The sequence below is a fragment of the Pantoea sp. RSPAM1 genome (assembly GCF_038816185.1).
In the GTDB taxonomy this organism is placed as follows: domain Bacteria; phylum Pseudomonadota; class Gammaproteobacteria; order Enterobacterales; family Enterobacteriaceae; genus Pantoea; species Pantoea ananatis.
Genome location: NZ_CP046137.1, coordinates 403,701 through 458,088, shown reverse-complemented (window position 1 = coordinate 458,088; position 54,388 = coordinate 403,701). Strand labels below are relative to the sequence as shown.

Annotated in this window: 65 protein-coding genes (2 of these 65 only partly in view); 14 read left to right on the top strand and 51 right to left on the bottom strand. The window is 53.6% G+C overall.

Annotated features, from left to right (window positions below; translation table 11 throughout):
• The 11 genes in view from rpsQ to rpsJ are tightly spaced (at most 32 nt apart) and all read right to left on the bottom strand, a layout consistent with a single transcriptional unit that may run on beyond the window.
• A protein-coding gene (rpsQ, locus tag GKC68_RS02670) for a 30S ribosomal protein S17 (protein ID WP_006120589.1) crosses the window boundary here: on the bottom strand, positions 1–243 show its 5' portion. The gene continues 12 nt to the left of window position 1, outside the view; 243 of the gene's 255 nt are visible here — the first part of the coding sequence; it begins with the start codon at positions 241–243; its stop codon lies off the left edge, out of view.
• Positions 243–434, bottom strand: a complete 192-nt coding sequence (rpmC, locus tag GKC68_RS02665; RefSeq protein WP_006120588.1) for a 50S ribosomal protein L29 — start codon at positions 432–434, stop codon at positions 243–245. Before rpmC ends, rpsQ begins: the two co-directional genes overlap by 1 nt.
• The gene (gene rplP, locus GKC68_RS02660; RefSeq protein WP_002438716.1) at positions 434–844 is read right to left on the bottom strand and encodes a 50S ribosomal protein L16; all 411 of its coding nucleotides are present in this window, start codon (positions 842–844) and stop codon (positions 434–436) included. Before rplP ends, rpmC begins: the two co-directional genes overlap by 1 nt.
• An 11-nt stretch (positions 845–855) precedes the next feature.
• Positions 856–1,554, bottom strand: a complete 699-nt coding sequence (gene rpsC / locus GKC68_RS02655) for a 30S ribosomal protein S3 (protein ID WP_006120587.1) — start codon at positions 1,552–1,554, stop codon at positions 856–858.
• Between the two features lie 17 nt (positions 1,555–1,571).
• Positions 1,572–1,904, bottom strand: a complete 333-nt coding sequence (gene rplV, locus GKC68_RS02650) for a 50S ribosomal protein L22 (protein WP_002919773.1) — start codon at positions 1,902–1,904, stop codon at positions 1,572–1,574.
• A gap of 13 nt (positions 1,905–1,917) precedes the next feature.
• On the bottom strand, positions 1,918–2,196 hold the full coding sequence (gene rpsS / locus GKC68_RS02645) for a 30S ribosomal protein S19 (RefSeq protein WP_001138115.1): 279 nt from the start codon (positions 2,194–2,196) through the stop codon (positions 1,918–1,920).
• A 16-nt stretch (positions 2,197–2,212) separates the two neighbouring features.
• A complete protein-coding gene (gene rplB / locus GKC68_RS02640) occupies positions 2,213–3,034 on the bottom strand; it encodes a 50S ribosomal protein L2 (RefSeq protein ID WP_006120586.1) in 822 nt (273 codons plus the stop codon).
• Positions 3,035–3,051: 17 nt separating this feature from the next.
• Positions 3,052–3,354, bottom strand: coding sequence for a 50S ribosomal protein L23 (gene rplW / locus GKC68_RS02635; RefSeq protein ID WP_006120585.1), 303 nt, complete (start codon positions 3,352–3,354; stop codon positions 3,052–3,054).
• Positions 3,351–3,956: a 50S ribosomal protein L4 gene (gene rplD, locus GKC68_RS02630; protein ID WP_006120584.1), complete on the bottom strand. Its 606-nt coding sequence runs from the start codon at positions 3,954–3,956 to the stop codon at positions 3,351–3,353. Before rplD ends, rplW begins: the two co-directional genes overlap by 4 nt.
• Positions 3,957–3,966: 10 nt before the next feature.
• Positions 3,967–4,596, bottom strand: a complete 630-nt coding sequence (gene rplC, locus GKC68_RS02625; RefSeq protein WP_006120583.1) for a 50S ribosomal protein L3 — start codon at positions 4,594–4,596, stop codon at positions 3,967–3,969.
• 32 nt (positions 4,597–4,628) lie between these two features.
• A complete protein-coding gene (rpsJ, locus tag GKC68_RS02620; protein ID WP_006120582.1) occupies positions 4,629–4,940 on the bottom strand; it encodes a 30S ribosomal protein S10 in 312 nt (103 codons plus the stop codon).
• Between the two features lie 400 nt (positions 4,941–5,340).
• On the opposite strand from rpsJ, the gene GKC68_RS02615 reads away from it, so the two are divergent.
• The gene (locus GKC68_RS02615; protein WP_342656558.1) at positions 5,341–6,114 is read left to right on the top strand and encodes an A24 family peptidase; all 774 of its coding nucleotides are present in this window, start codon (positions 5,341–5,343) and stop codon (positions 6,112–6,114) included.
• Here the strand turns inward: GKC68_RS02615 and bfr are convergent.
• The 11 genes from bfr to fkpA all read right to left on the bottom strand — a co-directional run bounded on the left by bfr (position 6,101) and on the right by fkpA (position 14,346).
• Positions 6,101–6,574 (bottom strand): bacterioferritin, encoded by a 474-nt coding sequence (gene bfr, locus GKC68_RS02610; RefSeq protein WP_014604871.1) that lies wholly within the window; start codon positions 6,572–6,574, stop codon positions 6,101–6,103. The genes GKC68_RS02615 and bfr overlap by 14 nt on opposite strands.
• A 106-nt stretch (positions 6,575–6,680) precedes the next feature.
• Complete coding sequence (gene bfd, locus GKC68_RS02605; RefSeq protein ID WP_028722843.1) at positions 6,681–6,875, bottom strand: bacterioferritin-associated ferredoxin; 195 nt, start codon at positions 6,873–6,875, stop codon at positions 6,681–6,683.
• 179 nt (positions 6,876–7,054) lie between these two features.
• The gene (gene tuf, locus GKC68_RS02600; RefSeq protein WP_013027471.1) at positions 7,055–8,239 is read right to left on the bottom strand and encodes an elongation factor Tu; all 1,185 of its coding nucleotides are present in this window, start codon (positions 8,237–8,239) and stop codon (positions 7,055–7,057) included.
• 68 nt (positions 8,240–8,307) lie between these two features.
• Complete coding sequence (gene fusA / locus GKC68_RS02595; RefSeq protein WP_028724362.1) at positions 8,308–10,422, bottom strand: elongation factor G; 2,115 nt, start codon at positions 10,420–10,422, stop codon at positions 8,308–8,310.
• Between the two features lie 93 nt (positions 10,423–10,515).
• Positions 10,516–10,986, bottom strand: a complete 471-nt coding sequence (rpsG, locus tag GKC68_RS02590) for a 30S ribosomal protein S7 (RefSeq protein ID WP_006120576.1) — start codon at positions 10,984–10,986, stop codon at positions 10,516–10,518.
• A gap of 96 nt (positions 10,987–11,082) precedes the next feature.
• Positions 11,083–11,457: a 30S ribosomal protein S12 gene (rpsL, locus tag GKC68_RS02585; protein WP_006120575.1), complete on the bottom strand. Its 375-nt coding sequence runs from the start codon at positions 11,455–11,457 to the stop codon at positions 11,083–11,085.
• Positions 11,458–11,585: 128 nt separating this feature from the next.
• Positions 11,586–11,873: a sulfurtransferase complex subunit TusB gene (tusB, locus tag GKC68_RS02580; RefSeq protein WP_064365847.1), complete on the bottom strand. Its 288-nt coding sequence runs from the start codon at positions 11,871–11,873 to the stop codon at positions 11,586–11,588.
• Positions 11,874–11,882: 9 nt separating this feature from the next.
• On the bottom strand, positions 11,883–12,242 hold the full coding sequence (gene tusC, locus GKC68_RS02575; RefSeq protein WP_064365846.1) for a sulfurtransferase complex subunit TusC: 360 nt from the start codon (positions 12,240–12,242) through the stop codon (positions 11,883–11,885).
• Positions 12,242–12,628 (bottom strand): sulfurtransferase complex subunit TusD, encoded by a 387-nt coding sequence (tusD, locus tag GKC68_RS02570; RefSeq protein WP_064365845.1) that lies wholly within the window; start codon positions 12,626–12,628, stop codon positions 12,242–12,244. Before tusD ends, tusC begins: the two co-directional genes overlap by 1 nt.
• Entirely contained in the window at positions 12,628–13,350 is a 723-nt protein-coding gene (locus tag GKC68_RS02565) for a transcriptional regulator (protein ID WP_014604869.1), read from the bottom strand. The genes tusD and GKC68_RS02565 overlap by 1 nt, the downstream gene beginning before the upstream one ends.
• 159 nt (positions 13,351–13,509) lie before the next feature.
• Positions 13,510–14,346 (bottom strand): FKBP-type peptidyl-prolyl cis-trans isomerase, encoded by an 837-nt coding sequence (fkpA, locus tag GKC68_RS02560; protein WP_024471368.1) that lies wholly within the window; start codon positions 14,344–14,346, stop codon positions 13,510–13,512.
• Positions 14,347–14,616: 270 nt separating this feature from the next.
• Between fkpA and GKC68_RS02555 the strand changes: the two genes are divergently transcribed.
• On the top strand, positions 14,617–14,835 hold the full coding sequence (locus GKC68_RS02555) for a SlyX family protein (RefSeq protein WP_028724366.1): 219 nt from the start codon (positions 14,617–14,619) through the stop codon (positions 14,833–14,835).
• Positions 14,836–14,961: 126 nt separating this feature from the next.
• Here GKC68_RS02555 and slyD read toward each other — a convergent pair whose 3' ends face one another.
• The 4 genes from slyD to kefG form a co-directional block, all read right to left on the bottom strand.
• Positions 14,962–15,516: a peptidylprolyl isomerase gene (slyD, locus tag GKC68_RS02550; protein ID WP_028724367.1), complete on the bottom strand. Its 555-nt coding sequence runs from the start codon at positions 15,514–15,516 to the stop codon at positions 14,962–14,964.
• Between the two features lie 196 nt (positions 15,517–15,712).
• The gene (locus tag GKC68_RS02545; protein WP_006120567.1) at positions 15,713–15,907 is read right to left on the bottom strand and encodes a YheV family putative zinc ribbon protein; all 195 of its coding nucleotides are present in this window, start codon (positions 15,905–15,907) and stop codon (positions 15,713–15,715) included.
• 23 nt (positions 15,908–15,930) lie between these two features.
• The gene (gene kefB, locus GKC68_RS02540; protein WP_047714262.1) at positions 15,931–17,736 is read right to left on the bottom strand and encodes a glutathione-regulated potassium-efflux system protein KefB; all 1,806 of its coding nucleotides are present in this window, start codon (positions 17,734–17,736) and stop codon (positions 15,931–15,933) included.
• Entirely contained in the window at positions 17,737–18,288 is a 552-nt protein-coding gene (gene kefG / locus GKC68_RS02535; protein ID WP_047714263.1) for a glutathione-regulated potassium-efflux system ancillary protein KefG, read from the bottom strand.
• Between the two features lie 111 nt (positions 18,289–18,399).
• Between kefG and GKC68_RS02530 the strand changes: the two genes are divergently transcribed.
• Positions 18,400–20,304, top strand: coding sequence for an ABC transporter ATP-binding protein (locus tag GKC68_RS02530; RefSeq protein ID WP_047714264.1), 1,905 nt, complete (start codon positions 18,400–18,402; stop codon positions 20,302–20,304).
• Positions 20,305–20,374: 70 nt separating this feature from the next.
• On the opposite strand, the gene tauD is transcribed toward GKC68_RS02530, so the two are convergent.
• The 4 genes from tauD to tauA are packed head-to-tail and all read right to left on the bottom strand — an operon-like array spanning position 20,375 to position 23,805.
• Positions 20,375–21,214, bottom strand: coding sequence for a taurine dioxygenase (gene tauD / locus GKC68_RS02525; protein ID WP_013027483.1), 840 nt, complete (start codon positions 21,212–21,214; stop codon positions 20,375–20,377).
• The gene (gene tauC / locus GKC68_RS02520; RefSeq protein WP_028724372.1) at positions 21,211–22,041 is read right to left on the bottom strand and encodes a taurine ABC transporter permease TauC; all 831 of its coding nucleotides are present in this window, start codon (positions 22,039–22,041) and stop codon (positions 21,211–21,213) included. The genes tauD and tauC overlap by 4 nt, the downstream gene beginning before the upstream one ends.
• Positions 22,038–22,805, bottom strand: coding sequence for a taurine ABC transporter ATP-binding subunit (tauB, locus tag GKC68_RS02515; protein WP_028724373.1), 768 nt, complete (start codon positions 22,803–22,805; stop codon positions 22,038–22,040). The genes tauC and tauB overlap by 4 nt, the downstream gene beginning before the upstream one ends.
• A 10-nt stretch (positions 22,806–22,815) precedes the next feature.
• Positions 22,816–23,805, bottom strand: a complete 990-nt coding sequence (tauA, locus tag GKC68_RS02510) for a taurine ABC transporter substrate-binding protein (RefSeq protein WP_342656557.1) — start codon at positions 23,803–23,805, stop codon at positions 22,816–22,818.
• 221 nt (positions 23,806–24,026) lie between these two features.
• On the opposite strand from tauA, the gene GKC68_RS02505 reads away from it, so the two are divergent.
• Positions 24,027–25,007, top strand: coding sequence for a LacI family DNA-binding transcriptional regulator (locus tag GKC68_RS02505; protein ID WP_014604864.1), 981 nt, complete (start codon positions 24,027–24,029; stop codon positions 25,005–25,007).
• A 2-nt stretch (positions 25,008–25,009) separates the two neighbouring features.
• Here GKC68_RS02505 and GKC68_RS02500 read toward each other — a convergent pair whose 3' ends face one another.
• Positions 25,010–25,612, bottom strand: a complete 603-nt coding sequence (locus GKC68_RS02500) for a LysE family translocator (protein ID WP_047714267.1) — start codon at positions 25,610–25,612, stop codon at positions 25,010–25,012.
• Between the two features lie 54 nt (positions 25,613–25,666).
• On the opposite strand from GKC68_RS02500, the gene GKC68_RS02495 reads away from it, so the two are divergent.
• From GKC68_RS02495 to GKC68_RS02485, 3 genes are all read left to right on the top strand, one after another.
• A complete protein-coding gene (locus tag GKC68_RS02495) occupies positions 25,667–26,683 on the top strand; it encodes a hydrolase (RefSeq protein WP_028724376.1) in 1,017 nt (338 codons plus the stop codon).
• Positions 26,684–26,687: 4 nt separating this feature from the next.
• A complete protein-coding gene (locus tag GKC68_RS02490; protein WP_028724377.1) occupies positions 26,688–26,906 on the top strand; it encodes a YheU family protein in 219 nt (72 codons plus the stop codon).
• Positions 26,907–26,967: 61 nt separating this feature from the next.
• Positions 26,968–27,837 (top strand): phosphoribulokinase, encoded by an 870-nt coding sequence (locus GKC68_RS02485; protein WP_089528865.1) that lies wholly within the window; start codon positions 26,968–26,970, stop codon positions 27,835–27,837.
• Between the two features lie 29 nt (positions 27,838–27,866).
• Here GKC68_RS02485 and GKC68_RS02480 read toward each other — a convergent pair whose 3' ends face one another.
• The gene (locus GKC68_RS02480; RefSeq protein WP_013027492.1) at positions 27,867–28,271 is read right to left on the bottom strand and encodes an OsmC family protein; all 405 of its coding nucleotides are present in this window, start codon (positions 28,269–28,271) and stop codon (positions 27,867–27,869) included.
• Positions 28,272–28,574: 303 nt separating this feature from the next.
• Here GKC68_RS02480 and crp point away from each other — a divergent pair, with 303 nt between their 5' ends.
• Positions 28,575–29,207 carry a cAMP-activated global transcriptional regulator CRP gene (crp, locus tag GKC68_RS02475; RefSeq protein ID WP_000242758.1) on the top strand — a complete coding sequence of 211 codons (633 nt, stop codon included), beginning with the start codon at positions 28,575–28,577 and terminating at the stop codon, positions 29,205–29,207.
• A gap of 58 nt (positions 29,208–29,265) precedes the next feature.
• The gene (locus GKC68_RS02470; RefSeq protein ID WP_089528866.1) at positions 29,266–31,341 is read left to right on the top strand and encodes a YccS/YhfK family putative transporter; all 2,076 of its coding nucleotides are present in this window, start codon (positions 29,266–29,268) and stop codon (positions 31,339–31,341) included.
• Position 31,342: 1 nt separating this feature from the next.
• Here GKC68_RS02470 and GKC68_RS02465 read toward each other — a convergent pair whose 3' ends face one another.
• The 5 genes from GKC68_RS02465 to ppiA all read right to left on the bottom strand — a co-directional run bounded on the left by GKC68_RS02465 (position 31,343) and on the right by ppiA (position 34,808).
• A complete protein-coding gene (locus GKC68_RS02465; protein ID WP_028724380.1) occupies positions 31,343–32,563 on the bottom strand; it encodes an aspartate aminotransferase family protein in 1,221 nt (406 codons plus the stop codon).
• 88 nt (positions 32,564–32,651) lie between these two features.
• Positions 32,652–33,227, bottom strand: coding sequence for an aminodeoxychorismate synthase component II (locus tag GKC68_RS02460; protein WP_047714270.1), 576 nt, complete (start codon positions 33,225–33,227; stop codon positions 32,652–32,654).
• 170 nt (positions 33,228–33,397) lie between these two features.
• Positions 33,398–33,997, bottom strand: coding sequence for a putative adenosine monophosphate-protein transferase Fic (locus GKC68_RS02455; RefSeq protein WP_047714271.1), 600 nt, complete (start codon positions 33,995–33,997; stop codon positions 33,398–33,400).
• Positions 33,987–34,157, bottom strand: a complete 171-nt coding sequence (locus tag GKC68_RS02450) for a YhfG family protein (protein ID WP_110146287.1) — start codon at positions 34,155–34,157, stop codon at positions 33,987–33,989. The genes GKC68_RS02455 and GKC68_RS02450 overlap by 11 nt, the downstream gene beginning before the upstream one ends.
• Positions 34,158–34,235: 78 nt before the next feature.
• On the bottom strand, positions 34,236–34,808 hold the full coding sequence (gene ppiA, locus GKC68_RS02445; RefSeq protein WP_014604860.1) for a peptidylprolyl isomerase A: 573 nt from the start codon (positions 34,806–34,808) through the stop codon (positions 34,236–34,238).
• A gap of 260 nt (positions 34,809–35,068) precedes the next feature.
• On the opposite strand from ppiA, the gene tsgA reads away from it, so the two are divergent.
• Positions 35,069–36,247 (top strand): MFS transporter TsgA, encoded by a 1,179-nt coding sequence (tsgA, locus tag GKC68_RS02440; RefSeq protein WP_028724384.1) that lies wholly within the window; start codon positions 35,069–35,071, stop codon positions 36,245–36,247.
• 36 nt (positions 36,248–36,283) lie between these two features.
• On the opposite strand, the gene GKC68_RS02435 is transcribed toward tsgA, so the two are convergent.
• The 13 genes from GKC68_RS02435 to pilM all read right to left on the bottom strand — a co-directional run bounded on the left by GKC68_RS02435 (position 36,284) and on the right by pilM (position 47,730).
• Complete coding sequence (locus GKC68_RS02435; protein ID WP_342656556.1) at positions 36,284–37,567, bottom strand: cytosine deaminase; 1,284 nt, start codon at positions 37,565–37,567, stop codon at positions 36,284–36,286.
• 275 nt (positions 37,568–37,842) lie between these two features.
• The gene (gene trpS / locus GKC68_RS02430) at positions 37,843–38,847 is read right to left on the bottom strand and encodes a tryptophan--tRNA ligase (protein WP_028724386.1); all 1,005 of its coding nucleotides are present in this window, start codon (positions 38,845–38,847) and stop codon (positions 37,843–37,845) included.
• A 17-nt stretch (positions 38,848–38,864) separates the two neighbouring features.
• Complete coding sequence (locus GKC68_RS02425) at positions 38,865–39,542, bottom strand: phosphoglycolate phosphatase (protein WP_028724387.1); 678 nt, start codon at positions 39,540–39,542, stop codon at positions 38,865–38,867.
• Positions 39,526–40,209, bottom strand: coding sequence for a ribulose-phosphate 3-epimerase (gene rpe, locus GKC68_RS02420; RefSeq protein ID WP_014594778.1), 684 nt, complete (start codon positions 40,207–40,209; stop codon positions 39,526–39,528). The genes GKC68_RS02425 and rpe overlap by 17 nt, the downstream gene beginning before the upstream one ends.
• Before the next feature lie 66 nt (positions 40,210–40,275).
• Positions 40,276–41,088, bottom strand: a complete 813-nt coding sequence (gene dam / locus GKC68_RS02415; protein WP_028724388.1) for an adenine-specific DNA-methyltransferase — start codon at positions 41,086–41,088, stop codon at positions 40,276–40,278.
• Between the two features lie 96 nt (positions 41,089–41,184).
• On the bottom strand, positions 41,185–42,237 hold the full coding sequence (locus GKC68_RS02410) for an SPOR domain-containing protein (RefSeq protein WP_089528870.1): 1,053 nt from the start codon (positions 42,235–42,237) through the stop codon (positions 41,185–41,187).
• Positions 42,238–42,308: 71 nt separating this feature from the next.
• Positions 42,309–43,397 (bottom strand): 3-dehydroquinate synthase, encoded by a 1,089-nt coding sequence (gene aroB, locus GKC68_RS02405; protein ID WP_028724390.1) that lies wholly within the window; start codon positions 43,395–43,397, stop codon positions 42,309–42,311.
• A 38-nt stretch (positions 43,398–43,435) separates the two neighbouring features.
• Complete coding sequence (aroK, locus tag GKC68_RS02400; protein WP_013027507.1) at positions 43,436–43,957, bottom strand: shikimate kinase AroK; 522 nt, start codon at positions 43,955–43,957, stop codon at positions 43,436–43,438.
• Between the two features lie 363 nt (positions 43,958–44,320).
• Entirely contained in the window at positions 44,321–45,592 is a 1,272-nt protein-coding gene (gene hofQ, locus GKC68_RS02395) for a DNA uptake porin HofQ (protein ID WP_342656555.1), read from the bottom strand.
• Positions 45,525–45,917 carry a HofP DNA utilization family protein gene (locus GKC68_RS02390; protein WP_342656554.1) on the bottom strand — a complete coding sequence of 131 codons (393 nt, stop codon included), beginning with the start codon at positions 45,915–45,917 and terminating at the stop codon, positions 45,525–45,527. Before GKC68_RS02390 ends, hofQ begins: the two co-directional genes overlap by 68 nt.
• Positions 45,904–46,392, bottom strand: coding sequence for a hypothetical protein (locus tag GKC68_RS02385; protein WP_181426941.1), 489 nt, complete (start codon positions 46,390–46,392; stop codon positions 45,904–45,906). The genes GKC68_RS02390 and GKC68_RS02385 overlap by 14 nt, the downstream gene beginning before the upstream one ends.
• On the bottom strand, positions 46,385–46,927 hold the full coding sequence (locus GKC68_RS02380) for a PilN domain-containing protein (protein ID WP_058706303.1): 543 nt from the start codon (positions 46,925–46,927) through the stop codon (positions 46,385–46,387). The genes GKC68_RS02385 and GKC68_RS02380 overlap by 8 nt, the downstream gene beginning before the upstream one ends.
• Positions 46,927–47,730 (bottom strand): pilus assembly protein PilM, encoded by an 804-nt coding sequence (pilM, locus tag GKC68_RS02375; RefSeq protein WP_342656553.1) that lies wholly within the window; start codon positions 47,728–47,730, stop codon positions 46,927–46,929. The genes GKC68_RS02380 and pilM overlap by 1 nt, the downstream gene beginning before the upstream one ends.
• Before the next feature lie 116 nt (positions 47,731–47,846).
• Between pilM and mrcA the strand changes: the two genes are divergently transcribed.
• Positions 47,847–50,399 carry a peptidoglycan glycosyltransferase/peptidoglycan DD-transpeptidase MrcA gene (gene mrcA / locus GKC68_RS02370; RefSeq protein WP_028724396.1) on the top strand — a complete coding sequence of 851 codons (2,553 nt, stop codon included), beginning with the start codon at positions 47,847–47,849 and terminating at the stop codon, positions 50,397–50,399.
• A 55-nt stretch (positions 50,400–50,454) separates the two neighbouring features.
• On the opposite strand, the gene nudE is transcribed toward mrcA, so the two are convergent.
• Positions 50,455–51,021 carry an ADP compounds hydrolase NudE gene (gene nudE / locus GKC68_RS02365; RefSeq protein WP_047714280.1) on the bottom strand — a complete coding sequence of 189 codons (567 nt, stop codon included), beginning with the start codon at positions 51,019–51,021 and terminating at the stop codon, positions 50,455–50,457.
• 382 nt (positions 51,022–51,403) lie between these two features.
• On the opposite strand from nudE, the gene GKC68_RS02360 reads away from it, so the two are divergent.
• The 3 genes in view from GKC68_RS02360 to hslR are tightly spaced (at most 53 nt apart) and all read left to right on the top strand, a layout consistent with a single transcriptional unit that may run on beyond the window.
• Entirely contained in the window at positions 51,404–53,539 is a 2,136-nt protein-coding gene (locus tag GKC68_RS02360; RefSeq protein ID WP_064365840.1) for an intracellular growth attenuator family protein, read from the top strand.
• 53 nt (positions 53,540–53,592) lie between these two features.
• Complete coding sequence (yrfG, locus tag GKC68_RS02355; RefSeq protein ID WP_288429976.1) at positions 53,593–54,261, top strand: GMP/IMP nucleotidase; 669 nt, start codon at positions 53,593–53,595, stop codon at positions 54,259–54,261.
• Positions 54,258–54,388, top strand: the start of a protein-coding gene (hslR, locus tag GKC68_RS02350; RefSeq protein ID WP_047714283.1) for a ribosome-associated heat shock protein Hsp15. The gene runs 271 nt beyond the window's last position; the window shows 131 of its 402 coding nt (coding positions 1–131); its start codon is at positions 54,258–54,260; its stop codon lies beyond the right edge, outside the window. Before yrfG ends, hslR begins: the two co-directional genes overlap by 4 nt.

The following is a 54,388-nucleotide window of genomic DNA, read 5'->3' as shown; positions in this document are numbered from 1 at the left end:
TTTCTCTACAACGCGAACCAGCGTCCAGGACTTAGTCTTGGACAGTGGACGGCATTCGCGGATTTCTACCACGTCACCGATTCCACATTCGTTGTTCTCGTCATGGATGTGCAGCTTAGTCGTACGCTTAATGAATTTTCCATAAATTGGATGCTTCACGAAACGCTCGATAGCAACAACCGCAGATTTCTGCATTTTGTCACTAACAACACGACCCTGCAGAGTACGGATTTTATCGGTCATTACGAACCCGCCTTCTCAGTCAGTAAAGTCTTAACGCGCGCAACATCACGGCGAACCTGCTTCAGCAGATGAGACTGCTGCAGTTGGCCAGATGCTGCCTGCATGCGCAGGTTAAATTGCTCACGCAGCAGATTAAGCAGCTCAGTGTTCAGCTCTTCAACGCTTTTTTCACGCAGCTCTGTTGCTTTCATTACATCACCGTCTTAGTTACAAAGGTGGTTTTGATAGGCAGTTTTGCTGCTGCCAGCTTGAATGCTTCACGGGCCAGCTCTTCTGGTACGCCGTCCATTTCATACAGGACTTTACCAGGCTGGATCAGGGCAACCCAATACTCGACGTTACCCTTACCTTTACCCATACGCACTTCCAGCGGCTTCTCGGTGATCGGTTTGTCCGGGAATACACGGATCCAGATCTTACCTTGACGCTTAACTGCACGGGTCATAGCACGACGTGCTGCTTCGATCTGACGGGCAGTCAGACGACCACGGCCAACAGCTTTCAGACCGAAAGTCCCGAAGCTAACATCCGTACCCTGCGCCAGACCACGGTTGCGGCCTTTGTGCACTTTACGGAATTTCGTACGCTTTGGTTGTAACATAGCGACTCTCCTTACTTACGGCCTTTACGCTGCTGCTTTTTAGGTTGAGCAGCCGGTTCCGGTTGTTCAACAGCAGCCATACCACCCAGGATCTCGCCTTTGAAGATCCATACCTTAACGCCGATTACACCATAAGTGGTGTGCGCTTCAGAGGTGTTGTAGTCAATGTCAGCACGCAGAGTGTGCAACGGCACGCGACCTTCACGGTACCATTCGGTACGTGCGATCTCGGCGCCGCCCAGACGGCCGCTAACTTCAACTTTGATACCCTTCGCGCCCAGACGCATGGCGTTCTGAACCGCACGCTTCATAGCACGACGGAACATCACACGACGCTCCAGCTGTGAAGTGATGCTGTCAGCAACCAGTTTTGCGTCCAGTTCCGGTTTACGGACTTCGGCGATATTGATCTGTGCAGGCACGCCAGCGATTTTCGCGACGACCGTGCGCAGTTTTTCTACGTCTTCACCTTTCTTACCGATCACGATGCCAGGACGAGCGGTGTGAATGGTCACACGGATGCTCTTAGCCGGACGCTCGATAACGATACGAGATACAGACGCCTTAGCCAGTTCCTTAGTCAGGTACTGACGTACTTTAAAGTCGCTGTCCAGGTTGTCAGCGAATTCTTTGGTGTTCGCAAACCAGGTAGAGTTCCATGGTTTTACAATACCCAGGCGAATACCATTAGGATGTACTTTCTGACCCATTGCTAGTCTCCAGAGTCTCAGCGATCGGACACAACCACAGTAATGTGGCTGGTGCGCTTCAGGATGCGATCTGCACGACCTTTTGCACGCGGCATAATGCGCTTCATGCTTGGGCCTTCGTCGACGAAAATTTTCGCGACTTTCAGATCGTCGATATCAGCGCCATCGTTGTGTTCAGCGTTAGCAATGGCAGATTCCAGAACTTTCTTGACCAGTACAGCCGCTTTTTTGTTGGTGTAGGTCAAAATGTCCAGTGCCTGCGACACTTTCTTACCGCGGATCAGGTCAGCAACAAGGCGAACCTTCTGAGCAGAAGAACGAGCGTGGCGATGTTGAGCTAAAGTTTCCATCTCTTCCTCCTACTTATTTCTTCTTGGCTTTTTTATCAGCCGCGTGACCGCGATAAGTACGTGTCGGCGCGAATTCACCCAGTTTGTGACCAACCATTTCGTCGGAAACAAAGACAGGAACGTGCTGACGACCATTATGGACAGCGATGGTCAAACCGATCATGTTAGGAAAGATCGTTGAACGACGGGACCAAGTGCGCAAAGGCTTCTTGTCACCGCTTTCCACCGCTTTCTCTACCTTCTTCAGCAAGTGCAGGTCAATAAAAGGACCTTTCTTGAGAGAACGTGGCATGGCTTATCCTCTAATATTATTTGCTACGGCGACGTACGATAAACTTATCGGTACGCTTGTTGCTACGGGTCTTCTTACCTTTGGTCTGAACGCCCCACGGGGTTACCGGGTGCTTACCAAAGTTACGACCTTCACCACCACCGTGCGGGTGATCTACTGGGTTCATCGCGGTACCACGAACGGTCGGACGAACACCACGCCAACGGGTTGCACCGGCTTTACCCAGAACGCGCAGCATATGCTCAGCGTTGCCGACTTCGCCCAGAGTCGCGCGGCAGTCAGCTTCGACTTTACGCATTTCACCTGAACGCAGACGCAGGGTAACGTAGGAACCTTCACGCGCAACGATCTGCACGTAAGCACCGGCTGAGCGAGCAATCTGACCGCCTTTGCCTGGTTTCATTTCTACGTTGTGAACGGTAGAACCCACCGGGATGTTACGCATCGGCAGTGTGTTACCTGCTTTGATCGCAGCATCAACGCCAGATTGGATCTGGTCGCCGGCTTTCAGGCCTTTAGGGGCCAGGATGTAACGGCGTTCGCCGTCTTTGTACAGAACCAGTGCGATGTTCGCAGAGCGGTTCGGATCGTACTCAAGACGTTCAACGGTTGCCGGGATACCATCTTTGTTGCGTTTGAAGTCAACCAGACGGTAAGCCTGCTTATGACCACCACCGATGTGACGGGTAGTGATGCGACCGTTGTTGTTGCGGCCACCGGATTTGCTGTTTTTTTCCAGCAATGGAGCAAACGGCTTGCCCTTGTGCAACTCTGGGTTCACCACTTTAACGACGTGGCGACGACCCGGAGATGTCGGTTTACATTTAACAACTGCCATTGTCTTTCTCCTCCGACTTACTCAGCGCCGCCGACGAAGTCCAGATTCTGGCCTTCCTTCAGGGTGACGTAAGCTTTTTTCCAGTCGCTACGACGACCGATACGCTGTCCGTGACGCTTAACTTTACCTTTAACTACCAGGGTGTTTACGTCTTTAACTTCTACTTCGAACAGCTTCTCAACAGCAGCAACGATCTCTGCTTTAGTCGCGTCTTTAGCTACTTTGAGTACGATGGTGTTGGTTTTTTCCATCGCGCTAGATGCCTTTTCAGATACGTGCGGCGCGCGCAGTACTTTCAGCAGACGTTCTTCACGGATCATGCCAGCATCTCCTCAACTTGCTTAACTGCATCAGCAGTCATAACGACTTTGTCGAAGGCGATCAGGCTAACTGGGTCGATACCCGCTGCATCACGCACGTCAACCTTGTACAGGTTACGCGCAGCCAGGAACAGATTTTCATCCAGTTCGCCGGTGATGATCAGCACGTCTTCCAGCGCCATGTCTTTCAGCTTCTGTGCCAGCAACTTGGTTTTCGGTGCTTCAACAGAGAACTGCTCGACAACGATCAGACGATCTTGACGTACCAGTTCGGACAGGATGCTTTTCAGCGCGCCGCGGTACATCTTTTTGTTTACTTTTTGACTGTGGTCTTGTGGCTTAGCAGCAAAGGTCACGCCACCTGAACGCCAGATCGGGCTCTTTACAGAACCTGAACGCGCACGGCCGGTGCCTTTCTGACGCCAAGGCTTTTTGCCTGAACCGGTTACTTCAGCGCGAGTTTTCTGCGCGCGAGTACCCTGGCGGGCGCCTGATGCGTAAGCAACAACAACCTGGTGAACCAGCGCTTCGTTGAAATCACGACCGAAGGTAGTTTCGGAAACAGTCAGCGCGCTCTGCGCGTCTTTCAATACTAATTCCATTGCTATCCCCTTACGCCTTCACAGCTGGTTTAACGATCAGGTCGCTACCGGTAGCACCGGGAACTGCACCTTTAACCAGCAGCAGGTTGCGCTCAGCGTCAACACGTACTACGTCCAGGCTCTGAACAGTTACGCGCTCATTACCCAGCTGACCTGCCATTTTCTTGCCTTTGAACACTTTGCCCGGAGTCTGGTTCTGACCGATAGAACCCGGAACGCGGTGAGACAAGGAGTTACCGTGGGTAGCGTCCTGGGTACGGAAGTTCCAGCGCTTAACGGTACCTGCGAAACCTTTACCTTTAGAGGTGCCAGTTACGTCTACTTTTTTAACGTCAGCGAAAATTTCAACGCTGATGCTCTGACCTACAGAATACTCATCACCTTCAGCGGTGCGGAATTCCCACAGGCCACGGCCAGCTTCAACGCCAGCTTTAGCAAAATGACCAGCTTCAGGTTTGGTCACACGGTTTGCTTTTTTAGCACCGGTGGTAACCTGAATTGCCTGGTAACCATCGTTTTCCAGGCCTTTGACCTGAGTAACGCGGTTCGCTTCAACTTCGATTACGGTTACTGGGATAGAAACGCCATCTTCAGTGAAGATGCGGGTCATACCCACTTTTTTACCGACTAAACCAATCATTGTTTCAACCTCTCAATCGCTCGATGACCTGATTAACCCAGGCTGATCTGCACGTCAACACCGGCAGCCAGGTCCAGACGCATCAGAGCATCAACGGTTTTTTCAGTTGGCTCAACGATGTCTACCAGACGCTTGTGAGTGCGAATTTCGTACTGATCACGCGCATCTTTGTTAACGTGCGGAGAGATCAGAACGGTAAAGCGCTCTTTGCGGGTTGGCAGCGGGATCGGACCACGTACCTGCGCACCAGTGCGCTTGGCAGTCTCGACGATTTCCGCGGTTGATTGATCGATCAGACGATGATCAAACGCTTTAAGACGGATACGGATTCTTTGGTTCGACATGAGACCAAGGCTCCAAACATTTTATAGACGAAAAAAATTACTACTCGAACCCATTACGATTGATGGGAGAGTGTAATCGTTCAGCATATAACTCCACAGTTGGGAGTATTGTCAGACGGCCCAACATACTGCCGTCTGCGATTCAGCTCGAATCGCGCCTACCAATATCGGTAGGCCCGCGCATTATACGTATATTTGCTCAGGAAGCAACCCATGTCAGGAATTTGCCGGTGAAAAGTGCAAACTGATGTACTGGCACAGCCCGCACAAAATGATGAATAAGAGATGTAAAGCCGCAATTTCTCTGTGAGGAACGCTCCACTCTGCTCTTCTTGCCCGCGACGTCAGATGGCCCTTCCGCCAGGCTGGAGCGACATGTCAGTTCATTTGAGGCAATACGGTGCTTATCATCCTGTTGACTGTTACGGCCCTTGGCGCCGCCCTGGGTAGCACTCTTGCCCTGGCCTGCCAACGTTACTCACCCACGGCGTCAACGTCCGACTGGTTTCGCGCACTGTGGACGCCACCTTCGCAATGCATGCTTTGCCGGGCCCCCGTCCTGTGGCGCGATAAAATCCCCATAATTAGCTGGCTGTGTCTTCAGGGGCGCTGTCGTGCCTGTGGCCAGGCTATCGGCGTGCTGCCACTGCTGTTTGAGCTGACGGGCGCCCTGCTTTGCCTGATGCTGCTGATCGTGTTTAACGCGTGCCCCCTCACCGCAGCATTTATCCTGGTGGCGTCCTGCCTGCTTCTGTTACTTGCGGTTATCGACCAGCGCCACTTCCTGCTGCCGGATGTGCTGACGGGCGCTTTACTCTGGCTGGGACTGTCGCGCTTCTTTTTCGCTGCGCCGCTCTCTGTCACCTCGGCAGTCGGCGGTGCCGTCGCAGGTTACGGTTCACTCTGGCTACTGGCCTGGCTGTATCGTCAGATAAAGCATCAAGAGGGATTGGGTAACGGCGATATCAAACTCTTTGCCGCACTGGGCATATGGTGTGGTTGGCAGGCTCTGCCGTGGATTGCCTTAATAGCCAGTGTGTCAGCCCTGCTTGCCTTTGCGGTCAGGGGCATTATCCACAAGCGCTTGTATATGAACAGCCCGCTTCCTTTTGGCCCTTTTCTGGCCGCCGCGGGCTGGGGAATGATCGTCCTGCAAAGCCTCATTCGTCTCTGATTTGCGCCTGAAGATAGTTTTGAATGCCCATTTTTTTGATCAGATCGAGTTCGGTCTCGATCCAGTCGATATGGTGCTCTTCGTCCGCAAGGATTTCGATCATCATATCCCGACTGACGTAGTCATGAATTTTGTCGGCATACGCTATCGCTTCGCGCAGATCTTTTGCGCCTTCAAGTTCAAGGTTAAGATCGGACTGCAGCATCTCTTCCACATCCTCTCCGACCCTGAGTCGTCCCAGATCCTGCAGATTTGGAATGCCTTCAAGAAACAGAATGCGTTCAATGTATTTGTCCGCATGCTTCATTTCATCAATGGATTCGTGGTACTCAACGTCATTAAGACGCATCAGCCCCCAGTTTTTGAACATCCGCGCATGGAGAAAATACTGATTAATCGCAACCAGTTCATTTCCTAACAATTTATTGAGATGACTTATGATTTTCGCATCGCCCTTCATTTCACTTCCTCCGCTCATGTTTATTTGAGCGTAGATGCGGTTAAAAAGAAGTCAAAAAAACGCGATGAAAGTTGTGGGTATTATCAAGTCAGCAGCGTCTGGGCGTTTACGCGATTTCTTTATATAGCGGAACGTGCTGCATCTCTTCATCCATAATCGCGCGGGCATCCCGAATACATTTTCCACATTGCTTTCCCACGGGCACGATTTGGCGAAGCTGCTGAATAGATTTCGGCTGGTAGCGGCGCACGACTTCACGGAGGGTCTTATCACTAATGGCATTACACAGACAGACGTACATTTCTTTATCACTCAGTCTATTTCGTGCACACAGTGTAAATGCGAATCGTTTTTATTTCAAACCTACCCTTTGTAGGGAAAACGCTCAGGTAGCCTGTTTAAGCCCAAAAAAAAGAGAGCACCAAAGTGCTCTCTTCTGTCTTGCGGTGACCGCTTACGCGGCCACATCAGATATCACAATTAAGCGATAACTTTAGCAACAACGCCCGCGCCAACGGTACGGCCACCTTCGCGGATTGCGAAGCGCAGACCTTCGTCCATTGCGATTGGGTGAATCAGGGTAACAACCATTTTGATGTTGTCGCCTGGCATAACCATTTCAACGCCTTCTGGCAGCTCTACTGAACCGGTCACGTCTGTGGTACGGAAGTAGAACTGTGGACGGTAGCCCTTGAAGAACGGAGTATGGCGGCCACCTTCGTCTTTAGACAGAACGTAAACTTCTGACTCGAACTTGGTGTGTGGCTTGATTGAGCCTGGCTTCGCCAGAACCTGACCACGCTGGATGTCTTCACGCTTGATACCGCGCAGCAGAACACCACAGTTTTCGCCTGCCTGACCCTGGTCCAGCAGTTTACGGAACATTTCAACACCGGTACAGGTTGATTTCGCAGTATCTTTGATACCCACGATTTCAACTTCGTCGCCGACTTTAACGATACCGCGCTCTACACGACCGGTTACAACAGTACCACGGCCAGAGATTGAGAAGACGTCTTCGATTGGCAGCAGGAACGGCATATCGATTGCACGTACTGGATCCGGGATGTAGTTATCCAGGTGACCAGCCAGCTCAACGATCTTCTCTTCCCACTCTGGGTTGCCTTCCAGCGCTTTCAGGGCTGAACCGCGAACGATTGGAGTATCGTCGCCCGGGAAGTCGTACTGTGACAGCAGGTCACGAACTTCCATCTCAACCAGTTCCAGCAGCTCTTCGTCATCAACCATGTCACACTTGTTCAGGAACACGATGATGTAAGGAACGCCTACCTGACGACCCAGCAGGATGTGCTCACGAGTCTGAGGCATTGGGCCGTCAGTCGCAGCAACAACCAGGATCGCGCCGTCCATCTGCGCAGCACCGGTGATCATGTTTTTAACATAGTCGGCGTGGCCTGGGCAGTCTACGTGTGCGTAGTGGCGAGACGGGGTTTCATACTCAACGTGTGCAGTGTTGATGGTGATACCACGTGCTTTTTCTTCAGGGGTGCTGTCGATCTGATCGAACGCACGTGCCTGGCCGCCGTTGGTTTTAGCCAGAACGGTGGTGATCGCTGCAGTCAGGGTGGTTTTACCGTGGTCAACGTGACCGATGGTTCCCACGTTTACGTGCAGTTTGTTACGTTGAAATTGCTCTTTCGCCATGGCGATATTCCTTACGTTATGCCTTCATCACTCTGGATGAAGGCATCAGTTCAAATTTAAACCGTAGCTTATTTGCTACGAGCTTCAATAACGGCCTGCGCAACGTTGCTCGGTGCGTCGTCATACTTCAGGAACTCCATGGAGTACGAAGCACGACCTTTGGTCAGAGAGCGCAGCTGAGTTGCATATCCGAACATTTCAGACAGCGGAACTTCAGCGTGGATCTGAACGCCAGTAGCGTTAGATTCCTGCCCTTTGAGCATACCACGACGACGGCTAAGGTCACCGATTACGTCACCGGTGTTCTCTTCTGGGGTTTCAACTTCAACCTTCATGATAGGCTCAAGCAGAACAGGCTGCGCTTTCTTAAAGCCATCTTTAAAGGCAATAGACGCGGCCAGTTTAAACGCCAGTTCAGAGGAGTCAACGTCATGGTAAGAACCGAAGTGCAGACGAACACCCAGATCCACAACCGGATAACCTGCCAGTGGGCCTGATTTCAACTGCTCCTGGATACCTTTATCAACGGCTGGGATGAATTCACCAGGAATTACACCACCTTTGATATCGTTGACAAATTCGTAACCTTTCGGGTTCGAACCTGGCTCCAGTGGGTACATGTCGATAACAACATGACCGTACTGACCACGACCACCAGACTGCTTGGCGTGTTTACCTTCGATACCGGTGACTTTAGAGCGGATAGCTTCACGGTAAGCAACCTGTGGTTTACCCACGTTTGCTTCAACGTTGAATTCACGCTTCATACGGTCAACGATGATATCGAGGTGAAGTTCACCCATACCCGCGATGATAGTCTGGTTAGACTCTTCGTCAGTCCATACGCGGAATGACGGGTCTTCTTTCGCCAGACGACCCAGAGCCAGACCCATTTTTTCCTGGTCAGCTTTGGTTTTCGGCTCAACGGCGATAGAAATTACCGGCTCAGGGAATTCCATACGCTCAAGGATGATGACGTTATCTGGGTCACACAGGGTGTCACCTGTCGTCACGTCCTTCAGGCCGATCGCTGCTGCGATATCGCCCGCACGAACTTCTTTGATTTCTTCACGCTTGTTGGCGTGCATCTGAACGATACGGCCCAGACGCTCACGGTTTGACTTAACCGGGTTGAATACGGTATCACCCGTGTTAACCACACCAGAGTAAACGCGGAAGAAGGTCAGGTTACCTACAAACGGGTCGGTAGCGATTTTAAACGCCAGAGCAGCAAACGGCTCTTTGTCATCGGAATGACGCTCAGCCGGCGTGTCTTTACCGTCGTCCAGGATACCGTTGATCGCGGTAACGTCAGTCGGTGCCGGCAGGTATTCAACAACCGCATCCAGCATCGCCTGAACACCTTTGTTCTTAAATGCAGAACCACAGGTCACCAGGATGATTTCGTTTTTCAGAACGCGCTTACGCAGAGAAGTTTTGATCTCTTCTTCTGTCAGCTCTTCACCGCCGAAGAATTTCTCCATCAGCTCGTCAGAACCTTCAGCTGCGGCTTCAACCAGTTTCGCACGCCATTCTTCAGCCAGTTCCTGCATGTTGGCTGGAATGTCTTCGTATACGAAGGTCACGCCCTGGTCTTCATCGTTCCAGTTGATCGCTTTCATTTTCACCAGGTCAACAACACCGGTGAAGCTGTCTTCTGCGCCGATAGCCAGCTGAAGTGGGACTGGGTTTGCACCCAGACGCGCTTTCATCTGGTCAACAACTTTCAGGAAGTTAGCACCCATGCGGTCCATTTTGTTAACGAACGCGATGCGTGGAACTTTATATTTGTTAGCCTGGCGCCATACGGTTTCAGACTGTGGCTGAACACCACCAACTGCACAGTAAACCATTACTGCGCCATCAAGCACACGCATAGAACGCTCAACTTCGATGGTGAAGTCAACGTGTCCCGGGGTGTCGATGATGTTTACGTGGTGCGGTTCAAACTGCTTAGCCATACCAGACCAGTAGCAAGTAGTCGCAGCTGACGTGATGGTAATACCACGTTCCTGCTCCTGCTCCATCCAGTCCATGGTTGCTGCGCCGTCATGAACTTCACCGATTTTGTGGTTTACACCGGTGTAGAACAGAACACGTTCGGTAGTGGTAGTCTTACCGGCGTCGATGTGCGCACTGATACCGATGTTACGGTAGCGCTCAATGGGTGTTTTACGAGCCATTTGATTCCTCTGTTTCTTAGACGTTCTAAGTTAATAAAGCCCAGCAGGTAAGCCACTGGGACGCCCGCTGGGTTAATAACACCTACGCAGCTGTTACCAGCGGTAGTGAGCGAACGCCTTGTTGGCTTCAGCCATACGGTGAACGTCTTCACGTTTCTTCACTGCAGTACCTTTGTTTTCTGCAGCATCAGAAAGTTCGTTCGCCAGGCGTAAAGCCATAGATTTATCACCGCGTTTACGAGCAGCTTCTACGATCCAACGCATTGCCAGGGCATTACGACGAACCGGACGGACTTCAACTGGAACCTGGTAGGTTGAACCACCAACGCGACGTGACTTAACTTCGACAGTCGGACGTACGTTTTCGAGAGCAACCTCGAAAGCTTCCAGGCCATCTTTACCAGCACGTTGAGCCAGGGTCTCAAGCGCGGTATAGACGATAGATTCAGCAGTAGATTTTTTACCATCTACCATCAGGATGTTTACAAATTTAGCCAGCAGCTCTGATCCGAACTTAGGATCCGGCAGAATTTTACGCTGACCAATGACGCGACGACGTGGCATGGAAATACTCCGTTGTTAATTCAGGATTGTCCAAAACTCTACGAGTTTAGTTTGACATTTAAGTTAAAACGTTTGGCCTTACTTAACGGAGAACCATTAAGCCTTTGGCTTCTTCACGCCGTACTTGGAGCGTGACTGCTTACGGTCTTTAACACCTGAGCAGTCCAGCGCGCCACGAACGGTGTGGTAACGCACACCTGGCAGGTCTTTAACACGACCGCCACGGATCAGGATCACGGAGTGTTCCTGCAGGTTATGACCTTCACCACCGATGTAGGAGGTAACTTCAAAACCGTTAGTCAAACGCACACGGCAAACTTTACGCAGTGCTGAGTTTGGTTTTTTAGGAGTGGTGGTGTACACACGGGTACAAACGCCACGTTTCTGCGGGCAAGCTTCCAGCGCCGGCACGTTGCTCTTTGCAACTTTGCGGACGCGTGGTTTGCGAACCAGCTGGTTAACTGTTGCCATTAAATAGCTCCTGGGATTTAGCTTTTTGCTTCGTAAACACGTAATAAATCACCTCGTAGAATTACGAGGAGGCAGAATTTTAGGGCTGTGTCAAAAGGGTGTCAAGAAATAACCAGGGGGTTAACGAATTACCAGGCCATTTGTTGTCGATGTTTTACCGTTAACGCAACGAAGAAAGTATAGTCTACTGGCTGCACAATGGGAGAAATTTGCGTTCTCAACCCACGGGCGAGCACATCTTCTTCAAGTGCCCAGAGTGTCGCCCCAGAGGCGCGAAGCCGTTCCAGCGCCCTGCTTCCCTCAATCGCCGCAAGTACGCCATCCTGCAGCATGAGCAGGTCATCGTCCGGACAGAGTAGCAAGGTGAGGCTTTCAATATCGCTGTAAGCCGGTGAATGCAATAACGTATGCAACATGGGGCGCTCTTAAAAAGTCAAAATACGGTCGTAGTCTGCAAGTGTCTGCCGCAGAGCGGATGCATCCAGAACCTCGGCATCTAACATGCGCGGCGCATTTTCCGTTAAACCGCGCGTCCTCAGCGACTCTCTGCACAGGTAGCACCGGTCAATATCATACAGCGACAGCACGCCAAAGGTCGCGGCGTAATGACGGCTGAGAATTTTTTCTGGCTGTTGTTCACTGTTGAGTTGCAAAACACCATCACCAATAAAAAACAGACCGATATCGTCACTCAGCGCGCCAGTAGCCAGCGCCGCATCCAGCCCTTCGCGTCCCGCACTGCTGCCATGCGGCGCACGAGTGAATACAAATGCGATACGATTCATCAGAACTGCACCAGCCGCTCGCAGCGCAGTGATGCTTCCGCCAGCGCCCCTAATCCCGCCAGGGTAAAACCAGGCTGAAGGTTCGCGCCTGGCAGTGCCAGCCTTGACGCTTCCCGTGAATCTGTTACACCACGCCGGAGTGCCGCCGCCACACAAATATTCAGTGCCACGCCTTGTGTCTGATTCAGGATTTGCCAGGCACGCACCAAATCAAACTCATCACTGGCGGGCGCAGTCAGCTGATTGGCGTTCAGCACGCCCTCCCGATAAAAAAAGACACTTTCCAGCTGATGCCCCGCCGCCAGCAACGCGTTGGCAAACAGCAAGGCGCTGGTCGCCTGCTGCGTGCCATAAGCCGGTCCCGTCACTAACAACGCATAGCGCATTAGCGATCCTGCCCCTGAAAGTCGCCATTTTTAAACTGACGGATGTACAGATACACGGTGTGTTTAGAAATATTTAAGCGGTCCGCCACCTGATTAATCGCGTCCTTGATGTCAAAAATACCTTTCTCATACAGGTTCAATACGATCTGACGATTCTTGGCATTATTAGAAACGTTGCGATCGGCGCTCACCTCTTCAATAGTAAATTCCAGGGTTTGCATCACCAGGTCGTCTACCGAACTGGCGAAGTTGACGTTAGAGTCAACCTGATGCATCTCAGGCGGAAGAAAGGTCGACATAATCTGCGAAAACGGAACATCAAGGTTCATATTGATACACAGCAGCCCAATCACCCGCTGCTGTCGGTTACGAATCGCGATGGTCACTGACTTCATCAGCACGCCACTTTTCGCGCGGGTAAAGTAGGCGCGGGAAACATTGCTGTCTGCACCCTGCATATCGTGCAGCATGCGCAGCGCTAAATCCGTAATGGGCGATCCCACTTTACGCCCTGTGTGCTCGCCGTTAGCAATGCGCACGGCCGAACAGTTCAAATCCTCCAGTGAGTGAAGGACGATTTCGCAATGCGAGCCAATCAACATGGCAAGGCCATCTACGACGGCCTCATACGACTTTAGAATATCGTAATCAGTTTGCTCGAACGGATGCTGCTCCAGAAGATCGAAGTCGCTCAGTTCACCGGGATTGAATGGATTAGACATTGAAGACATCACCCTACATGGCTGGAGCCTGTCTCAGCGGCTTACGGGCAGACTCAATATTGGGATAGTTATGCAGGCGATAGTCTGGCAAATGTCGCGGGCTTATGCCAGAGGTTTGTCATAAACAGAAACCGCCACCCGAAGATGGCGGCAGACAGATTACTGAGATTTCTTCGCGTCAGCAGCAGGGGCCTGCGTTTTTTCATCCGCTTTCGGAGCAGGTTTGATATCAAGCAGTTCAACATCAAACACCAGGGTGGAGTTAGCCGGAATACCCGGAACGCCGTTTTTACCATAAGCAAGGTTCGGTGGAATAACCAGCTTGATCTTACCGCCTTTCTTAACGTGCTTCAGGCCTTCGGTCCAGCCCGGGATCACGCCATCAAGACGGAATGACAGTGGCTCACCGCGCGTGTAAGAGTTGTCGAACTCAGTACCGTCAATCAGCGTACCTTTGTAGTTGACGACCACGGTATCGCTGTCTTTCGGCGCATCACCGGTGCCTTCTTTCTCTACTTTGTAAAGCAGACCACTGTCAGTTTTCTTCACGCCGCTCTCTTTGGCAAACTTAGCGCTGTAAGCTTCCCCTTTCTCAGCGTTTTCTTTCGCGTCTTTTTCCATCTTGGCTGAAGCCGCGCCTTTCACGCGCACTTCAAACGCCTGCAGTGTCTGCTCGATTTCTTCATCAGACAGTTTGCTCTTGCCACCAAATGCATCCTGAACACCGGCAATCAGCTGCTGTTTGTCCAGTTTGATGCCCAGCTTCTCTTGTTCTTTCAGAGAATTGTCCATGTAACGGCCCAGAGATGCGCCTAATGCATATGCAGATTGCTGATCTTCGTTTTTGAAGGCAGCGTTTTTTGGAGCCTGGGGAGCAGTCTGAGGTGCATCAGCAGCAGCCGGTGCCGCTGCAGTTTCTGCGGCCATTGCCAGCGGAGCATTTAGCGCAACGGCCATGGTGGTAGCTAACAATGTGACTTTGAACAGTGATTTCATCCTTTCTCCAAAACCGAAGCCTGACACCTCGGGAATCATTGCGGACTGCGGGCCCACACTATAACTTTACGTGGCAGTGGCGAACACTCCCACAGCGTAATTATCCTGGTCTACTTCCGACCTTTTTTGCATCAGGAAGTTTCACCAGAGATGATGCCATCTGGGCCATTTTCAAGCTAAGCACTAAATTAAAGATAAAAAATAGGGCAATTCTGCAACGTCAGCCATTAGAATTGCGCGCTGAGTAGCACCTTAACAGGAGAACAGGTCATGCAACAGTCAGAGTGGGAACAACGTATTGAAACGCTTGAAAGTAAACTGGCTTTTCAGGAGATGACCATCGATCAACTGAACAATACCGTGGTCCAGCATGAACTTGAAATGAGTAAGATGCGCGAACATATGCGCCTGTTGCTTGAGAAGTTTAAAGCCAGCGCGCCATCAATGATTGCCGATGCATCAGAAGAAACCCCACCGCCGCATTATTGACCCCTCCGCGACAGACGAGCGTTGTTAACAGAAAGGTCGCAGGCTTGCTTTGTGCGTGTCTGTGAGCAACGGCATGTCCAAAAAAGTAAGGCCACCCGGAGGTGGCCTTGACATGCAGATTTGAACTTAGTGGCTGCAGCCGCAACCACCGGTACCGCAACCACCCTGACCGTGGTCATGGCCGTGATCGTGGTCATGATCGTGATGATGACCATCAGCACCGTGAACGTGGCCATGGGCCAGCTCTTCCGGTGTGGCTTCACGAATCGCAACCACTTCAACGTTGAAGTTCAGGTTCTGACCCGCCAGCATGTGGTTACCGTCAACCACGACATGCTCATCTTCTACTTCGGTGATTTCAACCGGTACTGGCCCCTGATCGGTTTCTGCCAGGAAACGCATACCAACCTGAAGTTCGTCAACGCCCATGAAGACGTCTTTCGGTACGCGCTGTACCAGGTTGTCATCGTACTGACCGTACGCGTCGTTCGCCGGGATATGCACGTCAAACTTATCGCCCGCGACGTGGTTTTCCAGCGCGTTTTCCAGACCAGAAATCAGGGAACCATGACCGTGCAGATAGTCTAACGGTGCACTCACCGGTGACTCGTCAACCAACACACCGTCTTCTGTACGTACCTGATAGGCCAGGCTTACCACCAGGTCTTTTGCTACTTTCATGATATCTCCTAACCGTTGAGAACAAAGATCCCGTCTCATTGGTCTATTCTTGCGTGCAATAACACCAACCAGAAAGGTTCGGGGCTGAGTACAAGAGGTTATCTTTTTCTCTTGCGACCACAGCGTTAATGGCGTCAATTGTAACGGAATTCAATCCCGCTGTGTGGTTAAGCTTAAAAAAAGCTGGGCCATTTCGCTACTCGGGATGGAAAATTCCGATCACCTGCTCATTGCTGCGAACCTGATCGCGTGCCTGTTTATCCGCTTCGCGCATTTGATGGCCACACTTCACACACTCAACCACATCGACATTGTTTTCACGCCACATGGCCAGCGTGTCTTTTTCCTGACAGTGCGGACAAACCGCACCGGCAATAAAACGTTTACGCATGATGCTCTACCTGCCTTCTCTGATTACTGATCGTCGTCCCAGTCATGGATCTGACGCCGTTCATGCTGCATTTCACGCTGAAAAATGTCTTCCAGTTCACGTCGCGCCTCGCGGACACGTGAGATCTGCGCCATGTCAGAGTGAACGGGCATCAGTTCCCGCAACATGCGCATGTCCAGACGACGAAAGTGCTGCTGTGCCCGGTGAGCCTGATGGGGATGCATCCCTAACGACATGAGCGTTTTACGCCCCAGCTCCAGCGCACTGGAAAAGGTTTCACGTGAGAACTGCGTTACGCCTGCCTGAAGCAGTTCATGGGCTTCTACACGGCCACGCGCACGCGCCATTATCTGCAAATGCGGAAAATGTTGCTGACAGAGGTGAACAATCGTCATCGCATCTTCTGGATTGCTGCAGGTAATGACGATCGATTGCGCATCAGCCGCGCCCGCTGCACGCAGTAGCTCCAACTCCGTGGCATCGCCATAGTAAACCTTGTAGCCGTACTTTCGCATCAGGTTGACCGCACTAATATCACGCTCAAGGACAGTGATGCGTTTATTGTTCGCCATCAGCAAACGGCCAACGACCTGACCAAAACGCCCAAAACCCACGACAATGACCTGCGGCTGATCGTCCTCAACGAAGGGTTTTTCCGTGTCTTCATCGCCGTCATTGAAGCGACGCGCCAGCAGCCGATCGATCGCCTGCATCAGCAGCGGCGTGGTCATCATAGACAGCGTTACGGTAACCAGCAGCAGCGGCAACTGGTCGCCCGAGAACAGTTTGGCCGAGGAAGCCGCTGAGAACAGCACGAAGGCGAACTCGCCGCCCTGACTCAACACGCCAGCAAACTGCTGACGTTCAGAACTGCGTAACCCATAAATGCGGGCCAGCACGTACAGCACCAGCAGCTTGACCGCCACCAGCGCCAGTACGCCCAGCAAAATCGCGATAATATGGGTATAGAGCACACCGAGGTTCAGCGCCATGCCGACCGAGATAAAAAACAGCCCCAGCAGCAAACCTTTAAACGGCTCAATCGCCACTTCCAGCTCATGCCGGTATTCACTTTCTGCCAACAGAATTCCGGCGATAAATGTCCCCAGCGCCATGGATAAACCCAGCGCATCCATAAACAGCGCCGATCCCAATACCAGCAGCAGTGAAGCAGCGGTAAACACCTCGCGTACGCCCGATGCCGCGATATAACGAAAAATGGGGCGCAGTAAATAGCGACCGCCGACGAGCATACCGGCAAACGCCAGGACCTTCATGCCGACTTTCATCCAGTCGATACTGCCGCTGTCATTACCGGCAAGAAGTGGAATCAGCGCCAACGCGGGTATGACGGCCAGATCCTGAAACAGCAGCACTGAGAAGCCTAACTGACCTGCTTCACTGCGATTCATCCCTTTGTCCCGCATCAGCTGCAACGCCATCGCAGTGGATGACATGGCCAGACCAATGCCGCCAATCACCGCCGCTCGCCAGTCAAATTTCGTTAACCACAGCAGTGCGCCAAGAATTGCAGCAGAGAAAATGACCTGTGCGGCACCGATGCCAAAAATGGACCGACGTAGCGCCCACAGCTTGGACGGGTTCAGCTCCAGCCCAATAATAAACATCAGAAACACGACGCCCAGTTCTGAAAAATGCAGAATCTCGTCGACATCACTAATAAAACCAAGTCCCCACGGACCAATGGCAATACCGGCCAGTAAGTATCCCAACACTGCGCCTATCCCCAGGCGAGCCGCTACCGGTACAATGAGCACCGCCGCAAAGAGATAGATGACTCCTGCGGTCAGCAGCGTTTGTCCTTCCATTTATAACCCTCCATTCGGCAGCGGGGCTGCCAGCCAGTCGCTGTAAGCACGGGCATATTTTTTGAGTAGATCAGGCTGTTGACGGCGCGCCCAGTAAATTATCATCGGCGACATCCAGTGCATACGGCACATCTGTGCCGTCAGCTCAAAAGGGCGCAAAATGTCATTCATGGAGTAGCGGTTCAGCCCTTGCTGCTGAAAAGCGGTTTCGGGTTCGCCGGTCGTCACGATGCTGCGCCAGTATTTTCCCTCCAGCGCATTTCCGTCTATCCCGTTGGCAAAGCCGCGGGACAACACGCGATCTAACCACTCTTTAAGTAACGCCGGGCAACTATAGGTATAGAGAGGATGCTGAAAAATAATCACATCATGCTCGCGCAGCAGCTGCTGCTCGTGGTGAACATCTATAAAAAAATCCGGATATACGGCATAAAGGTCGTGAACAGTCACGTGCTCAGCGTTGCTGGCTGCATCCAGTAAAATACGATTTGCGATAGAATCCTGTGCTTCCGGATGAGCAAAAAGCAGCAAAATCTTAGGTGGCTGCGACATCCTTTCCCTCCAAAACGTCGTCATTGGTGCAGATTTCCGCTACCATGCACAACGCAACAAAAACCCAATTATGTTGCAGGTAAATTAACATATTCTGACGATACGGCGCTTATGATTGTCTTCTCTGCCCTACAAATTCGCCGCGGTGTTCGCGTCCTGCTTGATAACGCCACCGCCACCATCAATCCCGGCCAAAAAGTCGGGCTGGTGGGTAAAAACGGCTGTGGAAAATCCACGCTGCTGTCGTTGCTGAAAGGCGAGATGACCAGCGATGCAGGCTCATTCACCTTTCCCGGCAACTGGTCGCTTGCCTGGGTTAACCAGGAAACCCCTGCCCTGAGTCAGGCCGCCCTTGACTATGTGATCGATGGCGATCGTGAATACCGCCAGCTTGAGGCAGAACTGGCAGAGGCGAACATCAGAAATGACGGAAATGCTATCGCCCTGGTTCACGCTAAACTCGACACTATCCAGGCCTGGACCATTCAGTCGCGCGCCTCAAGTCTGCTGCACGGACTCGGATTTAGCCAGGAGCAGCTTCAGCGCCCGGTCAGTGATTTCTCGGGTGGCTGGCGCATGCGCCTCAATCTGGCCCAGGCGTTACTGTGTCGTTCAGATTTGTTGCTGCTGGATGAACCGACCAACCACCTCGATCTGGATGCGGTTATCTGGCTGGAGCGCTGGCTGAAAAGCTATGAAGGGACGCTGATCCTGATCTCGCACGATCGCGATTTTCTCGATCCCGTGGTGGATAAAATTATTCACATCGAGCAGCAGACGATGATGGAGTACACCGGGAACTACAGCTCCTTCGAACGCCAGCGCGGCGCCAAACTGGCCCAGCAGCAGGCGTTATATCAGAGCCAGCAGGAAAAAGTGGCGCATCTGCAGAAATATATTGATCGCTTCCGTGCTCAGGCAACCAAGGCGAAGCAGGCCCAAAGCCGCATTAAGATGCTGGAGCGCATGGAGCTGATTGCACCAGCGCACGTGGATAACCCGTTCAGCTTCAGCTTTCGTGCACCAGAGAGCCTGCCAAATCCGCTGCTGAAAATGGAAAAAGTCACCGCAGGCTATGGCGATCGCATCATTCTTGATGCCATTAAGCTTAACCTGGTGCCCGGCTCACGTATTGGCCTGCTGGGGCGCAACGGCGCCGGTAAATCGACCCTGATTAAGCTGCTGGCCGGTGAGCTCAGCGCCAAAGAGGGTGAGATTGGGCTGGCAAAAGGCATCAAGCTGGGTTACTTCGCTCAGCATCAGCTGGAGTTTCTGCGCGCCGACGAGTCCCCTTTACAGCACCTGTCCCGTATCGCCCCGAAAGTGCTGGAGCAGCAGTTACGTGACTATCTCGGTGGTTTTGGTTTTCAGGGTGATAAAGTCACAGAAATAACAGCGCGTTTCTCCGGTGGAGAAAAGGCGCGCCTGGTGCTGGCGCTGATTGTCTGGCAGCGCCCTAACCTGCTGCTGCTGGATGAGCCCACCAACCATCTGGATCTGGATATGCGCCAGGCACTCACCGAAGCGCTTATCGATTTCGAGGGCGCGTTAGTGGTGGTTTCGCACGATCGTCATCTGTTACGTGCCACCACGGACGATCTCTATCTGGTTCACGATGGCAGCGTAGACGTGTTTCCCGGCGATCTGGAAGACTATCAGCAGTGGCTGAGCGACCTGCAAAAACAGCAGTCCCAGCAGGACGCGGCACCGAGGCAGGATTCCGGCAACAGCGCTCAGGCGCGCAAAGACCAGAAGCGCCGTGAAGCGGAGCTGCGCACGCAGACCCAGCCGCTGCGTAAAGAAATTGAGAAGCTGGAAAAGCAGATGGCAAAATGGCAAACCCAGCTCGCCGACGCCGAAGCCCTGCTCTCAGACAGTGCCCTCTATGAGCAAAGCCGTAAGGCCGATCTCAGTGCCGCACTACAAAAACAGGCCGAGAGTAAATCGGCCCTGGAAGAGGTGGAGATGGCTTGGCTGGATGCACAGGAAAAACTGGAAGCCATGCTCACCGCCTGATAAAGGCGGTGATGTTTCTTGCTGTTGCCTTACTTTACTTCTCCGCACCGGCTCCAGCGCCGGGTGCGGATCAATAAGGCCGGTCACCAAGCACCGTCGCCCGCTGCATCACTCGCCTCGCCGGATAATAGTCCGCATTCGCATAGTGCTGTGTCACCCGGTTGTCCCAGATAGCCAGGTCGTTTGGCTGCCAGCGCCAGCGCACCTGAAACTCGGGCCGGGTCACGTGGGCAAATAAAAAGCCCAGTAGCGCGTCACTCTCTTTCTGACTGATATCCATAATCCGCGTCGTAAACCCCTCGTTGACAAACAGGGCCTTCTTGCCACTCACGGGATGGGTGCGGATCACCGGATGATAAACGGGGGGATTTTTCGCCACAGCCTGCTGCCACTGCCGATGCGCCTCTTCTGTCTTGCGATGCTTATATTCAGGAAACGCCTTGGTAAAGTCATGCTCTGCACGTAACTCAGCCAGTAATGTCTTAAAGGGCGCAGACAGCGCCTCGTAAGCGGCGATGCCGCTGGTCCACAACGTATCGCCGCCAGACTCAGGCAGCACTTTAGACGCAAGTAACGCCACGGCGGGCGGCGTTTGAATAAAGGTCACATCGGTATGCCAGTTGTCATTATCCGGCGGATTATCCTGGTGCGTGTCCAGAACAATGATCTCTTCCACGCCCTCGGCATGAGGATAAACCGGATGAATATGGAGATCGCCAAAGCGAATCGCCAGTGCACGATGCTGCTCGGGCGTAATGACCTGTTCGCGCAGGAACAGCACCTGGTGACGCAGCAGCGCATGATAAAGCTGTTCAAACTGCGCGTCGCTGAGGGGACGTGATACATCAAGATTGCCGACCTGGGCACCAATAAAAGGCCCCAGCGGCTTGATGGCTAACTTTTCGTTCATTTTTGCTCTCCATTCCAGGGCGTTAACCGGCGTTGCAACGCACGTAGACTCAGCTCTAAACCAAACGCAATCACGGCAATGACCGCGATCCCTGCCAGCACCACATCCGTAGCAAGAAACTCGCCCGCCGACTGCACCATAAAACCCAAGCCTCGGGTTGCCGCGATTAACTCGGCAGCCACCAGCGTTGACCATCCCACGCCCAAACCAATCCGTAACCCGGTCAGTATCTCCGGCAGGGCGCCAGGCAAAATGACCCAACGCAGCTGTTGCCAGCGGGTCGCGCCCAACGAGGCCGCCGCACGCAGACGAACCTGCTGAGCATGACGCACGCCCGCCACCGTCGACAGCACCACCGGAGCGAATATTGCCAGATAAATCAACAGGATTTTCGAGGTCTCGCCAATACCAAACCAGATCACCATCAGCGGCAAATACGCCAGCGGCGGTACGGGCCGGTACAGCTCAATCAGCGGATCGATCAGCGCACGCACGACCGGGCTGATGCCCATCGCGATCCCCACCGGGATGCCGATCGCCGCCGCCGCGGTTAAGGCAATCAGCATCCGCGCCAGACTGGCCGACAGATGCTGCCACAGCGTGGCGTCCATAAATCCTTGCGGGCCAGCCACCAGCAGCAGCTTACTTACTACCTGCTGCGGTGAAGGTAAAAACAGTGGTGCAATGAGGCCCAGCGCGGTCACGCTCCACCAGACGAACAGCAGCACAAGCAGGCTCAGGGCGCTCAGCGTCAACGAGGTGGAAAAAGGCCAGCGCAGGCGACGGTGGCGCACGGTGGCCGGCTCATCGTTGATCAGCGCACTCATACAAATGCCTCCCGCTGTTCAAATACCCGACTCAACACGTATTCCCGCTGGGCAATAAAATCAGGATCGGATTTAATGCTCCGGCAGGGTTCGCCCTCCACGAAACGCTGACCAAAATTAAGCGTCATTTTTTCCTGCACGCGCCCTGGCCCGGGAGAGAGCAGCACCAGCTCGCTGGCCAGAAAGATGGCTTCTTCAATGTCGTGAGTGATAAGCAGAATCTGCTTACCGCTGTTGCGCCACAGGGTTAATAACAGGGTTTGCATTTGCTCACGTGTAAACGCGTCAAGTGCGCCGAAAGGCTCATCCAACAGCAACAGTTGTGGATTGGCCGCCAGCGCCCGGGCGATCCCGACGCGCTGACGCTGGCCTCCTGACAGCTGCCAGACAAGGCGTTTTTCCGCACCTTCGAGTCCCACGCTTTTGATGAAGCTCCGTGCAATCTCCTCACGCTGCTGGCGCGCCATGCCGGCTATCTGCAATCCAAAAGCCACGTTATCCAGCACGTTACGCCACGGCAGCAGGCCTTCGTTCTGAAACACCACGCCACGCTCTGCGCCCGGCCCGCGCACGGGCTCCCCGTCCAGGGAAACCGTGCCGGACTCAACCGGTAAAAATCCCGCGATCAGATTAAGCAGGGTTGTTTTGCCACAGCCTGACGGCCCCAGCACGACCATCAACGCTTTTTTATCAAGCTGTAACGTGATGTCCTGCAACACAGGCTGGCCGCCATAACTCGCGTTGAGGTGAGCGATACGTAACATGGCGTTCTCCTCAGGGTTTAGCCAGGGGGGCAACAAAGCGGCTGGTGACATAACGGCTGTAATCACTGCCAGCCTGCGGCACTTTTCCCTGCGCTTTCAGAAACTGCGCCGTATCCACAATGGCCTTATTCACCGGCTGTTCCAGCTGTTTAACCTGCTGCGCGGCCGTAAGATAGGTATTGCCTTTTACCAGTTCCGGAATCGCTTGCTCTGGCACGCCGCTTAAACGCGAAAGCTTGCTGAGGTTGTCAGCCTGTTTCAGCCACTGTTCCGGGTTATCCAGATAGGCTTTCTGCGCCTCAAGCGCGCTGCGGGCAAAGGCGGTAACAATATCTGGATGCTGCTGCGCGAAGTCTTTACGCACGACCCAGACATCCAGCGTAGGCGATCCCCAGCGACCAACCTGAGAAGAGTCTGTCAGGACCTTGCCGTCCTTTTCCAGTGCATTGACCGCCGGTGCCCAAACGTACGCGCCGTCGATATCGCCCCGCTGCCAGGCGGCTACAATAGCGGGCGGCTGCAGGTTCACCAGTTGGACCTGGGAGGGCTTAATTCCCCAGTGCTTCAAGGCAGCAAGCAGGCTGTAGTGCGTGGTCGAGATAAACGGGACGGCGATACGTTTACCAATCAGGTCCTGAGGGCTGGCGATGGTTTTCCTGACAACAAGCGCTTCTGAATTCCCCAACTGAGAGGCGAGTAAAAACGCTTCTATCGGGAGTTGCTGCGTCGCCGCAACCGCTAACGGACTGGACCCAATATTGCCTATCTGCACATCCCCGGATGCCAGAGCGCGCAATACGCCCGCCCCACTGTCGAATTTGCGCCAGGCTACCGTTGCGCCGCTCTCTTTAGCAAAAGTGTTATCTGCCTGCGCCACCTTGGCCGGTTCGGCAGAGGTTTGGTACGCCACCGTCACGTCGACCGCGCCGGCCTGAAACGCCAGCAGTGCCAGCACAGTAGCCAAAATGGTTGACTGCCCTTTTAACATGATTTTCCCCATCACTTTTATGATGTGGGCAGTGTTGCTGGCAGGATTAATTTCACAAAGGAATTAAAAGTTATCCCTAATAGAAAGAAATTCTTAGATCATCATCTGCAATAGATTGCTGTTATATGCAAATTAAAATTCAGACAAAAAGCCATAAATTTGTCAGGCGCTCACATGCTGGGTGTGCTATTGATATGCGCTATTATTTGCTCCCGGTGAGGCCTGCGAGTTCGATGTCGATCGACAAAGTTGCCCTGTTAGCTGGCGTGTCTAAAGCCACGGTATCCCGCGTGCTTAACGCTCATCCAGGTGTGAAAGCGGATACGCGCCAGAAAGTGCTGGATGCCATTTCAACCAGCGGCTATCAGCCGAACCTGTTAGCACGTCAGTTGCGTACCTCGCAAAGCCATATGCTGCTGGTGCTGATTTCAGATATCACCAATCCCTTTTGTTCCAGGGTGGTGCAAGGCATCGAAGCGGAAGCCGAAATGCATGGCTACCATATCCTGTTGTGTAATTCCGCCTCGCAGTTTAAACGCGAAGCCGCTTACCTGACGCTGCTCACAGGCAAAGTCGTTGATGGCGTCATTACCATGGACGCGGCGGCCGGGCTGGAAAGCCTTATCGATATCATTGGAGATGCGCCTTGGGTGCAGTGCTCAGAGTTTGATCCCCAGATTGCGGCATCCTCAGTCTCCATCGATCATCTTGAGGCGGCGCGCGATACCGTCCATTACCTTGCTGCCAGAGGCCGCCAACGCATTGCACTGGTCAACGGCGACATGCGTTATCTGTATTCCCAGTATCGTGAGCAGGGTTATCGCCAGGCCATTGAGCAAACGGATTTGGGCTGGTCTAAGGTGGTCTACACTGCGGATATTTCCTGTGAAGAAGGCAGTCGGGCTTTACGGGAGATGTTGCACTCACCCGAGCGACCCGACGCGGTCTTTGCCGTGTCCGATGTGCTGGCGGTCGGTGTCGTGCATGCGGCGCTGGAAGCAGGCTTGCGCGTGCCCGAGGATTTGGCTGTGGTCGGGTTTGACGGTATTCCCTTTACCGGCAGCCTGAATCCGCCTCTGACCACCATAGAGCAACCGATGAATGAGCTGGGCGCCCGCAGCGTACAACTGCTGCTGAAAAAAATCCGTCAGCCCCATGCACCGGTTGTCAGGGAGGTGCTGCCCTGGAAGCGCCTGGAACGCGCCTCCAGTTAACGTCAGCGCCAGATGAGCAGTACGCAGGCTGCTGTTAACAGCCCCATACTGAGGTTAAATATCTTCCACGCGCGCGGACTGCGTAAAACACGGCCAATCATTGCGCCAAACCCCATCCAGATGATGCCCGCGACCAGATTGACCATGACCATCCCTACGCTGATTAACATTACAGAGTGGCGATATCCGGCACCGGCCAGGCTAAAGCTGGCTATCGCCCCCAGGGCCATTAACCAGGCTTTTGGGTTGATCAACTGCAATAATCCTCCCTGCCAGAAGGGCATGGGCGCGACCGGTGCCGCATCGGTCTCCAGCTTTTCGTATGCGGCGGTCGCAATTTTCCATGCCAGCCACAGAAGATAGAGGCTCCCGGCAACTTTCAGGATAAGGTGCAGTGAGGGATAGAGCAGGATCGCTCCCCCTACGCCAAACGCCACCATCAGTAGCATCAGTTGCATACCAATCATGATGCCGACCATTAACGGAAGGGTACGGAAAAAGCCAAAGTTGGCGCCCGAGGCGGTGAGTAACATATTATTAGGTCCGGGTGTAATCGCCGCGACCCAGAGAAACCCTAACATTGATAAAAAAAGACTGAGTTCCATTAATCCGGTTTCTCTCTCCATTATGTAAAAACTTATCGAAGCTAACAGTGTGATATGGAACAGACAAGCCTTTACAACATGAAATTTTCGGGCCCGGACGGCGCGACGTTCAGCCCCATGCGCGGCCTGACCAATCCGCATGTGCAAACCCTACTGCCGCGCCTGTTCCGCCGTACTATAGCGTTAACGCCTCACTGGCAGCGGCTGGATTTACCCGACGGTGATTTTGTTGATCTGGCCTGGAGTGAAGATCCACAGTTTGCCGCGCATAAACCACGCGTGGTGCTGTTTCACGGTCTGGAGGGCAGCTTCCACAGTCCTTACATCCATGGCCTGATGCAAGTCTGCAGGCAACGCGGCTGGCTGGCCGTAGTGATGCATTTTCGCGGCTGTAGCGGCGAGCCGAACAGGCTAAACCGGATTTACCACTCCGGCGAGACGGAAGATGCACGCTTTTTCCTGACCTGGCTGAAGGCTCGCTGGGGACAGGTTCCTACTGCGGCTGTGGGGTTTTCGCTGGGCGGGAATATGCTGGGTTGCCTGCTGGGCCAACAGGGCAGTGACGTTGCGCTGGATGCCGGCGTTATCGTTTCGGCACCCTTGATGCTTGAACCCTGTAGCGCCCGACTGGAACGCGGGTTTTCCCAAATTTATCAGCGTTACCTGCTGAGCCAGCTTAAAAAGAATGCCAGCCGCAAGCTGCACGCCTGGCCCGACACCTTACCGGTCAATCTCAGTCAGCTGAAAGCCCTGCGTCGCCTGCGTGATTTTGACGACGCCATCACGGCCCGGGCGCATGGCTTTGCCGACGCCACGGACTATTATCGCCGTGCCAGCGCCCTGCCATTGCTGAGATCGGTGACAAAACCGTTGCTGATTATCCATGCAAAAGATGACCCCTTTATGAGCGATGAGGTGATCCCGCAGAATGACCAGTTATCTGCCACTATTACCTATCAGCTGACAACCCACGGTGGTCATGTTGGATTTGTGAGTGGTACCCTGCGTCAGCCTGAATTGTGGCTGGAACAGCGCGTGCCGCAGTGGATTTCCCCTTATCTGGATAGCTAACCCTGTGATTATTCCCTGGCAACAGGTTTCTCCCGAAACCCTTGAAAACCTAATTGAAGCCTTTGTTCTGCGCGAAGGTACCGACTACGGCGAACAGGAACTCAGCCTGACCGAAAAAGTCGCCAATGTGCGACGCCAGCTGCAGCAAGGTGAAGTCGTGTTGGTCTGGTCTGAGCTTCACGAATCGGTCAACATCATGCGCAAAAGTGAGTTCCGTGGCTGATGCACAGAACGAAAAATCGTGCTAACAATGCTCATCGCCTGATTTCACAGGGAGTTTCACTATGTCGGCACGTCATCCGATTATCGCGGTAACAGGTTCCAGCGGTGCCGGAACCACTACCACCAGCCTGGCATTCCGTAAAATTTTTCAGCAACTTAACTTGCATGCGGCCGAGCTGGAAGGCGACAGTTTCCACCGATTTACCCGGCCCGAAATGGATATGGCTATCCGTAAGGCGCGCGATCTGGGTCGCCATATCAGCTACTTTGGTCCGGAGGCGAATGATTTTGGTCTGCTTGAGCAGACCTTTGTTGAATACGGTGCTCAGGGCAAGGGCCAGTCACGTAAATACCTGCATACCTACGACGAAGCGGTGCCCTGGAATCAGGTGCCAGGTACCTTTACCCCGTGGCAGCCGCTGCCACCGAATACGGACGTGCTGTTTTATGAAGGGCTGCACGGCGGCGTCGTGACGGCTCAGCACAACGTCGCTGAAAAAGTGGACTTACTGGTCGGCGTCGTTCCCATCGTTAACCTGGAGTGGATTCAGAAGCTGGTACGCGATACCGGTGAACGCGGTCATTCGCGTGAAGCCGTAATGGATTCGGTGGTGCGCTCAATGGAGGATTACATCAATTTCATTACGCCGCAGTTCTCACGCACCCATATTAACTTTCAGCGGGTTCCAACCGTCGACACCTCTAACCCCTTTGCGGCACGCACCATTCCTTCACTGGATGAAAGTTTTGTCGTCATCCACTTTCAGGGGCTGGAAGATATTGATTTTCCCTACCTACTGGCCATGCTGCAGGGATCGTTTATTTCCAATATCAACACGCTGGTTGTACCTGGCGGGAAAATGGGGCTGGCGATGGAATTAATAATGGCACCGCTGGTAAAACGGCTCATGGAAGGCAAACGCATTGAATAAAATCAGAGGCCGCGCTGGCCTCTGAATAATTACAGCTCGATAACTTCGTAACTGTGGGTAATTTCCACTCCTTTGCCTAACATAATGGCAACCGAGCAATACTTCTCTGCTGAAAGATCGACCGCACGCGCCACGGCTTTATCTGAAAGTGCTTTTCCACTGACGATAAAGTGCAGGTTGATACGGGTAAAGATGCGAGGCGCTTCTTCCCGGCGTTCTGATTCGAGTTTTACTTCGCAATCAGCCACATCGTTGCGACCTTTTTGCAAAATTGATACTACATCAATGGCGCTGCATCCGCCGGCCGCCATCAGCACCATTTCCATAGGGCTGGGCGCTTTATCGCCGGAATTGCCGTCCATTAAGACCTGATGTCCGGACGAAGACTCGCCGAGGAATGTTAACCCTTCAACCCATTTGACTCTTGCCTGCATAATCTGGCCCCCAGAATGCCCTGTTTTTGCGTCAGAGTACGCTTTTGCCTGGTAAACAGCAATCCGTAGAAATCGGCCTTATTGCTGAAGCGAGACAACACAAGACAGTCGGCGAAAGCTGTGCTACAAACAGTGCTGAAAATATTTTTCGTCATCCGAAGACGAAGCCGGGAAGAATGATGCGCTCTGCGCAAATGCAGCCCGAATAATTTCCTGAATGGAAACACGCTTAACGCTTTCATCGCCTGGCAGGGAAACTGAGCCCTGTATTTTGGGCACGATTACAATAGAGGATAATAGCGAATGGTTCTCGGCAAACCGCAAACAGACCCTACACTTGAATGGTTCCTGTCTCATTGCCATATTCACAAGTATCCATCCAAAAGTACGCTGATTCACCAAGGTGAAAAAGCCGAAACGCTTTACTACATCGTGAAAGGTTCCGTCGCGGTACTGATTAAGGATGAAGAAGGCAAAGAGATGATTCTTTCTTATCTGAATCAAGGCGATTTTATTGGTGAGCTTGGCCTGTTTGAAGAGGGTCAGGAGCGCAGCGCCTGGGTACGTGCGAAAACGGCATGCGAAGTGGCAGAAATTTCCTACAAGAAATTTCGTCAGCTCATTCAGGTTAACCCGGATATTTTGATGCGTCTTTCTTCTCAGATGGCTCGCCGTCTGCAGGTGACGTCAGAAAAAGTGGGGAATCTCGCTTTCCTGGATGTGACTGGACGCATTGCACAAACGTTGCTTAATCTGGCTAAGCAGCCAGATGCCATGACGCATCCTGACGGCATGCAAATTAAAATTACGCGTCAGGAAATTGGCCAAATCGTTGGTTGTTCACGTGAAACCGTGGGCCGTATTTTGAAGATGCTGGAAGATCAGAACCTGATCTCCGCACACGGCAAAACCATCGTTGTTTACGGCACACGCTAAGCCTGACTGTTCACGGCGTGATGGCGACATTATGCCGTGAATGTCTTGTGTAGAGCCGATGTGGCGAAGAATAATCTATCACCCCGAAGTTAACTATGCGCTGCGCCAGACGCTGGTGTTGTGCCTTCCCGTAGCGCTCGGCTGGCTGTTCGGCGATTTGCAAAAAGGGTTGCTGTTCTCATTGGTTCCCGCCTGCTGCAACATTGCCGGTCTGGATACGCCCCACAAACGCTTCTTTAAACGCCTGATCATCGGCGGCAGCCTGTTTGCCCTTGGCAGTTTGCTGATGCAGTGGCTGCTGCTAAAAGACGTGCCGCTGCCGCTCATTCTGTTTGCCCTGCCTTTGCTGCTTGGCGTCACCGGAGAGATCAGTCCGCTGCACGCACGGTTACTCCCTGCCACACTGATCGCAGCGATATTTACCACCAGCCTGATTGGCCGCATGCCGCTTTATGTACCGCCCCTGCTCTACATCGGCGGTACGCTGTGGTATGGCCTGTTTAACTGGTTCTGGTTTTGGCTGTGGAAAGAGCAGCCAATGCGTGAAAGCCTGAGTCTGATTTACCGTGAACTGGCGAACTATTGTGACGCCAAGTACACCTTGCTGACGCAACTTACCGATCCGGAGAAGGCGCTACCCCCCTTGCTGGCGCGGCAGCAAAAAGCTATCGACCTGATCAACACCTGCTATCAGCAGATGCATATGCTGTCCGCCAGTCGCGATCACAGTCATAAGCAACTGACCCGCGCTTTTCAGGTCGCACTGGATTTGCAGGAACACATTTCTGTCAGCCTGCATCAGCCCGAAGAAGTGCAAAAACTGGTAGAACAAAGCCATGCTGAGGCCGTGATTCGCTGGAATGCCAAAACCATTTCCGCCCGTTTACGTGAGCTGGCAGACAACATCCTTTACCACCAACTGTCCAGTCGCTTTGACATGGACAAGCAGTTAGGGGCACTGGAAAAAATTGCCCGTCAGCATCCCGACAATCCCGTGGGGAACTTTTGCCTCTACCATTTCAACCGTATCGCGCGCGTACTGCGTACTCAAAAACCCCTTTATCAGCGTGATTTAATGGCGGACCGGCAACGGCGTTTACCGCTTCTGCCCGCACTACGCAGCTATCTTTCGCTGCGATCCTCCGCCCTGCGCACAGCCGGACGTTTCTCTGTGATGCTGATGCTGGGCAGTGCACTGGCGCTGTTCTTTGCGATTCCCAAACCCTACTGGATTCTGATGACCATCATGTTTGTCAGTCAGAGCAACTACAGCGCCACCCGGGTGCGTATTCAGCACCGTGCGTTAGGCACCTTTGCCGGGCTGGCCATCGCGGCGGCTTCGCTGCAGTTAGACGTGCCGGAACCGCTGGTGTTAAGTATCATGCTGGTGATTACCTTTATCAGTTACCGCTTTACCCGGCAGTTTTACGGCTGGTCGATGGTGGGGTTTACCGTCACCGCGGTGTATACGCTGCAACTTCTTTCTCTTAACGGTGCGCAATTCCTGCTGCCACGTTTGCTGGATACGTTAATGGGCTGCCTGATCGCCTTTGCCGGCATGTTATGGCTGTGGCCGCAGTGGCAAAGTGCCCTGCTGCGCCAGAATGCCCATGATGCGCTGGAGGCCTGTCAGGATGCCCTACGAATGTTGCTGGGCCCGGAGCAGTCACCCGATGCACTGGCTTACCAGCGGGTTAAGGTCAACCAGGCGCATAACGCCGTATTTAACTCCCTGAATCAGGCCATGCAGGAGCCGGGATTTAATTCACGCTACCTGCAGGATATGCGCTTATGGGTCACGCACTGCCAGTTTATCGTGGAGCACATTAACGCCATGACCATTCTGGCACGTGAACATACCATGCTGCCGCCCACGCTGGCTGAGCACTACCTGCAATGGTGCGAGATCGCCCTGCAACGGTGTCAGCAACGGCTGGAATATGATGGGGAAAGTTCGCAGACGGATCTGCTACAGGGCGTGGAAGATATAAATGAGGGGCCGGTCACGGTACTGGAGCAGCACGTCAGGCGCATCCTGGATCATCTGAAAGTCATGCACACGATCTCTTCTCTGGCCTGGAACCAGCGACCGCATCACGGTCGCTGGCTGATTCGCAGTCTGGGTCGAAAATGACTCAGGCGGTCAGGACTTTCCCGACCGCTTTGGCAAAGCGCGCCATGCCTTCTTCAATATCGGCGGGTTCAATAATCAGTGAAGGGGCAAAACGCATCACATCCGTACCGGCCACCAGCACCATCACGCCCTCCGCGGCTGCCGCATTCAGGATATCGCGTGCCTTGCCCGCATGCTGCGGCTTCAGGGCTGCACCAATCAGCAGGCCTTTACCACGGATATCACTGAACAGGTCGTGACGCGCATCAATCGCCTTGAGTGCCTCGACAAACTGCTGGCGACGGGATTCCACGCCGTTCAGCACGTCTGGCGTATTGATCAGATCCAGCGCGGTTTCAGCAATCGCACAGGCCAGCGGATTGCCACCATAGGTGGTGCCATGCACGCCAGGCGCCATCGTTGACGCCACCTCCTCGGTGGTCAGCATGGCGCTGACAGGAAAACCGCCGCCCAGCGCTTTCGCCGACGTCAGAATGTCTGGCGTGACGCCGTAGTGCTCATAAGCAAACAGCTTACCGCTGCGCCCCATACCGCTCTGAACTTCATCCAGCACCAGCAACGCCTGATGTTTATCGCAGAGCTCACGCAGCCCCTGCATGAATTCTGGCGTGGCTGGCATGACGCCACCTTCCCCCTGAATCGGCTCAACGACAATCGCGCAGGTGTGGTCGTCGATAACGGCTTTCACTGCCGCAAGATCGTTGAACGGCACATGAACGATATCGGCGGGTTTCGGGCCAAAACCGTCGGAGTATTTTGGCTGACCGCCTACCGTGACCGTAAACAGTGTCCGGCCATGAAAGGCATTATGGAAGGCAATAATTTTGCTTTTAAACGGGCTATGACGTTTACAGGCATAATAACGCGCCAGCTTAAACGCGGCCTCGTTAGCTTCTGCGCCGGAGTTGGCAAAAAACACTCTGTCCGCAAAGGTGGCATTAATCAGTTTACTGGCAAGACGCAGTGCGGGCTCATTGGTGAACACATTGCTGGTGTGCCATAAGGTTTCGCCCTGCTTCTTGAGAGTTTCAATCAGCGCCGGGTGACAATGGCCCAACGCGGTGACGGCAATCCCCCCCGAGAAATCGATATACTCCTTGCCCTGCTGATCCCAGACCCGGCTTCCTTTACCTTTAACCGGTACAAACTGTGCAGGTGCATAAACAGGCAAAATAACTTTATCGAACGTTTCCCGTGTTACCGCACTATTTTCCGCTGCCATTGACAACCTCGCAAACTGATGAGTTGATTCATGATGAAATAATAATCATGAAATATGCATAAAAAATCACTCAAAGGCAAACACAACTTTACTGGTGCAGGAAATTAGCGAGCAGTTGATGCCCCTGTTCGCTGAGGATACTTTCAGGATGAAACTGCACCCCTTCCAGCGCGAGGGTTTTATGGCGAATCCCCATAATCTCATCCGGCTGGCCGTCACGTAAGCTCCATGCGGTCACCTCGAACTCATCAGGCAACGTTTCCGTTTTGACAATAAGTGAATGGTAGCGCGTAACGGTCAACGGCTGATTCAGACCGCGGAATACGCCGCAATCATTGTGCTGCACCGCCGAGGTTTTACCATGCATGACCTCGCGAGCGCGAACAATCTGCGCCCCAAAAACCTGGGCTATCGCCTGATGGCCCAGGCAAACGCCCAGTACAGGAAGACGGCCAGCGTAATGGCGGATGGCCTGCAACGAAATACCGCTCTGATCGGGCGTGCAGGGGCCGGGGGAAATCACCAAATGAGTCAGCGGCAGCGTGCGCATCTCATCAAGGGTAATAGCATCATTTCTTACTACCCGAACCTGAGCACCGAGTTGGCAAAAATACTGGTAGAGGTTCCAGGTAAACGAGTCATAGTTATCAATAAGCAGCAACATGATTGTGATTTCAGGCAGACCAGAAGGATGCGCGGAGCGTTCAGCATCCAGAGTGATGACCAGAGCGCTATCCTATCATGCTGTTCAGGATGAGTGTGATGTGGGGATACAGGATAACCGGTTTCGTGCAGGGCAACGCACCTTGGGCGCCGCCCTGTGGCGTAAGCGGATCAGGGGGCTTTGGCTTCACTGACGATACGGGCAAAGAGCTTTTCCAGCGGCTGCAACGCGCCGGCGGCACCGGCCTGATTTGCCGCAATCCAGTCTTCGGCGCTCAGGTTGTCCCATTCCAGCACGTAGCCGGCATGCAGCGCGAGCTGTTCAAAGAAAATACGCTGCGCCCTGCCGTTACCTTCGCGGAAAGGATGCAGCATATTGACTTCGCAATAGTACCAGGCAATCCGTTTCACAAATTCAGCCTGAGGCAGATCGGCCAAGGCTTTCTCCTCTTCCAGCGCCGCCATCAGTGCATTTCCCTCTTTTTCGATGTACTCGAAATGACAAAAAGGGGTTTCGTCGCGCCAGATGTCCAGCGTACGCAGTTCGCCGGCCCAGCTATAGACGTCCTGAAACAGGGTACGGTGAATATGGCAGAGGTAGGGTAATCCGATCTTGCGTGGGCCCAGTTCAAGCGTAGCAAGGCGCGCGGCACTGAAGCTTAACTCGGCTTTACGCAGCTGCGCGGCATCGTGAATATCAAGACGGTTTTTCAGTACGGTATCGTTTTGCCACAGGTAGGGATCCTGAGTGACGGCAGTGTTAGCAGCCATATTGCCTCCTTAGTGAGGCCAGTCGCTCTACTGCATCTTCACCCTTGATTTCCGGTTCCGTCAGGGTAAAGCCTTCGAGCCGACAGCTTGCCCGATAGCTGGCGTTTCGCCGCTGTTGCCAGAGCGCTGCTTTTTGTTTATCTGTGAGTTTGTTTGCCATACCGCCTCCTGCTCAGGTTTGCTCTAAGTATAAGAGCAAATTTTCCCTTTGCCGGAGACGAGATGGCATGAGATCAAATTACGGTAAGACTTTCGCTGACAAAATAACCACAGGTTTGGTTGGCACATTCTGATACGGGCCCACGTCTTTTGTCGGCACCTGAGAAATTTTATCCACCACGTCCTGGCCTTTAACAATCTTACCAAATACGGCGTAACCAAAATCACGCTGACCGTGATCCAGAAAAGCGTTGTCAGCAACGTTCAGGAAGAACTGGCTGGTGGCGCTGTCTTTATCGGCGGTACGGGCCATTGAGATGGTGCCACGCAGGTTGCGCAAGCCGTTGTCTGCTTCGTTTTTAATCGGCGCGTTGGTTTGTTTTTGCTGCATTTCACTGGTAAAGCCACCGCCCTGGATCATAAAGCCAGGAATGACGCGGTGAAAAATCGTGTTGTTGTAGAAACCGCTGTTGACGTAATCCACGAAGTTTTTAACGGAGACCGGTGCTTTTTGATTATTCAGTTCGAGTTCGATATTGCCAGCAGAGGTGGTAAGCAGAACATGCGTATCACCTTTAGCCGCTAAAGCTGAGGCGGAAACAGAAGAGAGCGCTAACAGGGCAACTGCCGCTGTCAAAGTACGTTTAAACATGAGTAATTCCTTACTTTGGAGAGCCAGCTCAAAAACGATATTGATTGTAAAGAGCATGTAATACAAGAGCCAGCGTTTTACCTATATTTACGCTAAAGGCACCCACCAGAGCCTAAATAAAGTTGCTTCCGCTTCGTGACTAAAATCACAGTATTGATGAAATGAATGACATCAGTTTTCACTCTTAGTTTATTAAGATCACGGTTACGTTTACAATTTCTGACGCTTCAGGCTCTCCCGCTTCCTAACAGGTTCAGAACATGACAAATCGTAATCGTATCGGCCTTACCTGGATTAGCTTTCTCTCGTATGCGCTTACCGGCGCACTGGTGATTGTCACCGGCATGGTAATGGGCGATATCGCGAAAGATTTCCAGATTCCTATCGACAGTATGGGCAACACCTTTACCTTCCTGAACAGTGGCATTCTGGCTGCGGTTTTCCTCAATGCCTGGCTGATGGTGATTGTGCCGCTCAAACGGCAGCTGATATTCGGCTTTGTGCTGATGGTGTTAGCCGTCATCGGCTTAATGACCAGCCGTGATCTGTCGGTATTTTCACTGTGCATGTTCGTGCTTGGCGTGGTCAGCGGCATTACCATGTCGATTGGAACCTTCCTGATAACCCATATGTACGAAGGCCGTCAGCGCGGTTCACGTCTGCTGTTTACGGATTCGTTCTTCAGCATGGCAGGCACCATTTTCCCCATCCTTGCCGGTATCCTGCTGGCGCGTCATCTGCCGTGGTACTGGGTTTACGTCTGTATTGGCGTGATTTATGTTGGCATTTTTATCATGACGCTGTTTGTTGAATTCCCGGTGCTGCGCAAGCCGGAGAACAGTCCGACCGTTGAGAAAGAGAAATGGGGGGCTGGCGTCCTGTTTCTGGCCATTGCGGCGCTATGCTACATCCTGGGCCAGTTAGGCTTTATTTCCTGGGTGCCAGAGTACGCGACCAAAGTCATGGGCATGAATATTGACGACGCCGGTCAGTTGGTGGGCAGTTTCTGGACCGCCTACATGGTCGGTATGTGGGTGTTCAGCTTCCTGCTGCGCTTCTTTGATCTGCAACGTATTTTGATGGTGCTGGCAGGCCTGGCAACGGTGTTGATGTACTGGTTCGTAAGCAGCCATGACGCCAGCATGCTGAGATGGATTATCTTAACGCTGGGCTTTAGCTCAAGCGCAATCTATACCACCATTATCACCCTGGGCTCGCTGCAAACCAAAGTGGCCTCACCCAAGCTGGTTAACTTTATTCTGACCTGCGGCACGGTCGGCACCATGCTGACCTTTGTTGTGACGTCACCGATTGTGAAAAGCAGCGGCGTTCACAGCGCGCTGTTAACCGCAAACGGCCTGTACGCGGTGGTGTTTATTATGTGTGTGCTGTTAGGTCTGGTGACCAAACACCGCTCCCACGGTCATAACACCCATTAAACTTTCTGGGCGGCGCCACCGCGCCGCCCTCGCCTTTCAGCGTGTAAACGTCACGTCTTCCCACTGTTCTAAACAGATTGCGCTTTTCGCAGGCTGCGTCTCGGCGATCACCTTTCCGCGGCGCAGCGAATAGCGCACCGGTACCTGTCTTCTCACCGCGTCAAAGCCGTTTTCCGCTGGCAGGATAATCAAGCTGGCGTCGTGCCCGCGTTGAATGCCGTATTCTGCAAGATTCATCGTTTTGGCACTGTGATGGGTGATCAGATCGAGCCCGGCATTAATTTGTTCATAGCCCATTAGCTGACACACGTGTAGCCCCATATGCAGCACCTGGAGCATATTGGCCGTGCCCAGCGGATACCAGGGATCAAACACATCATCGTGACCAAAGCAGACGTTAATATCCGCCTCCAGAAGCTCTTTAACGCGGGTAATGCCGCGCCGCTTAGGGTAACTGTCGAAACGGCCCTGAAGATGAATATTGACCAGCGGATTCGCTACAAAGTTAATCCCGGAGAGCTTCAGGAGTCGAAACAGACGCGATGTGTAGGCACCGTTATAGGAGTGCATCGCCGTAGTGTGGCTTGCGGTCACGCGTGCCCCCATGCCATCGCGGTGGGCCAACGCGGCCACGGTTTCAACAAAGCGCGACTGCTCATCGTCAATTTCGTCGCAGTGCACATCCACTAGCCGGTCATAACGGTTGGCCAGCGCGAACGTTTTATGCAACGACTCGACGCCGTATTCCCGGGTGAATTCAAAATGAGGAATCGCCCCGACGACATCTGCGCCGAGCCGCAGCGCCTCTTCAAGAAGCGCTTCACCATTCGGATAGGACAGGATGCCTTCCTGCGGAAACGCCACGATCTGAATATCAATCCAGGGTGCCATCTCCGCTTTAAGTTCCAGCATCGTTTTGAGAGCCGTTAAGGTGGGATCGGATACGTCCACATGGGTACGAACAAACTGTATGCCGTTCGCGATTTGCCACTTCAGCGTCTGCATTGCCCGCCGTTTGACGTCCTCATGACTCAGCAACGCTTTGCGCTCTGCCCAGCGCTCAATGCCCTCAAACAAGGTCCCGGACTGGTTCCAGGCTGGCTCTCCCGCGGTTTGCGTGGTATCCAGGTGAATATGAGGCTCAATAAAAGGCGCGAGTGCCAGGCCACCTTCCGCATCCAGCGAGGCGCCGTCCGCAGATATCTGCTGAGGCTGTGCCGTCATTCGGACGATTTTCCCTTCAGCAATTTCTATCTGCCACAGTCCGTCACGTGTGGGCAGACGCAGATTATTTATCCATCGAAGTGGTGCGGTTGTCATTGCGGGCTCCTGATGCGTTAAGCGCTGCTGATTAAAGCTAACACGATAGCGTTGCCCTGCTCCAGATGACTTTGTCAGTCAGTTACCTCACTCAGGGTCCCAGACTGAATCGTGCAGCGCTCCTTTAAGAGGTTTAGCTTGCTGCGATTGATGGACATCAACCAGCGCCAGACAGGTGATCCGCCGCTGTCGGATTGTCCTGCACGAAACATTTCGCTGGTGGTAAAAACAAAACGGCGAGCCTACGCTCGCCGTTTACATGCCCGACTCGCCGATTAGGGCTGAGCGACAAAACCTACAGCGTCATAAACCTTTTTCAGGGTTTCCTGCGCCTGAGCACGGGCTTTCTGCGCACCGTCACGCATCACCTGCTCCAGCAGCGCTTCATCGTTACGGAAGCGATGATAGCGTTCCTGCAGATCAGTCAGCATACCGGACACCGCATCAGCTACCGCGCCTTTGAGATGCCCGTACATTTTGCCTTCAAACTCCTGCTCCAGCGCCGTTACGGGCTTGCCGGTCACGCCTGACAGAATGTCCAGCAGGTTTGATACGCCCGCCTTCTCTTTAATGTCATAGCGAATGACCGGCGGCTCTTCCGAGTCGGTCATCGCGCGCTTGATTTTTTTGACCACAGATTTTGGATCTTCAAGCAGGCCGATAACGTTATTGCGGTTATCGTCCGACTTAGACATCTTTTTCGTCGGTTCCAGCAGGGACATCACGCGTGCGCCAGATTTAGGAATGAATGGCTCGGGCACTTTAAAGATATCGCCATACAACGCGTTAAACCGGCTCGCAATGTCGCGACTCAGTTCAAGGTGCTGTTTCTGGTCTTCACCCACTGGCACCTGCGCCGTCTGATAAAGCAAAATGTCTGCAGCCATCAGCACCGGATAGCTGAACAATCCCGCGTTGATGTTTTCTTCATAGCGCGAGGATTTGTCTTTGAACTGCGTCATACGGTTCAGCTCACCAAAATAGGTATAGCAGTTCAGGATCCAGCTGAGCTGCGTGTGCTCCGGCACATGGGACTGAACGAAGATAGTGCTTTTCTCGGGATCGATACCACAGGCCAGATACAGCGCCAGCGTATCTAAGGTGGCTTTACGCAGTGCTGCCGGGTCCTGGCGAACGGTGATCGCGTGCAGGTCGACGATACAGTAAATGCAGTGGAAATCATCCTGCATCTGCACCCACTGACGCAGCGCACCCATATAGTTGCCAATGGTCAGTTCGCCGGACGGCTGTGCGCCGCTGAAAACGATGGGTTTGCTCATGCTTATGTCCTGATAAATTACCGCCCGATAGCGGGCAAAAGTTCGTCAAAAGAGTCAAGGGTGAGATCGGGTTGGCTGGTCGCAATAGGCTCGCCGTAGTTATAGCCAAAGGTCATACCAATATTGGGAACACCAGCCGACTGTGCAGCCAAAATATCGTTGCGCGAATCCCCGACAAACAGCAACTGCGCGGGCAGCAGGCCAAATTTACCCAGCACCAAAAAAATGGCCGCGGGATGCGGTTTTTTCGCTACGACGTCATCACCGCCAATAATCAGTGAAAACGCGTCATCAATCCCCAAAGACTTCAGCAGCGGGGCGACAAACGGCGTAGGCTTATTGGTCACAATCGCCATCGGTATCCCCTGCGCCTGCAGGGTTGCCAGCGTTTCCTTGACCTGAGGAAACAGCGTGCTGCCGGCTTCCACGGTGCTGGCATAGTGCTTGTCAAAGAGCACTCGCGCATCACGCTGCTCATCCTGCTGTGGCTCACGCCCCAGCGCCCAGGTCAGCGCGCGGGCCATCATGATATCCGCACCGTTACCAATCCAGGTGGACACGCGCGCCACGCCGGCAGCCGGTAAACGTAGTTCCTCAAGCGTCAGATCGATTGCGTTAGCCAGGCCCGGCGCGCTGTCGACCAGCGTGCCATCCAGATCGAACGCCAGTGCGCGTATATCAGTGAAATGAGCCATTGGCTTTCTCCAGCTCGTTTCGCATGTCATCGATTACTTTTTTGTAGTCCGGATGACCAAAGATGGCTGAACCGGCCACAAACATATCCGCGCCTGCTGCGGCGATCTGGCCAATGTTATCAATCTTCACGCCGCCGTCCACTTCCAGACGAATGCTATAGCCGCTCTGATCGATGCGCTTACGCGCTTCACGTAGCTTATCCAGGGTGCCGGGAATAAATGACTGCCCGCCGAAGCCAGGGTTCACCGACATCAGCAGAATGATATCCAGCTTATCCATCACATAGTCAAGGTAGCTGAGCGGCGTGGCGGGATTGAAGACCAGGCCGGCTTTGCAACCATGCTCTTTGATCAACTGCAGCGTACGGTCAACATGCTCGCTGGCTTCCGGGTGGAAAGTAATGTAGGTGGCACCGGCTTTGGCAAACTCGGGAATTAACGCATCCACGGGCTTCACCATTAAATGCACATCGATTGGGGCCGTAATACCGTAATCGCGCAACGCTTTCAGTACCATCGGTCCCATGGTCAGATTGGGAACATAGTGGTTATCCATAACGTCGAAGTGAACCACGTCGCCTCCGGCCGCCAGTGCTTTCGCAGTGTCTTCACCCAGGCGAGCAAAGTCTGCCGAAAGGATGGAAGGGGCCAGCAAATATTGTTTCATCCGATTCTCCACTGTTGTGCGCCAGCATCGCTGCTGGCGAAATACCCTGGCCGCGGACGAAACAGACTAGCGATAGAGTGCCAGCAGTTCGTCGACCTTGGTGCGGCCGGTTATGCTTCGGCTAATAGAACGCCGGACTTTAACCACATGTAACACGGCATCCTGATACCAGCAACGCGTCAGCTCAGTATCATGATTAGAAATCAGTACCGGAATCTGGCTCTCAGACGCCAGCTTAGCCGCCAGCTGTGCCAGATGCTGCTGTTCATGCAGACTGAAACTGTTGGTGTGGTAAGCCGTAAAGTTAGCCGTCGCGGACAGTGGCGCGTACGGCGGATCACAATATACCACAGAGCCTTTCCGGGCATTGTTCAGGGTAACATCGTATGATTCACAGACAAACGTCGCTTTCTGCGCACGTTCGGCAAACCACAGTAACTCTGCTTCCGGAAAGTAGGGTTTGCGGTAGCGACCAAAAGGAACGTTGAACTCGCCGCGTAAATTGTAGCGACACAGGCCGTTGTAACAATGGCGATTAAGATAGAGAAATAGCAGCGCACGCTGATAAGCATCCTGGCTGAGATTGAATTCAGTGCGAAGATGGTAATAGCAGGCTTCGTTATTCCCTTCAGGCGTAAAGAGTAAACGCGCATCGCGGATAAAATCTGCCGTACGCGTTTTCACGATGTTGTAGAGATTGATGAGATCGTTGTTGATATCGGCCAGATGATAGCGATCAAAATCGGTGTTGAGAAACACTGAGCCAGCGCCAACAAAGGGTTCGATCAGGCAATCACCTTGCGGCAGGTAACGGTGGATCTCTTCGACTAAGGGAAACTTTCCCCCCGCCCATTTCAAAAAAGCGCGATTTTTTTTCATGCTGTCGTGGTAATTACATCTTATTGTGAGGCTGTGGTTAAACCGACAGCAGATCTGCGCTTAAAACGGGACCTGCCTGTGCAGGTCCCACATCATTTATTGGCTGGCTTCTTTCCTGACCTGACTGACCGGTTTTACCCATGGGTTCTGTGCGCGGACGGCGGCAGGCAAGGTTGCTACAGCGCGTTTTGCGTCCGCGGGCGTTGCATACGCACCACTCACCAGCACGTACCAGGGTTGGCCATTGCGCGTCGTCTTATACACATGGTACGCGCTCAGATTCTGTTTCCTGGCCCATGCATTCAGGCTTTCTGCTTTAGAGGCACCGCTCAGCTGCAGCGTGTAATTGCCGCCAGGCAGCGATTTACTCGCCGCTGCGCCGCTGCCAGCGGCTTTAGCTGGCGCAGTATTCGCGGCAGTGTGCGCTGGCGTGGTGTGGGTTTTGTGCTCGCTGGCTGCGGGCCTGGTCGTGGTTTTAACCGGTTGCTCACGCATATGACGTGGGGCGACTGCGGTCTGACCTGAAGACGCTCGCCCTGTTGTTGCAGGCGCTGAACCGGCTTTGCCGCTAACCGTGGCGGGCGCCGTAGGCAGTGAGCCGCTGTTTTCTGCGCCCTGCACCGCGCCATCAACCTGCTGCTGTTGATTGGTCAGGGCGCTGTTGAGATCGCCGGGCAACGTTACGCGCTGCTGATTTGCTGGGGTTTCAACGGGCGCTGCCTGCGTCGGCGTTGAAGCCACCGGCGGCATAGAAATATCGCGTGGCGCATTTGTCGCGCCGGCAGAAGAATCCGTACCTGGTGCATTCTGCGCTGTCGAAGAGGACGGCTGAGTCCCTGCGGCATTTTGTCCACCGCTCATGGCGGTAGATCCACTCAGATCAATATTTTTTTCGTTGCCCGTTCCCGCAGTTCCGCTGGCAGGCGCGTTCTTATTATCGCTGGCCGAAGAGGACTTACTGTCGTCAGAACCGTTGAGCGCAGAACCGATTCCCAGCACTAACAGCAGTAACACCAGAATCCCGACGCCCATCATGACATGCTGGCGCGATACCGGTGCTTTCGTCGCAGAAGACGATTTACGTGGGCGCGAGGGACGACGGTCGCTGGCGTCAGGTTTTAACTCATCATCCGGTTTGAACTCATCCATTTTGCCTCCTCCGTAAAGCGGCATCCCGCACTGCGCACCTGCGCGCCGCGTCACCACTTACCTGCTTAATATCAAGATTTCTGGCAATCATTAATTGCAGCCATCACCATATCATGAGCCACGCCACCGCGCACTTCAGCGCGACCAATGGACAGCGGCAGTATCAGACGCAATTCACCGGCCAGCACTTTTTTGTCACGCATCATATGCGGCAAATAGTCCTCTGCCTGCATCTCTACCGGCCCGTTCACCGGTAAACCGGCCCGCTGCAGTAAAGCAATGATGCGATCGGTGTCCTGTGCGCTGAACTGGCCCAGACGTTGCGCCGTGCGCGCCGCCATGACCATCCCGGCAGCAATCGCCTCACCATGCAACCAGTTGCCATAGCCCATATGGGCTTCAATGGCATGACCAAAAGTATGACCCAGATTCAGTAATGCGCGCTGACCGTGCTCGTGCTCATCTGCGGCAACGACCTCCGCCTTCAACTCGCAGCAGCGGCGAATACACCAGGCCAGTGCAGATTCATCCAGAGCCAGAAGCCCATCAAGATTCTGCTCAAGCCACTGAAAGAATTCACCGTCCAGGATAATGCCATACTTGATGACTTCAGCCAGACCGGAAGCCAGTTCACGTGGCGGCAGTGAACGAAGACACAGCGTATCGATCACCACCGAGGCGGGCTGATAAAACGCGCCGATCATGTTTTTGCCAAGAGGATGGTTAACGGCCGTTTTGCCGCCAACCGATGAGTCAACCTGCGACAGCAGCGTTGTCGGTACCTGAATAAAGCGCACACCGCGCTGATAGCTTGCCGCAGCAAACCCCGTAAGATCGCCAATGACACCACCGCCAAGCGCCACCAGCGTAGTATCACGGCCGTGGGGTTTTTGCAGTAGTGCGGTAAAGACCTGATCCATCACGGTCAGCGTTTTATACTGCTCACCGTCGGGTAAAATCACCTGATCCGTTTTCACCCCCGCCGCCTTCAGCAGAGCCGATACCTTATCCAGGTAGAGCGGTGCCAGCGTCTGGTTAGTCACCAGCATAGCATTGTCACCCGCTTTTAACGGCCAAAAAGAAGCCGGATCGTTAAACAGTCCGGCGGCGATAGTGATGGGGTAACTACGTTCCCCCAGTGAAACGGTGATCTTCTCCATGGTGCTCGATACCTGTCAAAGAGCCTTCAAACGTTGGATCAACTTTTTTCCAACATGTGGATAATCTGATTCGCCACCACTTTTGCACTTTGATCGTCAGTGCGGATAGTGACGTCGGCGATCTCTTCATAAAGCGGGTTACGTTCACCTGCCAGCGCTTCAAGCACTTCACGCGGCGGTGATTCTACCTGCAGTAAGGGGCGTTTTTTATCACGCTGTGTACGTGCCAGTTGTTTCTCAATAGTGGTTTCAAGATACACCACGACGCCGCGAGCGGAGAGACGATTACGTGTTTCCCGGGATTTTACGGAGCCACCGCCGGTCGCCAGGACGATGCCCTGCTTCTCGGTCAGTTCATTGATGATTTTTTCTTCACGATCGCGGAAGCCAGCTTCGCCTTCAACGTCAAAAACCCAGCCCACATCCGCTCCGGTGCGTCGCTCAATTTCCTGATCGGAATCGAAGAACTCCATATTGAGTTGCTGAGCCAACTGACGGCCAATAGTGCTTTTGCCGGCACCCATCGGCCCAACCAGAAAGATATTGCGTTTCTCTGCCATTTTGTCGGTATTACTAAGAATTCGTTAATGATACCCCGCTTTCAGCATTTTGCTGGCGGGACAGGAACTGAGACCTCATGAGCGTTAGCAAGAGTCAGACGAAAAATTATCTCAACACTCAAGGCTGTTTGGCAACCGATTATATTGCTTACAGCACATCCATTTCTGAATTGGTCCGTCGTTCGCGAAACTGTAATGCGTCAGTACAGCGTTGTGACATCACGGCGGGCAGAGGAATTCTTTCATCTGCCTGCCTGGTTTTTCCAACACAGACGCTTACAACGTGTTAAAAATCGCTAAACCTTGTAAGCTAATTCCAGCCCTGCGTCAACGCAGTTGGACTTTATGGGCACATTTTCCGTTTTATCGTGCCGAAAGCGCTGCTTCCCTGACCAATCGCGGCGTCATGAAAATGACCAGCTCACGTTTTCTCTGCTCTTCTGCATGCTGCCGAAACAGGCTGCCCACAACAGGAAGATTACCGAGCAGCGGAACCTGGCGCTGCCCGCGCGTGCGCTGCTGATGAAAAATGCCCCCCAGCGCCAGCGTTTGCCCGTCACTGACCGTGACCTGAGTTTCAATTTCCTGCTTATCAATGGACAAAACCTGTGAATCGCCGGTCTGAACCGCCCGACCCGGCACGTTCTGACTGATGCGTATTTTGAGCTGAATGCGGCCATTGCCTAAAACGGCAGGCGTGACCTCCATGCCCAGCACGGCCTCTTTGAACTCAATGCTGGTCGCTCCGCTGTTGCCGGCAGAGACTTCATAAGGGATTTCAGTGCCTTGCTTAATGGACGCCGTTTGTTGATGGGAGGTAAATAAGCGCGGGCTGGCGATAATTTCCACCTGATTTTCCTGCTCCAGAGCGCTGAGTTCCAAATCCAGAAGTTTACCGCCAATCCGCGACAGCGTGACGCCCACAGACACGTCGTGTGAATTCAGCCCCAATGGAACATCAAGTAAAGGATGACGTAATGCACGATTTATGGCATCGCCTTCGTTATACAGCCGCCAGTTGACGCCCAGTTCATGCAAGTGCTCTTCGCTGATGGTGACGATATGCGCTGCCAGTTCCACCTGCTCCAGCGGGACATCCAGCGCACGTATCCAGCGCGCAGTCTCTTCAAGCGCCGACGGGCTGTCGCGTAGCAGGAGACTGTTGGTCCGGCTGTCAACCGTTGCACTGCCGCGCGCGGTCATCAGCGATGGCCGTTCACTCTGCAGGCTGCGATGGACGTCGCTGGCACTGGCATAGTGCAGGGAGATCCTGCGTTGTTGCAGCGGCTGTTGCTGTAACGCTTCGGCCTGTTGTGCCTTTTCGGCCTCATGCTGTTGCTGCTGCCAGCTCTCAGGATAAACCAGCAGAACGTTCTCCTCTTCCAGTAAGGTCAGGCGAGCCATACGGCCGACCAGCGACAGCGCCTGTTGCCAGGGCACATTTTCCAGCCGCAATGACAGCCTTCCCTCAACCTCAGGCGAAATCATCAGGTTAATGTGCTGATAATCAGCCAGCGCCTGCAAAACGCGTTCAACAGGCGCATCGTCAAATGCCAGGCTTAAGCCGTCATCGTGGCCGGCGTGAGCGGGCGTCAGGCAAAGCACCAGCCACGTCAGAATCGCTGTTCTTATCATGCAGGCTTCCTTTAAGACGAAAGGTGAAACGTTGAGATGAACAACTGCCCGGTACTGACAGTTCAAGGGTACGCGACGTGAACTGCACGGTTTGCCACGGCCCCTTCGGGAAAGGACGATCGCTGAGAACTTTCACGCCGTGCCCCTGCGGCGTCACCAGCCAGCCCTGAAACCTTGGCGCACGACCCACAATGCCCTGTAAGCGCCATTCGCTGAGCGGCTCAACGTCTGCCACACAAGCCGTACCGGGAAGAGGACGAAAAGGATCGCGCGCATGAACGGCGCCGCAGCAGAGCAATAACAGGATAACGCTAACGGGCTTCATCGGATTGCAGCCAGAGTTGCGCGACCAGATGTGCCGGATGTGCGGTAAGTTGAAAACGCCCCGGAAATGCCGTCGCGGATTGCGACAACGCTGAAAACAGCGGTTGAAACTGCACCCACTGCAGGTGGAAAGTCAGCACCCGCGGCTCTTCATCAGTAAGCCACTGCGTTAACTGCGCCCCACGCTCCGCGATGATGGCCTCCAGCGTGCGTGGCGCTACGGGTTGTCTTGCCGTTTCCAGCACCAACTGCGCCTGTAATGTCGCAATGTCAGGATGCTGAGCCAGCTGAAACTGCCGCTGTTGCACCCGCTGCTGCTGCTGCGCCAACTGAAGCCGGGCTTCGTGCGTTACCCGCCGCTGCGGCTGCAATAGCATCCACCAGGCAATAAAGAACAGCCCAGAGGCTGCCGCCAGCAGGCTGAGATAGCGAAGCGGCCAGGTTAACTGTAACCAGTGCTGCATAGCGTTACTCACTGACTTCCTCCTTGAGTTTGATGCGCAGCGTGAAGTGGTAATCCCCTTCTGGCTGGCGCTGCACATTGCCCTGCCGAATCTGCGCAAAAAAAGCCACGCCCGTTAAGCGCTGACGAAAATGGCGGATAGCCTGCATCTGCAGTGCCCTGCCCTCCAGCAGCAACTGCGCATCGTGCTTTTCCAGCCGCGTTAACCACAGCCCATCGGGCAGCATGACCGGCAGGTCCTGCCAAAGCTGCTGCCAGACGCTGAATTGCCGGGACTGCTGACGAAGCCAGACGCGCTGTTGCTGCAACCCGTCCAGCTGTTGCAGCAGATGTTTTTGCTGCTCTGCTCGCGCAACAAGGCGCTCAAGGAGAGGACTGAGTTGAGCATGCTGCCGCCGGACATGAATGAGAGCCTGATGTTCCTGCCAGTACAACAGGAGCACCACCAGCGTTAAAAGCAATAATGTCAGGCCCAGCGCGATCATGCTCTGGCGTCGTTGACGCTGCCAGCGCCACGCCCGCCAGGGTAAAAGATTAACCGCTACCATCAGCGATCCTCCTTTCGCAGCGCCAGCCCGGTTGCCAGCGCGAACGCACCGGGATTTTCAGGTAAAGGCGGCTGATAGCGAAGTGGCTGGAAGGGTGAAAAAGGACGCGTTCCCTCTTGAGACGAGAGGTTGTCGGCATCGCAATAAAACAGATGGCTTGCCTGTGGAAAGGCCTGCTCACGCAGAGCCGATAACCCGTCCGCTTCAGCCAAAGATGCTGCACTGATGCCGTCACTCCACAGGTAACGTGCATCCTGTCGTAAAACCACTACACTTCCCGCAGCTAATTGCGCCTGCTCAGTCACCATTTTTAGCGCATACGTAGCCAGTTCAAACACGCGGGGCTTGAGTCCTGCCTGCGTTAGCGGGGCCAGCCACTGTTGCACCACATCAAGCCGGGCTGCCGTAATACACAGCTGGTTATGGGCGGGATCGAGACGGTAATCCAGCGCCAGTTCGCGCACGTCAACGGGGAAAAGGCGTTGGGCCGCCGCCTGGATGAAACGGCTTAATGCGGGTTCTTTTAACGGCAGTTCGGGCGGGGAAAGCGGCTGCTGCAATACCAACTGGACAGGCAGGCCCACACGCAGTGAGTAGCGCAGAGGCAAGCGCTTGCGCCAGCGGGTTAACACGGCCAGCAATTCAGGGGAAGATTGCAGCACGCCGTTTCTTAACGTATCTTGCGCCAGCCGCTGCTGCCACCAGTGGCATAACTGCCAGCCCTGGCGGCGACGCTGGATGGCAATGGCGCAGCACTGCCTGTTCTGGATATCCAGCCCAATTTGCCAGCTGTGAAAAGTCATGCGCGCGATCTCCTTATCGTCCGAAAAAATGGACATATCAAAGCGTCTGGCTTGCCTTTATACTACTGCGCGGTTGCTTATAAACTGCCCAAACGACAACAGATGGGAAATCTCAGGTGAAGTTCGTAAAGTATTTATTGATCCTTACAGTGTGTTGCATCTTGCTGGGAGCTGGCTCGATTTATGGTTTGTACAAATACATTGAGCCACAGCTGCCCGACGTTAACACGCTGAAAGATGTGCGTTTGCAAACCCCTATGCAGGTTTACAGCGCTGAGGGCGATCTTATCGCTCAGTACGGTGAAATGCGCCGTATACCGCTTAGCCTGCAGCAGGTTCCGCCTGAAATGGTGAAAGCGTTCATTGCAACGGAAGACAGCCGCTTCTATGAGCATCACGGTGTGGATCCCATCGGGATTTTTCGTGCTGCCAGCGTTGCGCTGGTGTCAGGTCATGCCTCTCAGGGGGCCAGTACGATTACCCAGCAGCTGGCGCGTAACTTTTTCCTGAGTCCGGAACGCTCCCTGATGCGTAAGATAAAGGAAGCCTTCCTGGCGATTCGCATCGAGCAGTTGCTGAATAAAGACGAAATTCTTGAGCTGTACCTGAATAAAATCTATCTCGGCTATCGGGCTTACGGCGTGGGCGCAGCCTCACAGGTTTATTTTGGTAAGCCTGTCAATGAGCTGTCATTAAGTGAAATGGCGACCATCGCAGGCCTGCCTAAAGCGCCTTCGACGTTTAACCCGCTTTATTCGCACAGCCGTGCGGTAGCACGCCGCAACGTCGTCCTGGCCCGCATGCTGGATCAGCACTACATCACCCAGCAACAGTACGATGAAGCACGTAATACGCCTTTAGTGTCCATTTATCATGGGCCTAAAATCGTCTTCGCTGCGCCTTATCTGAGTGAGATGGTGCGTCAGGAGATGGTAAAACGTTATGGCAACAACGCCTATACCGATGGCTACAAGGTTTACACCACCGTCACACGTCGTCTGCAGCAGTCCGCGCAGGAGGCCGTTCGAAATAACGTGATGGCCTACGATATGCGCCACGGCTACCGCGGCCCTACCAGCGTGCTGTGGAAAGTTGGCGAGCCCGCGTGGGGACAGTCGCAGATTGTTAAGGCGTTAAAAGACCTGCCGTTATACGGCCCGCTTCACCCGGCCGTGGTCACACATGTCCAGAGCGATGAAGCCACCGTGATGATGAAAGATGGCAGCAACGTCTCGCTGACCATGGCAGGCGTGCGCTGGGCGCGTGCCTTTAAGTCGGACACGGCGCAGGGGCCAACCCCTAAGAGCATTACTCAGGTTCTGCAGCCGGGCCAGCAGGTTTGGGTGCGCCAGGTCGGTGAGACATGGTGGCTGGGCCAGGTGCCGGATGTTAACTCGGCGCTGGTTTCGCTGGATCCTGCCAACGGTGCCGTGCGTGCACTGGTGGGCGGTTTTGACTTTAACCAAAGCATGTTTAACCGCGCCACCCAGGCCCTGCGCCAGGTCGGTTCGAACATCAAACCGTTCCTCTACACGGCCGCGATGGATCGGGGATTAACCCTGGCATCCATTCTTAATGACGTTCCTATTTCCCGTTGGGATGCGGGTGCCGGGGCTGACTGGCGTCCGAAGAACTCCCCGCCGACCTACGATGGTCCGATTCGTCTGCGTCAGGGCCTTGGCCAGTCGAAAAACGTGGTGATGGTGCGTGCGATGCGTGCGATGGGCGTGGACTATGCTGCGGAGTACCTACAGCGCTTTGGCTTCCCGGCTCAGAATATCGTGCATACCGAATCGTTGGCCCTTGGCGCAGCCTCGTTTACGCCTCTGCAGGTCGTGCGCGGCTACTCGGTGATGGCGAATGGCGGTTTCCTGATTGATCCTTACTTCATCAGCAAGATTGAAAATGAGCAGGGACAAACCGTTTTCGAAGAAAAACCGAGAATTGCCTGTCCACAGTGCAACCTGCCCGTGATTTACGGTGAAACCAAAAAAGCGCTGGCGCTGAACGCCGAAAGCGTTGAGAACGTTGCGCCTTCCGCTCAGCAGCAAAACCAGACGGTGCCGCAGCCTGAGCTGGAGCAGGTACCTGCACAGCCACAGTCAGGTGGCGAACAGCTGTATGCGCCACATGTGATTAATACACCGCTGTCATTCCTGATTAAGAGCGCGCTGAACAGTAACATTTTTGGCGAACCGGGCTGGATGGGAACAGGCTGGCGTGCCGGCCGCGACCTGAAACGTAATGACATCGGTGGTAAAACGGGGACAACCAACAGTTCCAAAGATGCCTGGTTCTCGGGGTACGGGCCTGGCGTGGTGACCTCGGTGTGGATTGGTTTTGACGATGCGCGCCGCGATCTGGGCCGCAGTACGCTTTCCGGCGCCATTCCCGATCAGATCTCGGGTTACGAGGGCGGCGCGAAGAGTGCACAGCCTGCCTGGGATGACTTCATGAAGGTTGCCCTGGAGGGCGTTCCTGTGCAGCCGCTGACGCCACCAGAGGGGATTGTGACGGTTACTATCGATCGCAGCACCGGCAAACTGGCCAACGGCGGGGGCAATACGCGCCAGGAATACTTTATCAATGGGACTCAGCCAACCGAGTATTCGGTACATGATGCAGGGACAACCATCATGGATAATGGCGAGAGCCACGAACTGTTTTAATCTTCAGGGGCGGCGTAAGTCGCCCCTGCTCACCGAAAGCCGCTTTTACGGACCATCAATAACTGATACGTCCCTGCTTCACCAGCCACTCTCGCACCATAAACAATGCGCTGACGTTGCGTGCCTCGCGAAAATCAGGCTCCTGCAACAAAGCCAGCAGGTTGCTCAACGGCCAGTGATGGACGACCAGCGGTTCAGGCTCATCGCCTTCCAGCTTCTCGTGATAAAGCCCTTCCGCTACCACAATATTCATCTTGCTGGAAAAGTAGGACGGCGCCAGGGTCAGTTTGCCCAGGGTGGTCAGTTGACCCGCACCAAATCCCGCTTCTTCTTTAAGTTCCCGATCGGCAGCCTGATTGACGGTTTCACCCGGATCAATTAAGCCTTTAGGAAAGCCCAGTTCGTAGCTCTCCAGGCCCACCGCGTACTCTTCAATCAGAACCAGGTGATCGTCAATAATCGGCACGATCATCACCGCTTCACGTTCCGAGGGCTTCATGCGCTCGTAGATACGCCGTGCGCCATTACTAAAGGCCAGATCGACCGCTTCAACAGTAAACAATCGCGACTTCGCCACGGTTTCTACATTGAGGATGTCCGGTTTTTTTAACGACTTTTTCATATCAGCCTCAAACTTGCTGCGCCAGCACTCATGAACGAATTAGCATACCTAACCCTCCGCCATTGTGCGACTCTCAAGGCGCACGCGAAGCGTATGTTGTTTTTTTACGATAACACTGGTTTCTCAGGTACAAAAAATTTGTGTTAGTCAATATCTCACGTCAAAATTCAGACAATGCCGATACAATAACCTGTGCACTGTGGTTACTATTCTGGCAATGTGTGATCTAATAACGCCTAATTAAATGATTTACATTACTATTTCGTTTATTGTTAAACTTGTCAGCGTTGTTTAACCTCCCATAAGTCGTCTTAACTATCCGGCGCGTCTGGGGATAATAAGTTTAAAGTGAAGGCAGTATTTTGGCTGAATTGAGCAAAGCATGAGCACAATAATTATTATATTGGCCGTAGTGCTAACCTGTTCAATTCTGGCAGGTATTGGATTTTGGTACGCTATGCGGCGCAGGCCGCCGTTGGCGAAACCGCTGCCATTCATTAGTCCCCCCTGCCGTAAACTCTCTGAGCGGGAGCGCAAGGCAGTTGAAAAATACCTTGCCGCACTGGAAAAACAGCCCCGTATCCTCAGCCCGGGTGAATCCCGTCGTCGTCATGAAAAACTGGTGCTCACGGCACAAAGCAACAACGTTTACCCTGTTACGCGGGCGATAACCCGTTATGGCCTTTCTACGGACGATCCGCATAAGTGGCGCTACTACCTCGATGAAGTCGAAGTGCATTTGCCGCCGCTGTGGGAACAGTATATTACGGACGAAAACTACGTTGAGTTAATCCGCACCCAGTCGATCCCCTTGATCATCTCTTTAAACGGGCATTCTCTGGTGGATTACGCTATCGATCAGCAGTCGCTGCCCAGTCTGATACGTCCGTCCTCCACCAACGCCTCGATCCGTAAAGCCGAAAGTGAAAACGTCGAGCTGGTACGGGTACGCAAAGAAACGCTGGAAGAATACCGACTGTCTCGTCCCGATGGCACGCGGGAAGCCGTGATTATCTCATTTGCCCTGCTGCTGTTTTTTATTGGTTTGCTGCTGCCCGCGAGCCTGATGATCTGGCTGTCCGTCCTTGCTGGCATGATGATTGTCGCCAGCCTGTGGCTGATGTATCGCGTACCAGGTGAAAATGGCCTGCGCGAAATTCACTGCCTGCGTGGGGCCCCCAAGCGCTGGGGCCTGTTTGGTGAGTCAAATCAGGAGCAGAGCAACATTACGCTGGGGATCATCGATCTGGCTTATCCTGCACACTGGCAGCCTTACGTCGCGCACGATCTTGGTCAGGTAACGGATATCGATATTTATCTGAACCGTCAGGTAGTACGCCAGGGGCGCTTCCTTTCGCTTCAGGACGAAGTAAGGAATTTTCCGCTACAGCGCTGGCGGAAAAATGTTGTTCTTGCCGTTGGCTCGCTGATTGTTCTGGCCTTGTTGATCACCTGGATCCCCCTCAGTATGCCCATTAAACTCAGTCTGGCATGGGCTAAAGGGACGGAGAGCCTGGATGTGAATAGCGTAAACCAGCTGAGTCGTGAAGATCTTAAAGTAGGTGACAGCCTTAAGGTTACCGGAACCGGTATGTGCGCGGTGCCGGACAACTACCAAAGCAACCGCACCTATACCTATATGCCGTTCGATTGCTCGCAAATTTACTGGAATAATGCCACACCGCTGCCGCTGCCCCATTCAGATATTATTGAGAAAGCCTCGGCGTTGCTGGACACCACCACCAGGCAGCTCCATCCTGAAACGAACACCGACCCTAAACTGAACCCACAGTTAGCGTCGGCGATTCAGAAATCAGGCATGATTCTGCTGGATGACTTTTCGGACCTCGTGTTAAAAACGCAGGCGCTTTGCAATCAGGCACAGGACTGTATGCGACTCAAAAATGCGCTGGTTAATCTGGGGAATGCGAAAGACTGGGACACCTTAGTCAGCCGTGCCGATTCTGGCCAGCTAAACGGGATGAATGTCCTGCTGCGTCCTGTCAGTGCGGAGGCGCTGGAAAACCTGGTGCACACGGCAACCTCTACCTTTTTCTTCCGCGAAACGCGCCGCGCCGCAGAGAACCTGAACAGCCCACCGCCGGGCGGGTTTGTTATCGCCAGTGATGAAGGGCATCAGCTCGTCAATCAGCCTCAGCCTGCCGTTCCTCTGTTTGATCTGGACGCGGGTTCGCAGTGGCAAGAGCTACAACGTTTGTCTTCCTTGTTGCTGCACACACCGTTTAGCGCCACAGGCATCATTACCAGCATTTATACCGATGCCAACGGCACACGTCATATCGCCCTGCACAATGAGCCTGACGCCATGGCAAAATGGCGCTATCTGGGCGCCGCACTGTTGCTTATCGTGTTGCTGGCCTGCACGATTACCAACGGTCTGCTGGCACTGCGGCGCATGCATCTTAACCGCCAGCGAATGCTTGCTATCCAGCAGTATTACGATAAGTGCTTTAACCCCTCGCTTAACACTATACAGGGCGTGCGCTCCATATTCTGAGCCACCTGCAACTGTGCTACCCTGTTGCGCTGATAAGCAACGGGTGAATTGCCATGATGTTCAACGGGTCCGACATTGACACCGTGCTGCTCGATATGGACGGCACGCTGCTTGATTTGGCGTTTGACCGCTTTTTCTGGCTGGAGCATGTTCCTGAAACCCTGAGCACCCAACGCGGCATCCCTGCTGCTCAGGCCCGGCTGATTATTGAAGAAAAATATCAGGCCGTAGCCCATACGCTAAACTGGTATTGTCTGGATTACTGGTCACAGGCGTTGCAGTTGGACATTCATGCCATGACCTGGGAACAACGTCACCGTGTCAGCATCCGCGCGGATACGCTGCCTTTTCTACAGGCACTGCGTCGCGCGGGTAAACGCACCATCCTGCTGACCAATGCGCATCCCTGGAATCTGGATGTGAAACTCAAACAGACAGCTTTAGCACCACACCTTGATTTATGGCTTTCCACCCATACCTTTGGCTATCCGAAAGAAGATCAGCGTTTGTGGCAGGCGGTTGAGCAGCACACTGGCTTTGATGCATCGCGGACATTGTTCATCGATGACAGCGAAATCATCCTCGATGCCGCCAAATCATGGGGAATCGGCTGGTGCCTGGGCGTCAGTAATCCTGACTCTGGCCGTCCTCAACAACACTTTCAGCGTCACTGTGCGATAAGTGACTACCGCACACTGATTCCGTTCTGGGAGCAGCAATGAAAGAGAAATCCGGCGAAGGCGTTCGCCTTGATAAATGGCTTTGGGCGGCGCGTTTCTACAAAACCCGCTCGATTGCGCGCGAAATGATTGAAGGTGGCAAGGTTCATTACAATGGTCAGCGGAGTAA

Coding starts and splice junctions, on each gene's coding strand:
- rpmC (WP_006120588.1), bottom strand. CDS start 434: ATGAAAGCAACAGAGCTGCGTGAAAAAAGCGTTGAAGAGCTGAACACT.
- rplP (WP_002438716.1), bottom strand. CDS start 844: ATGTTACAACCAAAGCGTACGAAATTCCGTAAAGTGCACAAAGGCCGC.
- rpsC (WP_006120587.1), bottom strand. CDS start 1,554: ATGGGTCAGAAAGTACATCCTAATGGTATTCGCCTGGGTATTGTAAAA.
- rplV (WP_002919773.1), bottom strand. CDS start 1,904: ATGGAAACTTTAGCTCAACATCGCCACGCTCGTTCTTCTGCTCAGAAG.
- rpsS (WP_001138115.1), bottom strand. CDS start 2,196: ATGCCACGTTCTCTCAAGAAAGGTCCTTTTATTGACCTGCACTTGCTG.
- rplB (WP_006120586.1), bottom strand. CDS start 3,034: ATGGCAGTTGTTAAATGTAAACCGACATCTCCGGGTCGTCGCCACGTC.
- rplW (WP_006120585.1), bottom strand. CDS start 3,354: ATGATCCGTGAAGAACGTCTGCTGAAAGTACTGCGCGCGCCGCACGTA.
- rplD (WP_006120584.1), bottom strand. CDS start 3,956: ATGGAATTAGTATTGAAAGACGCGCAGAGCGCGCTGACTGTTTCCGAA.
- rplC (WP_006120583.1), bottom strand. CDS start 4,596: ATGATTGGTTTAGTCGGTAAAAAAGTGGGTATGACCCGCATCTTCACT.
- rpsJ (WP_006120582.1), bottom strand. CDS start 4,940: ATGTCGAACCAAAGAATCCGTATCCGTCTTAAAGCGTTTGATCATCGT.
- bfr (WP_014604871.1), bottom strand. CDS start 6,574: ATGAAGGGCGATGCGAAAATCATAAGTCATCTCAATAAATTGTTAGGA.
- bfd (WP_028722843.1), bottom strand. CDS start 6,875: ATGTACGTCTGTCTGTGTAATGCCATTAGTGATAAGACCCTCCGTGAA.
- tuf (WP_013027471.1), bottom strand. CDS start 8,239: ATGGCGAAAGAGCAATTTCAACGTAACAAACTGCACGTAAACGTGGGA.
- fusA (WP_028724362.1), bottom strand. CDS start 10,422: ATGGCTCGTAAAACACCCATTGAGCGCTACCGTAACATCGGTATCAGT.
- rpsG (WP_006120576.1), bottom strand. CDS start 10,986: ATGCCACGTCGTCGCGTCATTGGTCAGCGTAAAATTCTGCCGGATCCT.
- rpsL (WP_006120575.1), bottom strand. CDS start 11,457: ATGGCAACAGTTAACCAGCTGGTTCGCAAACCACGCGTCCGCAAAGTT.
- tusB (WP_064365847.1), bottom strand. CDS start 11,873: ATGTTGCATACGTTATTGCATTCACCGGCTTACAGCGATATTGAAAGC.
- tusC (WP_064365846.1), bottom strand. CDS start 12,242: ATGAATCGTATCGCATTTGTATTCACTCGTGCGCCGCATGGCAGCAGT.
- tusD (WP_064365845.1), bottom strand. CDS start 12,628: ATGCGCTATGCGTTGTTAGTGACGGGACCGGCTTATGGCACGCAGCAG.
- GKC68_RS02565 (WP_014604869.1), bottom strand. CDS start 13,350: ATGTCTAATCCATTCAATCCCGGTGAACTGAGCGACTTCGATCTTCTG.
- fkpA (WP_024471368.1), bottom strand. CDS start 14,346: ATGAAATCACTGTTCAAAGTCACATTGTTAGCTACCACCATGGCCGTT.
- GKC68_RS02555 (WP_028724366.1), top strand. CDS start 14,617: ATGCAACAGTCAGAGTGGGAACAACGTATTGAAACGCTTGAAAGTAAA.
- slyD (WP_028724367.1), bottom strand. CDS start 15,516: ATGAAAGTAGCAAAAGACCTGGTGGTAAGCCTGGCCTATCAGGTACGT.
- GKC68_RS02545 (WP_006120567.1), bottom strand. CDS start 15,907: ATGCGTAAACGTTTTATTGCCGGTGCGGTTTGTCCGCACTGTCAGGAA.
- kefB (WP_047714262.1), bottom strand. CDS start 17,736: ATGGAAGGACAAACGCTGCTGACCGCAGGAGTCATCTATCTCTTTGCG.
- kefG (WP_047714263.1), bottom strand. CDS start 18,288: ATGTCGCAGCCACCTAAGATTTTGCTGCTTTTTGCTCATCCGGAAGCA.
- GKC68_RS02530 (WP_047714264.1), top strand. CDS start 18,400: ATGATTGTCTTCTCTGCCCTACAAATTCGCCGCGGTGTTCGCGTCCTG.
- tauD (WP_013027483.1), bottom strand. CDS start 21,214: ATGAACGAAAAGTTAGCCATCAAGCCGCTGGGGCCTTTTATTGGTGCC.
- tauC (WP_028724372.1), bottom strand. CDS start 22,041: ATGAGTGCGCTGATCAACGATGAGCCGGCCACCGTGCGCCACCGTCGC.
- tauB (WP_028724373.1), bottom strand. CDS start 22,805: ATGTTACGTATCGCTCACCTCAACGCGAGTTATGGCGGCCAGCCTGTG.
- tauA (WP_342656557.1), bottom strand. CDS start 23,805: ATGGGGAAAATCATGTTAAAAGGGCAGTCAACCATTTTGGCTACTGTG.
- GKC68_RS02505 (WP_014604864.1), top strand. CDS start 24,027: ATGTCGATCGACAAAGTTGCCCTGTTAGCTGGCGTGTCTAAAGCCACG.
- GKC68_RS02500 (WP_047714267.1), bottom strand. CDS start 25,612: ATGGAACTCAGTCTTTTTTTATCAATGTTAGGGTTTCTCTGGGTCGCG.
- GKC68_RS02495 (WP_028724376.1), top strand. CDS start 25,667: ATGGAACAGACAAGCCTTTACAACATGAAATTTTCGGGCCCGGACGGC.
- GKC68_RS02485 (WP_089528865.1), top strand. CDS start 26,968: ATGTCGGCACGTCATCCGATTATCGCGGTAACAGGTTCCAGCGGTGCC.
- GKC68_RS02480 (WP_013027492.1), bottom strand. CDS start 28,271: ATGCAGGCAAGAGTCAAATGGGTTGAAGGGTTAACATTCCTCGGCGAG.
- crp (WP_000242758.1), top strand. CDS start 28,575: ATGGTTCTCGGCAAACCGCAAACAGACCCTACACTTGAATGGTTCCTG.
- GKC68_RS02470 (WP_089528866.1), top strand. CDS start 29,266: ATGTGGCGAAGAATAATCTATCACCCCGAAGTTAACTATGCGCTGCGC.
- GKC68_RS02465 (WP_028724380.1), bottom strand. CDS start 32,563: ATGGCAGCGGAAAATAGTGCGGTAACACGGGAAACGTTCGATAAAGTT.
- GKC68_RS02460 (WP_047714270.1), bottom strand. CDS start 33,227: ATGTTGCTGCTTATTGATAACTATGACTCGTTTACCTGGAACCTCTAC.
- GKC68_RS02455 (WP_047714271.1), bottom strand. CDS start 33,997: ATGGCTGCTAACACTGCCGTCACTCAGGATCCCTACCTGTGGCAAAAC.
- GKC68_RS02450 (WP_110146287.1), bottom strand. CDS start 34,157: ATGGCAAACAAACTCACAGATAAACAAAAAGCAGCGCTCTGGCAACAG.
- ppiA (WP_014604860.1), bottom strand. CDS start 34,808: ATGTTTAAACGTACTTTGACAGCGGCAGTTGCCCTGTTAGCGCTCTCT.
- tsgA (WP_028724384.1), top strand. CDS start 35,069: ATGACAAATCGTAATCGTATCGGCCTTACCTGGATTAGCTTTCTCTCG.
- GKC68_RS02435 (WP_342656556.1), bottom strand. CDS start 37,567: ATGACAACCGCACCACTTCGATGGATAAATAATCTGCGTCTGCCCACA.
- trpS (WP_028724386.1), bottom strand. CDS start 38,847: ATGAGCAAACCCATCGTTTTCAGCGGCGCACAGCCGTCCGGCGAACTG.
- GKC68_RS02425 (WP_028724387.1), bottom strand. CDS start 39,542: ATGGCTCATTTCACTGATATACGCGCACTGGCGTTCGATCTGGATGGC.
- rpe (WP_014594778.1), bottom strand. CDS start 40,209: ATGAAACAATATTTGCTGGCCCCTTCCATCCTTTCGGCAGACTTTGCT.
- dam (WP_028724388.1), bottom strand. CDS start 41,088: ATGAAAAAAAATCGCGCTTTTTTGAAATGGGCGGGGGGAAAGTTTCCC.
- GKC68_RS02410 (WP_089528870.1), bottom strand. CDS start 42,237: ATGGATGAGTTCAAACCGGATGATGAGTTAAAACCTGACGCCAGCGAC.
- aroB (WP_028724390.1), bottom strand. CDS start 43,397: ATGGAGAAGATCACCGTTTCACTGGGGGAACGTAGTTACCCCATCACT.
- aroK (WP_013027507.1), bottom strand. CDS start 43,957: ATGGCAGAGAAACGCAATATCTTTCTGGTTGGGCCGATGGGTGCCGGC.
- hofQ (WP_342656555.1), bottom strand. CDS start 45,592: ATGATAAGAACAGCGATTCTGACGTGGCTGGTGCTTTGCCTGACGCCC.
- GKC68_RS02390 (WP_342656554.1), bottom strand. CDS start 45,917: ATGAAGCCCGTTAGCGTTATCCTGTTATTGCTCTGCTGCGGCGCCGTT.
- GKC68_RS02380 (WP_058706303.1), bottom strand. CDS start 46,927: ATGGTAGCGGTTAATCTTTTACCCTGGCGGGCGTGGCGCTGGCAGCGT.
- pilM (WP_342656553.1), bottom strand. CDS start 47,730: ATGACTTTTCACAGCTGGCAAATTGGGCTGGATATCCAGAACAGGCAG.
- nudE (WP_047714280.1), bottom strand. CDS start 51,021: ATGAAAAAGTCGTTAAAAAAACCGGACATCCTCAATGTAGAAACCGTG.
- GKC68_RS02360 (WP_064365840.1), top strand. CDS start 51,404: ATGAGCACAATAATTATTATATTGGCCGTAGTGCTAACCTGTTCAATT.
- yrfG (WP_288429976.1), top strand. CDS start 53,593: ATGATGTTCAACGGGTCCGACATTGACACCGTGCTGCTCGATATGGAC.